The organism is Streptomyces sp. NPDC007157 (assembly GCF_040634235.1).
In the GTDB taxonomy this organism is placed as follows: domain Bacteria; phylum Actinomycetota; class Actinomycetes; order Streptomycetales; family Streptomycetaceae; genus Streptomyces.
Window position 1 is genome coordinate 1 of the sequence record NZ_JBEYFE010000015.1, and the last position, 57,671, is coordinate 57,671.

Genomic DNA, 57,671 nt, shown 5'->3' on the forward strand with positions numbered 1-57,671 from the left:
ACCACCCCGACATCGAGGACTTCATCCAGACCAAGGTCAAGGAAGAGGAGAAGATCCGCGCCCTGCGTGACGCGGGCTTCGACATGGACCTGGGCGGCGACGACATCACGTCCGTCCAGTACCAGAACGCCAACAACTCCGTCCGCGTGAACGACGAGTTCATGAAGGCGGTCGAGCAGGGCGGACAGTTCGGCCTGCGCGCCCGGATGACCGGCGAGGTCATCGAGGAGGTCCAGGCCAAGGACCTGTTCCGCAAGATGGCCGAGGCCGCCTGGGCCTGCGCCGACCCGGGCATCCAGTACGACGACACGATCAACCACTGGCACACCTGCCCGGAGTCCGGCCGGATCAACGGCTCGAACCCCTGCAGCGAGTACATGCACCTGGACAACACGTCCTGCAACCTCGCCTCGCTGAACCTGATGAAGTTCCTTAAGGACGACGGCCTGGGCCACCAGTCCTTCGAGGTCGAGCGCTTCGCGAAGGTCGTCGAGCTGGTCATCACCGCGATGGACATCTCCATCTGCTTCGCGGACTTCCCGACCCAGAAGATCGGCGAGAACACCCGCGCGTTCCGCCAGCTCGGCATCGGCTACGCCAACCTCGGCGCCCTGCTGATGGCGACCGGCCACGCCTACGACTCCGACGGCGGCCGTGCGCTGGCCGGTGCCATCACCTCGCTGATGACCGGCACGGCGTACAAGCGCTCCGCCGAGCTGGCCGCGGTCGTCGGCCCGTACGACGGCTACGCCCGCAACGCCGACGCCCACAAGCGCGTCATGCAGCAGCACGCCGACGCCAACACCGTCGCCGTCCGCACGGACGACCTGGACACCCCGGTGTGGGCCGCCGCCACGGAGGCCTGGCAGGACGTGGTCCGCCTCGGTGAGAGGAACGGTTTCCGTAACTCCCAGGCGTCCGTCCTCGCCCCCACCGGCACCATCGGTCTCGCGATGTCCTGCGACACCACCGGTGTCGAGCCCGACCTGGCGCTCGTGAAGTTCAAGAAGCTGGTCGGCGGCGGCTCGATGCAGATCGTCAACGGCACGGTCCCGCAGGCCTTGCGCCGCCTGGGCTACCAGGAGGAGCAGATCGAGGCGATCGTCGCCCACATCGCCGAGAACGGCAATGTGATCGACGCCCCCGGCCTCAAGCACGAGCACTACGAGGTCTTCGACTGCGCCATGGGCGAGCGCTCCATCTCCCCGATGGGCCACGTCCGCATGATGGCCGCGATCCAGCCCTGGATCTCCGGCGCCATCTCCAAGACGGTCAACATGCCGGAGACGGCGACCGTCGAGGAGGTCGAGGAGATCTACTACGAGGCCTGGAAGCTCGGCGTCAAGGCGCTCGCGATCTACCGCGACAACTGCAAGGTCGGCCAGCCGCTCTCCGCCAAGACCAAGGAGAAGGAGAAGGCCGAGGTCACCGAGAAGGCCGAGGCGACCATCCGCGAGACGGTCGAGAAGGTCATCGAGTACCGCCCGGTCCGCAAGCGCCTCCCGAAGGGTCGTCCCGGCATCACCACGTCCTTCACCGTCGGTGGCGCCGAGGGCTACATGACGGCCAACTCCTACCCGGACGACGGCCTGGGCGAGGTCTTCCTGAAGATGTCCAAGCAGGGTTCGACCCTCGCGGGCATGATGGACGCCTTCTCCATCGCGGTCTCCGTCGGCCTCCAGTACGGCGTGCCGCTGGAGACCTACGTCTCGAAGTTCACGAACATGCGCTTCGAGCCGGCCGGCATGACGGACGACCCGGACGTGCGGATGGCGCAGTCGATCGTCGACTACATCTTCCGCCGCCTGGCGCTGGACTTCCTGCCGTTCGAGACGCGCTCCGCGCTCGGTATCCACTCCGCACCGGAGCGCCAGCGTCACCTGGAGACCGGTTCGTACGAGCCGTCCGATGACGAGGTCGACGTCGAGGGGCTGGCCCAGTCGGCGCCGCGCGCCCAGGAGCTGAAGGCCGTCGCCTCCCCGAAGGCCGAGGCCGTGGTGGCCAAGCCCGCCCCGAAGCAGGCCCACACCAGCGCCGAGCTGGTGGAGATGCAGCTGGGCATCCAGGCCGACGCCCCGCTCTGCTTCTCCTGCGGTACGAAGATGCAGCGGGCCGGTTCCTGCTACATCTGCGAGGGCTGCGGCTCGACCAGCGGCTGCAGCTGACGAGGTGACATGAAGTGAGGTAAGGGGCGTCGGCCATGGCCGACGCCCCTTACCGTTGCTCCCGGTCGCTCGCCGTCACGGCCGGCCGAGGCCACCCATGGCACGGGTGAAGAGCACGGGGTCGTCCTCGAAGCCGTGCAGGCCGGGCCGGAAACTCCAGTCGCCGGACCCGTCGCGCACGAACTCCGCGACCGCCGCCGCCGTCGCCCCGAGGACCGAGCCGAAGTCGTCCTCGGCCAGCACGTTGTACCCCTCCCGGACGCGTACCTCCGGGTTCAGGACGTTCACGAACGTCCGGTGCGCGGACCGCTGTTGGATGACGACCCCGACCACCACGCGCGTGTACCGGCCGTCGAGCCGGTCGAGTTCGAGCTTCATCACCTCGTCCCAGCCGAAGCCCTTGCCGTCCTGGCTGTCGCGGTTGAGGAAGATCGTGCCGTCGGGCGAGCGGCTGTCGAAGTGCACCAGATAGGCCGCGGTCCCGTACGGGTCGCTCGCCGTGTAGGTACCGGCGATGATGTCGAGATCGGTGGGCGGCTGCCCGGCCGGGCTGGGATCCCACTTCAGCGCGACCTCGACCTTGCTGATCGCCTTGCTGAAACCGCTCATCACGCGTCCCCTTCCCCCCTGAGGTCCACTGCCCCAACTGATGGGCTGCCAGGGCTCTTTCTCCATCGTGCCACGCGCGCGGGGGCGCATGCGCGGGTGATCTCCGCCGGAGCGTGACCGACGCCACGTCCCATGGCCTTACGATGGCGCGGTGCTGGTCAAGTGGATTCGCTGCACCGTGGTGGACCGCCGCGGGTTCGAGCGGGGGCAGCGGAAATGGGCGGGGCTTCTGGGGGAGCCGGGATTTCGCGGACAGGGCGGGGGCTGGAGTCGACAGCGAGCCGGGGTGGCGCACACCTTCGCCTTCTGGGAGAGCCGTGCCTTCTACGACTCCTTCATGGCGCGCTCGCACGACCGTCTGGCCGCGTCCCAGTCCGGCACGTACAAGGACCAGCAGGTCAAGTTGTTCGAGTACCGGTTCGATGTGAAGACCGGATTCGAACCGCGGTTCACGGACTCCGACCTGGTCCGGGTGGCCCTCTGCCGGGTGCACGAGGAGCGCGTCGAGCACTTCACGCTGATGCAGGAGAAGGTCTGGAACCCGGCGATGGCCGGCTCACCCGGCATGATCCGCGGCATGTTCGCGGAGGCCCCGGCGCACGAGTTCATGATCCTCTCGATGTGGCGGTCGGCCGCGGAACACGGCAAGTACCGCGCCGAGCGGGTGGAGCGTCTGGCGCTGCGCGCCCAGACGGAGACCGACATCGCGGCCCTCACGGGCGACATCGTGGAGCTCGAACCGAGCTGGATCGTTTGAATCTCCAACCCTTGATTTGTGTGACCTACGCTGTATAGAGCCCATCCGAGTGCTCGACTTTCCGCCACTCGATCTAGGGTTTTGGCATGGCACGACCACGGCGCATCGTCCTTGTCCGGCACGGCGAGTCAACCGGCAATGTCGACGACTCCGTGTACGAGCGGGAACCCGACCACGCACTGGCCCTGACCGAGCGGGGCTGGCGGCAGGCCGAGGAGACCGGAAAACGCATCCGGGAGATCTTCGGCCAGGAGCCTGTCAGCGTGTACGTCTCCCCGTACCGCCGAACGCATGAGACCCTCCGAGCCTTCCATCTCGATCCGGACCTCATACGCGTACGCGAGGAGCCCCGGCTGCGTGAGCAGGACTGGGGGAACTGGCAGGACCGTGACGATGTACGGCTGCAGAAGACGTACCGCGACGCGTACGGGCACTTCTTCTTCCGCTTCCCCCAGGGCGAGTCCGGTGCCGACGTGTACGACCGGGTCGGCGGCTTCCTGGAGAGCCTGTTCCGCAGCTTCGAGGCGCCGGACCATCCGCCCAACGTCCTCCTGGTGACCCACGGCCTGGCGATGCGGCTGTTCTGCATGCGCTGGTTCCACTGGACGGTCGCGGACTTCGAGTCGCTGTCCAACCCCGGGAACGCCGAGATGCGGATGCTCGTTCTCGGGGACGACGGCAAGTACACGCTCGACCGGCCTTTCGACCGCTGGCGGGACCCGGAGTCCCACTGGATGAGCGGCTAGGCTGGCCGAGATGACCGCTTCCTCCGACACTCCGAACGCCGGGCGCCTGGACCGCGCCCTGGCCAGCCTGCGCGGACTCGCCACCGGCGACGCGCTGGGCTCACAGTTCTTCGTTCCGGTGAACTACCCGCTGCTGCAGCGGCGCGAGACGCCGTCGGGCCCCTGGCAGTGGACCGACGACACGGAGATGGCCTGTTCCGTCGTCGCCGTCCTCGCCGCTCACCACCGCATCGATCAGGACGCGCTGGCCCACTCCTTCGCCGCGCACCACGACTTCGACCGGGGCTACGGCCCCGCCGTCAACCGACTGCTCCGGCTCGTCAGGGAGGGCGGCGACTGGCGTGAACTGGCTGCCGCACTCTTCAACGGGCGAGGCTCGTGGGGCAACGGCGCGGCGATGCGGATCGCGCCGCTGGGCGCCTGGTACGCGGACGATCCGGAGCAGGCCACCCACCAGGCCGAGATCTCGGCCTACCCCACGCACCAGCACCGCGAAGCGGTGGTCGGGGCCATGGCGGTCGCCGCGGCAGCGGCACTGGCGGCGGCGCCCGGCGGCCCGCCGAGTCCCGAGGCGCTCCTCGACGGGGTCGTCGCACTCGTCCCCAGGAGCGCCGTCGGCCAGGGCCTACGGCGCGCCCGCGACATGCTCGACTACGACGACGAGGGCACCGTGGCGGCCGTCCTGGGCTGCGGACGGCGTACGAGCGCCCATGACACCGTCCCCTTCGCCCTCTGGTCGGCGGCACGCGCCCTCGGCGACTACGAGACGGCGTTCTGGGCGACCGCCCAGGCGGGCGGCGATGTGGACACCACCTGCGCCATCGTCGGCGGCGTGCTCGCGGGCGGCACGGCGGGAACGCCCCCGGCCGCCTGGACGGAGCGGACGGAGGCGCTGCCGGAGTGGGTGCCGACGGGGGCGCGGACCGCGGTCGGCGGAAGACCGACGGTGTAGGAAGGCCGTGGTCGGCGGAAGGCCTCAGGGGTAGGAAGGCCGTGGTCGGCGGGTGGCTGCCGACTTAGGAAGGTTGCTGGCCCCGATGCCCGGGGGATTCCGTTACCCCGGACACGATCAGGACTCTGCGTGCCCGATGGGAACTCTCTGTGACCGCCGGGCGTTTTCCCGGCATCCGATCCACGCTCCGTCCGAGTGCGGACGGGGGAGAGGGCAGCGGAGTCGCGGGGGGACGGTGTTGGCGGTGTGGATCGGAGTCTCTGTTCCGGTGGTGTTCGCGGCGCTGTCGGCCGTGGTGCGGATGGCCGGACCGCCGCCTCTGCCGTCTGTCCCCTGGCGGCGGTCCGGCCATCCGCGGCTTCGCGCGGACCCGATGGGGTCAGCCCAGCCCGGGGCCGGCCGTACCCGCGAGGGCTTCGAGGTCGCTCTTGCGGACCTTGATCACCAGCCAGGCGGTGAGCAGGCCGAGCGCGGCCATGACGGCGGCGGGGACGAACGCGGTCGAGATCCCGTGCGCAAGCACCTCGTGTCCCCAGGGCGCCGGCAGCTGGTGGGACTTGGCGAACTCCGCCTTCTGCTCCGGCGAGCCGTCGGTGAGGAACTTCGGCAACTGCTTCTTCGCCTCGTCCTTGCTGGCCGAGCCGAACACCGTGGTCAGGATCGACAGGCCCAGCGAACCGCCCACCTGCTGCATGGCGTTCAGCAGGCCGGAGGCCGCTCCGGCCTCGTGCTGGGCGACCCCGGAGACCGCGGTGACGGTCGCGGTCACGAAGTTCAGGCCCATGCCGAAGCCGAAGATGAGCATGGGCCCGAGAACCCCGCCGAGATACGAGCTGTCGGGCTTGATGAACGTCTGCCAGGTCAGGCCGACGAGCACGAGGGCGGAGCCGGTCATCATGAACGGCTTCGGGCCGAGGGCGGGCAGGAACCGCTGCGAGAGCCCGGCGCCGACGGCGATCGCCACCGTCACGGGCAGGAAGGCCAGACCGGCCCGGATCGGGCTGTAGCCCAGCACGTTCTGCACGAACAGCACGATGTAGAAGAACATGCCGAACATCGCCGCGGCCAGGCTCAGCATGATCACGTAAGTGCCGGAGCGGTTGCGGTCGGCGAACATCCGCAGCGGGGTGATGGGCTCCTTCGCCCGCCTCTCGATGAAGACGAAGGCCAGCAGAAGCACCACCGCGGCACCGAAGGAGCCGAGGGCCAGAGCGTCGTGCCAGCCCTCCTCCGCAGCCCGGATGAAGCCGTACACCAGGGAGACCATGCCCAGCGTGGAGGTCAGCGCACCCGCGATGTCGAACCGTCCGGGATGCCGTTCGGACTCGTTGATGTACTGCGGGGTGAGGGCGACGATCAGCAGTCCGATCGGCACATTGACGAAGAACACCCAGCGCCAGTCGAGCCAGTCGGTGAGCATGCCGCCGGCCAACAGGCCGATGGCACCGCCGCCCGCGGAAACGGCGGCGAACACACCGAACGCCCGGTTGCGCTCGGGGCCTTCCGGGAAGGTGGTGGTGATCAGCGCCAGCGAGGTCGGCGACGCGATCGCGCCACCCATGCCCTGGAGGGCGCGGGCGGCCAGCAGCTGCCAGGGTTCCTGGGCGAGACCGCCGAGGAGCGAGGCGAAGGTGAACAGCAGGATGCCGGTCATGAACACCCGGCGCCGGCCGAGGATGTCACCGGCTCGCGCGCCGAGCAGGAGCAGACCCCCGAAGGTGAGCGTGTAGGCGCTGACCACCCAGGTGAGGTCCGTGGTGCTGAACTGGAGAGCGTCTTGAATGTGCGGGAGCGCGATGTTCACAATCGTCGCGTCAAGTACGACCATGAGCTGGCAGGCGGCAATCACGGCGAGCGCGATGCCGGGGCGGCCCTGCCTGCGGGCCGCACCGGGTTTCTGTTCGGGTATCAGCTGAGAGGTTGTCACTATGGGTCCCCCACGAAGGTGTTAGTGAACGCCCGCGTTCACTGTCGCGTCAACGGTAGTGAGTCCTCGGTAGAGAACGCAAGCGTTCACTTAACTGCGCGTCGCGTGCCGCGTCCCCCTTTGTCGTCGCGCGCCGCGCCTCATCCCCCCGCTCCGCAATCCCCGCTTCCCCTCGCTCGCTGGAGAAACTCAGATGGTTACCTCGCCCTGGACTGCCGCTCCTCCTCAGGCGGCCTCCCCTCGTCGGCGCGGTGCGGTCCTCGAACGCGCGATCCTGGACGCCGCCTTGGAACAGCTCAGCACGGTCGGCTGGAACGGCCTCACCATGGAGGGTGTCGCCGCCGGCGCGCAGACCGGAAAGGCCGCGGTGTACCGGCGCTGGTCCTCGAAGGAGGAACTGGTCGCCGACGCCTTGCAGGCTGGTCTGCCGCGTTTGGAGGAGGCTCCTGACCTCGGAAGTGTGCGCGAAGACCTGCTGGCCCTGTGCCGGCAGGCCCGGGACGCGATGTTCTCGCGCCCCGGCTTCGCATTGCGGTCGGTGATTCACGAATGCGATCCGACGCAGGTCGAGCGGTTCCATGGCGTGATCTTCGACGGCGTCGTGGGGCCGACCACCAGGCTGATCGGTGACATCGTGGCCCGCGGCATAGAGCGGGGGGAGGTACGCGCCGATGCGGCCAACGACTATGTGCTCGATGCCATTCCGGCCATGATGATGTACCGCAACAAGATTTCTGGAAGCGAATGGAACGACCAGGAGGTCGAGCGGATGATCGACCAGTACATGCTTCCGCTGCTGCTGTCGCGCGGCGTCTGACCCACCGCTCCGGCGGCCCGCGGTCCGGTCGGGGAAGCCGGGGTGTCGCTCGGGGATCGGCGCGGCGTACCCTAAGGGCGCCATGCCGTACGAACCACCTACTCACACCGTCGAGCGCTCCCTCCGCGCCACGACCGGAGCGAAGGTCATTGCCGGTGTCGACGAAGTGGGGCGCGGTGCCTGGGCCGGGCCCGTCACCGTCTGTGCCGCGGTCACCGGTCTTCGCCGACCGCCCGAGGGCCTCACCGACTCCAAGCTGCTGACCGTCAAGCGCCGTACGGAACTTGCCGAGGTGCTGCGGACATGGGTCACGGCCTACGCCCTGGGCCATGCCTCGCCGGAGGAGATCGACAGTCTCGGGATGACGGCCGCGCTGCGGCTGGCCGCCGTCCGCGCCCTGGAGGCCCTCCCGGTCCGTCCCGACGCGGTCATCCTCGACGGGAAGCACAACTACCTCGGTACCCCGTGGCAGGTGCGCACGGTCATCAAGGGTGACCGATCGTGCGTGGCCGTCGCGGCGGCCTCGGTGATCGCCAAAGTTCAGCGCGACAAAATGATGGCCGAACTGGGTATCGACCATGCAGACTTCGGATTTGCGGACAACGCCGGGTATCCGTCGCCCGTGCACAAGGCCGCACTGGAGGAGCGGGGCCCCACCCCGTACCACCGGTTGTCGTGGGCGTATCTTGATGCGCTGCCCCAGTGGCAGCACCTCAAGAAGGTCCGCACCTGGGCGGAGGGAAGCGTTCCGGAGATCGAGGGTCAGCTCGGCTTCGACTTCTGACCTTCCAGTCGCACTGTTGTGCCACCCAGTTCACGTGACCTGCACCAACGTTTGATAGAGATCAGCTCATGCCTCTCATTCCCGAGGAGCCTCAGATTCACGAGAGTGCCCAGGGTCCCCGCGCCACCCCGGCCAGTGGCCGTACCGCGCCGACCCCTCGTCCCGTACCCGGCCCCCGCCCCGCGGCTCCGTCGCGTCCCGGTCGTCCCGGCCCTCTGCGGCCCACGCCGCCGGTACAGCGCGCGCCGCGTGACATGGCCAAGCCAGGCCCGTCCGGCCCGGCCGTGCCCGCCGCGGCAGCGGCGGCCCCGCAGATCCAGCTGATCCCGGCATCGGTCGAGGGCGCTCTCGACTCCGCCGAGGAGGCGGTGGACCTGCTTCTCGACTCGGGCCGTGCCCCCGGTGACGTGCTGGTGATCACCACCGGCGCGCAGCATCCGTGGGCCGACCACGAGCTGACCTTCGGCGAAGCCTCCTACTGGGCGCAGCACGACGCGGGCGACGACGTCTTCTACACGGACGCCGCCGTCGCCTCCCGTGCCGCGACCCGCCCCGTGGTCGTCGTCGCCGTCAACGGCGGTTCCGACGCCGTCGCCGCCACCGCCCTGCCGCTGGCCCTCTCCCGGGCCGGTGCGCTGCTGATCGTCTGCGGCGACCCGCAGCGGATCAACTCGGTGCTGGGCGCCGGCGTCTGAGCCACCTCCGGCGCCTCTGGGACTCCGGAGGTACCGAAGGAGTCGTGGCGACGGACTCGCACGGTGATGCCTTCGGCATGCCCGGACACCGGGCGAGGGACACCGGCCGTCGGGCGCGGCCGTTCGACGGACGGAAGATCCGGAGCGCGGGTACCCGCCGGATCTGTCGAGTGACCGGATCAGGGCACGTACGCCACGGCCCGGAGTTGGGTGAGCGACCCCGCTGAGCACGCCGTACGGCATGTTTCAGGGTGCCGTGCCCGGGGTGGGTGCTCGGCCGGTGCCCCCGCGCGGGGGCCGGCTTCAGCGGGCGGCCGCGCGGCGCAGTACCTCGGAGGCGGCGCCTCCGGTGCGCGGTGGCAGAGGCGCGGACTCGGACAGGGCGAAGGGTTCGGGAGGCGAGTCGGCGTTCGGGCGCCGTCCGCCGCGACCCTCACCGAGTACCTGCCAGCCGTCGTGCGTCAGCGTGATGTACGACCCGCAGCGCAGCCCGTGCAGGGTGCAGGCGTCCCGCAGCCCCCACATCCAGGCACCGTCCTCCTCTGTCCAACGCGCGTCCCCCTCGCGGCAGTAGAGCAGTACGGCGGTCCGCACCGGGGTGCGGCGGCGCAGGTCGTGCGGGATGACCCGGCGCAACTGGGCCAGCAGCACGTTGCGGAACATCCAGCCGTCGGCCTCCGCCGAGCGCCGGGTGAACGAGGCGCTGGCGCACAGCCGTTCCTCCGGGTCCAGGACGGCCACGATCGCCGTCGCCGGCTTGGGACGGTGCCGGGCGTGCAGCCCGCTGACCACCTCGCGCGGGTTGCGGAGCAGCGGTATGCCGGCGTCGGCCCACTCCGCGGGCTCGAGCAGGCGGCTGGCGGAAGCGGCGGACGCGGACGTCGACAACGATGCTGGCGAGGACGGAGCGAATCCGAAGGTCACGTTCCTCCCTTCGGCTACGCGCCCACACAGCGGGCGAGATCGGATTCGGGGGAGCGCGCACCGCAGTAAGGCCCAACCGGATCACGGACGAGCCGTGCGGGGAGCGGACTTCAATTCTTCCTGTCGAACTTGATTGCGGCAACGAGCAAATGGGGCCACCGACTGTTATCTGGTGGTGCGTGACTTATATCCCTACCCAGCGGAGGCGCCCGAGGACCCCGGGACGTTCGAGTACGACACGTGCGCACACCACACCCGGTGCCGTATTCGAACGGAACCGGGTCGATCAACCCTGTACGGCCAGGACCAGCGGCAACACCCCGCGTGCCCCGGACCGCCGCAACATGCGCGCCGCGACCGCCAGCGTCCAGCCGGTCTCGGTGAAGTCGTCCACCAGCAGCACCGGACCCTGGGCCGCGGCGAGCGCGGCGGACAGGGCGGGCGGCACGGTCAGCGCGCCGTCGAGGGTCTTCAGACGCTGGGCACTGTTGCTGCGCGAGACGTGTGCAGCCTCTCCCGCGTACTCCACGGAACCCAGCAGAGGCAGTCTGCCGATCTCCGCGATGCGGGCGCCCAGGGAGTCGATCAGCCGGGGCCGGGAGCGCGAGGCGACGGTGACGACACCCACCGGGCGCGGCTGCGCGTCGGCCGCCCCGGGGGCCCACCCGCCGGGGCCCTTCGCCCAGTCGGCCAGTACGTCCACCACCGCGCGGGCGACGTCGTCCGGCACGGCCGTGTCCGGGGCTTGGGGCGCGAGCAGCGGCCGTAGCCGGTTGCCCCAACCGATGTCCGACAGTCGCCCCAGGGCCCGCCCCGCCGCGGCCTGTTCACCGGCCGGAATGCGTCCCTTGAGATCGATGCCGATGGCCGGCAGGCCGGTCGGCCACATCCTCCGGGGCTCCACCTCGACGCCCGCGCGGCCGAGGTCGACCCGTGCGGCGTCCAGTGCGGCCGTGGAGGTGTCCACCGTGAACCGCGGCTGCGCGCAGTTGTCGCAGCGGCCGCAGGGCTTCGCGCCCTCGTCGTCGAGCTGGCGCTGCAGGAACTCCATCCGGCAGTCCGTGGTGGCCGCGTACTCGCGCATCGCCTGCTGCTCGGCCGCGCGCTGCCGTGCCACCCAGTCGTACCGCTCCGCGTCGTACGTCCATTGCTGCCCGGTCGCGATCCAGCCGCCCTTGACCCGCTTGACCGCGCCATCCACGTCGAGGACCTTCAGCATGGTCTCCAGCCGGGAGCGGCGCAGTTCCACCAGCGGCTCCAGCGCGGGCAGCGACATGGGACCGCCGGCCCGGGAGAGGACGTCCAGGGTACGGCGCACCAGATCCTCCGAGGGGAAGGCGAGCGAGGCGAAGTAGTCCCAGATCGCCTCGTCCTCCCTGCCCGGCAGCAGCAGTACCTCGGCGTGCTCGACACCGCGCCCCGCGCGGCCCACCTGCTGGTAGTAGGCGATGGGGGAGGAGGGCGAGCCCAGGTGCACCACGAACCCGAGGTCGGGCTTGTCGAAGCCCATGCCGAGGGCCGAGGTGGCGATCAGTGCCTTGACCCGGTTGCCGATCAGGTCGTCCTCGGCCTGCTGCCGGTCGGCGTTCTCCGTCTTCCCCGTGTACGACGCCACGGTGTGCCCGCGCTGCCGCAGGAACGCGGTGACCTCCTCGGCGGCGGCCACGGTGAGTGTGTAGACGATGCCGGAGCCCGGTAGCTCGTCCAGGTGGTCCGCGAGCCACGCCATCCGGTGCGCGGCGTCCGGCAGCCGCAGCACACCCAGGCTCAGGCTCTCCCGGTCCAGCGGACCGCGCAGCACCAGTGCGTCCGAGCCGCCACCGGTGCCCAGTTGCTCGGCCACATCGGCGGTCACGCGCGCGTTGGCCGTGGCGGTGGTCGCCAGCACCGGCACACCCGGCGGCAGTTCGGCGAGCATGGTGCGCAGCCGCCGGTAGTCCGGCCGGAAGTCATGGCCCCAGTCGGAGATGCAGTGGGCCTCGTCCACCACGAGCAGCCCGGTCGCCGCGGCGAGCTTGGGCAGAACCTCGTCGCGGAAGTCGGGGTTGTTGAGGCGCTCCGGGGACACCAGGAGGACGTCGACCTCGCCGGCCGCGATCTCCGCCTGGATCGCCTCCCAGTCCTCGGTGTTGGAGGAGTTGATGGTGCGGGCGTGGATACCGGCCCGGGCCGCCGCGCCCACCTGGTTGCGCATGAGCGCGAGCAACGGGGAGACGATGACCGTCGGGCCGCTGCCCGCGGACCGCAGCAGCGAGGTCGCCACGAAGTACACCGCGGACTTGCCCCAGCCGGTGCGCTGGACGACCAGGGCCCGGCGCCGGTCGGCGACCAGCGCCTCGATCGCCCGCCACTGGTCCTCGCGTAGCCGGGCCGTACCGGTGTCGTCGCCGACGAGACGGGCGAGGACGGCGTTCGCCCGCGTCCGGAGTTCCGCGTTGCTCGTGTGCTCCATGCGTCCCATACAACAGGACGGGACCGACAACCGGGCGGGCTGCGGACGAGCGATACGGCTTTGACGTGTCCCTGATTCGACTTGTCCACAGGGAAACCGGAATTCCGAGATCCGCGAGATCGTCGGCGCATGACGAATCACAGCGAAACCACCGGACCCTCTGAAAACGGCGACGTCACGGGAGGTGTGCAGCCCCTCGGTCATTCCGCCCACGACACCCAGATCACGCTGCGTACCCCGGCCGAACTGGCGGACGCGCTGCCCTACCTGCTCGGGTACCGCCCCGAGGACAGCATGGTGCTGGTGGCCCTGCACGACCGGGGCGGCCGTGGCCGGTTCGGCGGGCGGGCCCGACTCGGCATCCCCACGAACAAGGACGACTGGGAATCGGCCGCACGCCAGCTGGCCCAGGGCCTGACGACGGGCAGCGAACGCCGTGGAAACCGCCCCGAGCAGATGGTCGCCTACGTCTGCCAGGAACCGTCGCCCGGCGAAACGGGCCGGGACGTCATGCACCGGCTCGCCCCGCTGGCCCAACTGCTGCGCACCGAGTGCGGCCGCCTCGACGTGCCGGTTATCGAGGCGCTGTGCGTCTCGGAGGGCCGTTTCTGGTCGTACTGCTGCCCGGCGGACGAGTGCTGTCCTCCGGACGGCGCCCCCATGGGCCTGCCCGGCACCTCCGTGCTCGCGGCCGCCGCCACCTACGCCGGGATCCAGGTCCGCGGCACTCTGCGCGAGCTGCGGGCCAGGCTGCAGCCCTGGGAGTCCGGCGCCGCGCTGGAACAGGAGGGTGCCCTGGACCGCGCCGGAATGGCCCTGGTGCCTCGCATCCTCCACGATGCCTCCCGCGCGGACGTGGCCGAGGAGACGCTCGCCCTCGCCGAGCAGCTCATGAGCCGGTACGCCGCAGCCGTCCCGGTGTCCGGCGTCCACCAGGCAGACCTCCGCGACGACGCTCTGCTCGCGCACGCCGAGGCCGCGCTGCTGATCCTCGGACTGCAGGACCGCACCACCCGCGACCGGGCGGCCGCCTGGATGGAGGGCGACGAGGCCGGACCCGCCCTGCGTCTGTGGCGAGCCCTCGCCCGCCGCTGCGTCGGACCCTACGGCGAACACGCCGCCGCTCCCCTGACACTGGCCGGCTGGGTTGCCTGGTCGACCGGCGACGACTTGGAGGCGCGGGAGGCCCTGGCGATGGCCCTGGGCGCGGACCCCGAGTACCTGTTCGCCCGCCTCCTGCACCAGGCCTGCAACGAAGGCCTGGACCCGGAGTCGATCCGCCGCTGCCTGCGCACCGAAGACGCGGGGCGCGAGCCGGGCGGCAGCACGGAGGCTGTCGGCGACACGGCTCCGGCCGACCCGGGCACCGACCACGAGCCGACGGCCGTCTCCGGGACCCGACGTCGCCGCCGTGCGCGCACCGAAGACAGTCCCGACCCGCGGCGGCCACGGCCGGAGGGCACTCGTCCGCAACCGACGGGCGCAGGCCGCACCCGCCCCGGGTCGTCCAGGCCGGGCGACGGCACGCGCACCCGCGCGGCGGAGAGGACCGACACCCGAGGCGGCCGGGCCGCCCGGGAGGACTCAGGAACCCGGAAGGGCCGTGGCGAGGGGGACGAATGAACGGAGGTCGGCCAGAGACGGCATACGGACGGGGGTGGGCCGGTGCTGTCCGCCGCTGGACCCGGATCCTCATCGGACCGGAGCGGTTCCGCGCCTGCCCGCCCGTCGGTCGAGGCCGTGTCGGCCTGTCGGCCCTGGGCGCCCGGAAGCACGGGCCGACCGGCCCGCACGTCTCCTCGCACTGTCTCCCGACCGGGTTCGGCGGGCGGGGGCGTGACCAGGAGGAGCCCTTCTCCGTTCACCTGAGTGGCGGAACGCCTGGACGGGCCGTGCCGCCGCCCGTCCCCTGTCCCTCCGGAGTCCTCCGTCCGGCGCCCAGCACGTCCCGGGCGCACAGAGCGCAGAAGGAGCCTCCCGTGCATCAGCCGACTCCGACCTCCACCGCCGACGGCAACCGCCGACTCCGGGACGGCCCCCCACCCTGGCTCCCGCGAGCGGAAGGCCTGTCGGGGCAGCCCCGCGACCGCACGGCCCGGGCCACGCCCCCACGATCGACTCCGGGTCCCCAGAGCCCGGGGCACGTCGGCGGGCTGCCGCCCACGCACACCGCGTTGATCTGCGTCGCACTGCCCGGCCTCGCCATCTCCACGGAGCAGGGCCAGTTGACCGGCCGCGGCCTGGAGGGGTTCTACCGGGCGGGCCGACGGCTGCTCGCACGCTGCCAGGTCCGTGTCGCCGGCCGCGAACCGCTCCCTGTGCAGGCGCGGATGGCGGGCGCGGACTCCGCACGCTTCGTGGGCACCCTGCGGGCCTCCCCGGCGGCCGGCCCGGATCCGGACGTCGTCGTGGAACGCATCCGTCACGCCGAGGGCACTGAGCGCATCACCCTGCACAGCTCCGCGCGTCACCCCCTGCGTCTGGTGCTGGAGGTGGCGCTCGGCACCGATCTCGCGGAGCTGAGCGCCATCGCCTCCGGCAACCCCGGCCCCGAACTCCCGGCCAGCGTCCACGACTCCGGGCTGCGCTGGACCACCCCCACCGGCAACTCGTCGGTCACGGCGGACCCGCCACCCGCCGACGCACTGGCCTCCGCGGGACTGCTGCGCTGGGAGTTCGAACTGCCCCCGGGCGGAACGGCGAGCGTGGAACTGCGGGTGCGCCCGGACGGTACGGGTCCCCTGCGCGCCGTGGGACGCGCTGCCACGAGCCCCCTGGCACCCGCCAGGGCCGCGGGCGACGACCCGAGAGCCGCGGCGCTGTTCAGGACCAGCATCGAGGATCTCCAGGCGCTGCTGCTCCGCGACCCGGCGCATCCCTCCGACACCTACCTCGGGGCCGGGGCGCCCTGGCGCTGCGGTCTGGCCCCGGCCGAGGCGCTCGCCGCGGCCCGGATGACCCTGCCTCTCGGTACCCGCCTCGCCGCCGGCACCCTGCGCACCCTCGCCCGCACACAACTGCGCGGTCCGGGTCCGCAGGCCGGCATGATCCCCGGCCCGCGCCGGGACGCCGGAGCACATCTGCCCCCGGGCTGCACGGGCACGGAGGCCACCCTGCTCTTCCCCGCACTGCTGGCGGAGGCCCGCCGCTGGGGGCTCCCGGACCAGGAGACGCGGGAACTGCTGCCCGCGGCCGAGCGTTGCCTGACCTGGCTGCGCACCACGGTGGGTGACCACACCTACCTCTGCGACCCACAGCCCGGCGGTCCCGCGCGCAGCGAGACCCAGGCCCACGCCCACCGGGCCGCGCTGCTCGGCGCCGACCTCCTCGACGCGTACGACCGGCCCGGCGGCGCAGGACTGCGGCAGTGGGCGGGGGAGCTGAGGAAGGCGTTCCAGGCGGACTTCTGGACCGAGGACAGAAGCGGCGGCCGTCCGGCGGCGGCGTTGACCCCGGACGGCCGCCCCCTGACCCACCTGGGCTCAGCCGCCGTCCACCTGCTCGACACCGGCCTGCTCGGCGCCGGCAGACCGGCCGTCGGCCTGCTCGACAAGGTGCAGACCGAGCAGCTCGCCCGGTTGCTCGGCGGTCCGGCCATGGACTCGGGATGGGGGTTGCGCGGACTCGGGGCCAAGGAGGCGGGACACAACCCGTTCGGTCACCGGGCCGGGGCCGTCCGGGTCCAGGAGACGGCACTCGCCGTCGCCGGGCTGGCCGCCGCGGACTACGAGAAGGAGGCGGGCGGGCTGCTGCGCGGCCTGCTGGCGGCGGCCGAGCACTTCGGCCACCGGCTGCCCGAGATGTTCGCCGGTGAGCGGCGCACCGACGGGAGTGCCCCCCTTCCGCACCCCGCAGCCTGCCGTCCGGCGGCCACGGCGGCCGCCTCCGGGGTGCTGCTCCTCACCACGCTCGCCGGCATCCGCCCCGACGCCCCGGCCGGGACCGTCACCCTCCGGCCCGTCCACAGCGCGCCCCTGGGTGAACTCGGACTGACCGGCCTGCGGGTGGCCGGCGCACCGTTCTCGATACGGGTCAGCCGACTGGGCCTGGCCATGGTCGAGGAGGCCGCGGACGGCCTGCAGTTGGGGGCATGAACCCAGGTAACCGCACGCGATGTGACCGGCGCGGCGAACGGGTGGGCGGGCGTCGGACACGTGCCGGAACGAGCTACGGGGTGCATACCGGAGCGAAGTGGATCAGCCGTCGAAGCGAGCGACGAAGGGAGTGTTTATCGTCAGGCAGACGACTATGATCACCGCATGCCCTACGACCCGTCAGCCTTTCCGCCCTTCGCCGTCACCGTGGACCTGGTCGTGCTGACTGTGCGCCGCCACGCCCTGTGCGCGCTGGCGGTACGCAGAGGCGAGCAGCCGTTCCAGGGGCGCTGGGCGCTGCCGGGCGGCTTCGTACGGGCCGACGAGGATCTCTCGCAGGCGGCGGCGCGGGAACTCGCGGAGGAGACCGGGCTGCGCGCTCACGACCCCGACGCCCCCGCCCAGGACGGCGGAGCCCACCTGGAGCAGTTGGCGACCTACGGCGACCCCAAGCGCGACCCCCGGATGCGCGTGGTCAGCGTCGCCCACCTCGCCCTCGCCCCCGACCTCCCCGCTCCCCGCGCGGGTGGCGACGCCAGCAACGCGCGCTGGGCGCCGGTCGAGGAACTGCTCGCGCAGGGCGGCTACGGCCGGGACGGCGAGACGGTCGCGCCGCTCGCCTTCGACCATGCCCAGATTCTGTCCGACGGGGTGGAGCGCGCCCGCTCCAAGATCGAATACTCGTCCCTGGCCACCGCGTTCTGCACACCCGAATTCACGGTCGGTGAGCTGCGCCGGGTCTACGAGGCGGTGTGGGGCGTGGCGCTCGACCCGCGCAACTTCCATCGCAAGGTGACCGGCACCCCCGGCTTCCTCGTCCCCACCGGCGGTACGACCACCCGTCAGGGCGGCCGTCCGGCCCAGCTCTTCCGTGCCGGCGGCGCGACTCTGCTCAACCCTCCGATGCTGCGACCGGAGGTCTGACCGCCCGACAGCGCGAACCCTGTCGCGGTTAAACCCTTCTATACCCGGAAAAACGGTCATTCCGCGCTATCTTCCCTAAGGTGATCGAGGCCTTCGGACTGACCAGCAATCCCCGCAAGGCGCACCCGCCCGCCGTCGACGACGTGACCTTCGAAGCGTGCGCGGGCCGCGTCACCGCACTCCTGGGCGAGGCAGGCGCGGGCAAGACCACGGCGCTCAGACTGATGCTCGAACTCCAACAGGGCCGTGGACTCGCCTACTTCAGGGGTCGCCCCTTGCATCGGATCGCCCACCCCGCGCGTGAGGTCGGCGTCCTCCTCGGTGACGTCCCCGGTCACCCGGCCCGCTCCGTCCGCGGGCATCTGCGCATGCTGTGCGCGGCGACCGGAGTCCCGGTCCGGCGCGCCGACGAAGTGCTCGAAGCGGTCGGGCTCGTCAGTCTGCGCGAGGAGCGCCTCGGCACGCTCTCGCGCGGCGTGGACCGCCGACTGGGCCTGGCCTGCGCCCTGCTCCCCGACCCGCACACCCTCGTCCTGGACGAACCCACGCACGGTCTCTCCACCCGTGAGGGCCACTGGCTGCACCGCATGCTCCGGGCGCACGCCGCGCAGGGAGGCACGGTCCTGTTCGCCACCGCCGACCCCAAGGAGGCCGCCCGAGCCGCCGACCGGGTGGTCACCCTGGAGGCCGGGAGGCTTGTCGCGGACCAGGAGGCCACCGACTTCGCACGTACCCGGCTGCGCCCACGCGTGGCCGTCCGCAGCCCCCACGCCGCCCGGCTCGCCGCCCTCCTCACCAAAGAGGCCCGCACGGACCACCGGTCGGTGGAGGTCGTCAGCGAAGGGGGCAACCGCCTGTCGGTGTACGGCAGCACGACGGCCGAGGTCGGCGAGGCCGCGTTCCGCCACGGCATCCTCGTCCACCAACTCGCCGACGAGGTAGGCGACATGGGAGCGGGCGCCGGTGCGGAGCCGGCCGCGGCGGAGGAACACCGGACGGCCGACGGGGCGCCGGCCACGGAGCGGCGGGACACGCCCGGTGCCGATCGACGTCAGGACACGAGCGGTTCTCCGGTCACGCCACAGCCTCGGATGTCGGCCGGATCGAGGTCGGTGAGTCAGTCACGCACCGCCGACCAGGAGCCGGGTCCGGAGCTGCCCGCGAACACTGCGGAGCACTCGGCCGCAGCCGAGCAGCGGCAGGCCGAATCCGGCGGGGCATCCGCCGACGGCCCGGCGACCGCGCCCACGGCTCCACACGCGGAGCCGTCAGGCCGCGCCCTCGTTACCGAGACCCCGACCGTGGCGCTCTCGCCCCGGTCGACAGGCGCCCCCGCGGCTGCCCGGCCGGCACCGGCCGGCACCGGGTCCTCAGCCTCTCCGGCGGCCCCGGCCGCATCCCCCGAGCCGCCGACCCACGCCACCGCCCCGGACCCCATGTCCGCCACCGTCCCCGCCCAGCCGCCCTCCACCGCCGATTCCGCCCAGCCGTCCGCCGCCGCGTCCACCCACCCCCCGGTCGGAGCCGCCTCGGCTCACTCATCGACCGCCGCCCCTGCCCAGCCCTCGGCCGCGGCCTCCTCCGCACACCCGCCGGCGGTCACCGCATCCGCCCGGCCACCCGCCGGCGCCGCCTCCGCGCATTCCTCGACCGCTGCCGCCGCTGCCCAGGCGCCCGCCGCCGCGGCATCCATTCACGCATCGGCAACAACTGCCGCGTCCGCCCCGCCGCAGCCTTCCGCTGCATCCGGCCAGTCGCAGGCCTCCGCCGTATCTCCCCAGTCGTCACCGCGCCCCGTTCCGGACGATCCCTCCGCCCGCGCCGCCTCCCCGCAGTCGCCGGCCCCCGCCCAGTCCGGCGTAGCCCGAACCGCGCGGCCGCCCGTCGAACAGCCAGAGCCCGGCGGAGCCTCGACCGCCAGGTTCTCCGCCAGGCTGCCGCGACGGAAGTCGCAGACCAGCGAACCTCCGGCAGCCGGTGGCGACCCCGCCGCCCGTCCGGACGGGTCCGCGCGACGGGCTCAAGCCTTGGTTCCGGACGACTCGTCGCCGCTCCCACCCACCATCGCGGTCCGCTCCGCCCCCAGCCCCCTCCGTCCCCTGCGCTACGAGCTCCGCCGGGCCGCCGGGATCGGTACCGGCTTTGTCACCTGCGGTGCTGTCCTGGTGGTGTCCGCGCTCATCACCGTCCTGCTCGCCCGGCTCGGGCACACCCCGCAGGCCCGGCTGTTCGCCGCCTGGCCGCGGGAGCTGCCGCTGCCCCCCGCGGCGCTCGGCGCGGGGCTGCTCGGGTCGCTGGCCTTCGGAGACGAGTTCCGCCACCCCGCGCTGGCGGCGGACCGCGGCACCGTGCCCCGCCGACTGGGGCTGCTCACCGCGAAGCTGGCGGTCTCCGGAGCCACCGCCGTGCTGCTTTCGTTCCTCACCCTGGGCTGCGACGCCGAAATGCTCTATGTCGTCTACGGCCGGGAACTCGCGAAGGTTCCCGTCGACTGGCTTCCGATGACCGCGAGTTGGTTCGGACTGATCGTCGGCTGTGCCTGGGCCGGTGTGCTGGCGGCGGGCGTCTTCCGGTCCACCACGGCCGGTCTCGCCGCGGTGCTCGCCGTACCCGTACTCGTCGTGCCCGTCGTACACAAGGCGCTGCAAGGGTCGGGTGTGCGGATGGCCGCCGGACTCCCGATGCGGATGCGGGAGATGTTGCTGCTGCAGTGGCCCTTCGGGGGCGAGCGCTATCTGGTCGCGGCGGCCCGGGTGCTGGCCCAACCCGTGGGCGGGGCAATGGCGTTGTCGCTGGCCGCGCTGCTCTGCGCGTACCTGTTCACCACCCTGAGGGCCAGGCTCCGATGACCACGGACCGGGCGCTTCCGATCCTCCCGTGCGCACAACTCCCCGCAGAAAGGCCATTTCCTTCCGATAAGGCGTCAATTGCGATGGGGTGAGCGATCACCCTTTCGTGTGCTTTTCACCAAAGACCTCAAGGGAGTTGGAGACAGCGCCGACAAAGGATCCGTGAGTACCCTTGCGCACACCATGATGACCGCCGCCCGCTCCGCAGACTCTGGTCTGGTCGGCCCGGGCGAACTCGACCGCTACCCGTACGTGGATGCCCCCGCCACCGATCGTGTCGGGGCGCCCTCCTGGGAGGGCCCGGACCCCGAGCTGGGCCGTGTGGGACGACGTGCCGCGGGCAGCCGCGGCCGCGGACTGCACGGTCAACTCGTCCAACAGCTGGGTCAGATGATCGTATCGGGCGACCTGGGCGCGGACCGCCCGCTGGTGCCCGAGGAGATCGGCCAGCGATTCGAGGTCTCCCGCACCGTCGTCCGTGAGTCTCTCCGGGTCCTGGAGGCCAAGGGCCTGGTCAGTGCCCGCCCGAACGTCGGCACGCGCGTGCGTCCCGTCAGTGACTGGAACCTCCTCGACCCCGACATCATCGAGTGGCGGGCCTTCGGGCCGCAGCGTGACGACCAGCGCCGGGAGCTCAGCGAGCTGCGCTGGACGATCGAGCCGCTTGCCGCCAGGCTCGCGGCCGGGCACGGGCGCGAGGACGTCCAGCAGCGTCTGTCCGACATGGTCGAGATCATGAGCCACGCGATGGCGCAGGGCGACGCGCTGACGTTCTCGCGCGCGGACGCCGAGTTCCACTCGATGCTCATCCAGATCGCGGGCAACCGCATGCTGGAGCACCTCTCCGGCATCGTGTCGTCGGCCCTCCAGGTCTCCGGCGGCCCGGTCACCGGCTGTGAGCGGCCGAACGAGACGTCCCTGGCCCAGCACGCGCGGATCGTCGACGCGCTCGGCACGGGCGACGGCACGGCGGCCGAGTCGGCCATGCGCCAGCTGCTCACCGTCCACCCCGAGGTCGAGCGCGTGGTTCCCGCCCCGCGTGAGCACTGACGCGCGTCGAGAGCGGTGCGCTCGGTCGGTTCCGCGCTCCCGGAGCGCCGCCGGCCCCGGACCCCGCTTCCGCCGGACCCCGCCGGATCCCTCTGGGCTCCGGCGGGGTCCGGCGGCGGGACGGACACGCGGCGGTCGTATGACAGACACCGCAACGGTCGAGTGACAGACACCGCAACGGTCGAGCGGTGTATGACAGGCTCTGTGGTGGCCGTACGGCCCACGCGTTGGCGTCCGAACAGCCCGGAGAGATCGTCGGCGACAACCTCTGCCCACGTCTGACCGTTTTTGCGCGCTTACGGGGTGTGACTCGGGCCACGTAGATTGGGCGTAACGCTCTTGCGAACAACGCGATGACCTAAGAGGTGACAGCCGCGGAGGGAATACGGACGCCATTCATGGCGCTGTGTATCTTCCCGGCCCTCGCCCGCGCCGTCGGCCCATCCCCAAGCCGGCGGTCGGCTCCAGTCCGTCCAGGACGGGGCCGGAAGCCGTTTTCCAACGTTCCGAGAGGTTGTTCGTGTCGGCCAGCACATCCCGTACGCTCCCGCCGGAGATCGCCGAGTCCGTCTCTGTCATGGCTCTCATTGAGCGGGGAAAGGCTGAGGGGCAGATCGCCGGCGACGATGTGCGTCGGGCCTTCGAAGCTGACCAGATTCCGGCCACTCAGTGGAAGAACGTACTGCGCAGCCTCAACCAGATCCTTGAGGAAGAGGGTGTGACGCTGATGGTCAGTGCCGCGGAGCCCAAGCGCACCCGAAAGAGCGTCGCAGCGAAGAGTCCGGCCAAGCGCACCGCCACCAAGACGGTCGCGGCGAAGACGGTGACCACCAGGAAGGCCACCGCCACGGCCGCCCCTGCCGTGTCCCCCGCCGTAGCCGACGATCCGGCCGAGGAGGCGGGGCCCGTGAAGAAGGCCGCCGTCGCCAAGAAGGCCGCCCCCACCGCCAAGAAGGCTGTCGCCAAGAAGACCGCGACCGCCGCGAAGAAGGCGGTGCCGGCGAAGAAGACCGCGGGCAAGAAGGACGACGCCGAGCTTCTCGAGGAAGAGGTCCTCGAGGAGGCCAAGGCGGGCGCCGACGAGCCCGAGGGCACCGAGAGCGCGGGCTTCGTCCTGTCCGACGAGGACGAGGACGACGCGCCGGCGCAGCAGGTCGCCGCGGCCGGTGCCACCGCCGACCCGGTCAAGGACTACCTCAAGCAGATCGGCAAGGTCCCGCTGCTCAACGCCGAGCAGGAGGTCGAGCTCGCCAAGCGCATCGAGGCCGGTCTGTTCGCCGAGGACAAGCTGGCCAACGCCGACAAGCTCGCCCCGAAGCTCAAGCGCGAGCTGGAGATCATCGCCGAGGACGGGCGCCGGGCCAAGAACCACCTCCTGGAGGCCAACCTCCGTCTGGTGGTCTCCCTGGCCAAGCGCTACACCGGCCGCGGCATGCTCTTCCTGGACCTCATCCAGGAGGGCAACCTCGGTCTGATCCGCGCGGTCGAGAAGTTCGACTACACCAAGGGCTACAAGTTCTCCACGTACGCCACCTGGTGGATCCGTCAGGCGATCACCCGCGCCATGGCCGACCAGGCCCGCACCATCCGTATCCCGGTGCACATGGTCGAGGTCATCAACAAGCTCGCGCGCGTGCAGCGCCAGATGCTCCAGGACCTGGGCCGCGAGCCCACCCCGGAGGAGCTGGCCAAGGAACTCGACATGACCCCCGAGAAGGTCATCGAGGTCCAGAAGTACGGCCGCGAGCCCATCTCCCTGCACACCCCCCTGGGTGAGGACGGCGACAGCGAGTTCGGTGACCTCATCGAGGACTCCGAGGCCGTCGTCCCCGCCGACGCGGTGAGCTTCACGCTCCTCCAGGAGCAGCTGCACTCGGTCCTCGACACGCTCTCCGAGCGTGAGGCGGGCGTCGTCTCGATGCGCTTCGGTCTCACCGACGGTCAGCCGAAGACCCTCGACGAGATCGGCAAGGTCTACGGCGTCACGCGCGAGCGCATCCGCCAGATCGAGTCCAAGACCATGTCGAAGCTGCGCCACCCCTCGCGTTCGCAGGTGCTGCGCGACTACCTCGACTAGGTCGCGGTCGTACGACGTCGAAGGCCCGGTCTCCCCGCGGGGGAGCCGGGCCTTCGGGCTGCGGGCCGCGGTGCACTGGATGACTCTGGGTGTCCTGGTACCACCCAGAGTGAGGAGCGTGCATGTGCCGTCCCTTTGCCCCGGTCCTGATCCGACCGCTGATCCTGGCGGCCGTCACCGCCGTAATACCGCTGGCCGGCCCGCCTCCGGCAGTCGCCGACAGCGTTGTCGTCGGCGGGTTTCCCGTCGATGTCTCGCAGACTCCCTGGACGGTCGCGCTGTCCAGCCGTGACCGGTTCGGGGGTACCCGGGCCGGCCAGTTCTGCGGTGGGGTGGCGATCGGGCGGACCACGGTGCTGACCGCGGCCCACTGCCTGGCCGACGAGGTGATCGGGGGGCCTGCCGGCCGGGTGCGCGACCTCAAGGTCATCGCGGGGCGCACGGATCTCCTCTCGACGCGGGGCCAGGAGATCCCGGTGACCGTCGCACGGGTCAATCCGCGCTACGACGCCGATGCGAACACCGGCGACTTCGCCGTCCTCACCCTCGCGCAGCCCCTGCCGGCCGACGCCGTCGTCAAGATGGCCGCCAAGGGCGACGCCGCCTATCGGCCCGGCACCGGTGCCCTGGTCTCCGGATGGGGTGACATCACGGGAGGCGGCGACTACGCGCGCCGGCTGTACGCGGCGCAGGTCCACGTGCTGCCCGACCAGGCGTGCGAGCGGGCTTATCCCGGCGGCGTCGACGGCACCTACCGGGCGGATTCCATGGTGTGCGCGGGGGAGACCCCGGGCGGTCCCGACGCCTGTCAGGGGGACAGCGGAGGACCACTGGTGGCGGAGGGGCGGCTGATCGGACTCGTGTCGTGGGGCAGCGGCTGCGGCCGCCCGGGGAGTCCCGGCGTCTACACGCGCGTCTCCGAGGTCGTACGGGCCCTTGGGTCGGGCGGTGGCCTCAGTGGCTCACCAGGGCCGCACAAGCCCTCCTGAGGGCTGCTGTGGGCACATGACGACGGGCGGTCGCTCCCGAAGGAGCGGCCGCCCGTTCACCGGTCTGGGCCGGAGCTGGCTCGTCGTGTGTGCGAGAGGTCAGCGCTCATCTTCGGAGGCGGTGTTCGGAACGGACGTCAGCCGCTCCGTCTCGTCCTGTATCTCAGCGGCGATCTTCTTGAGTTCCGGCTCGAACTTGCGTCCGTGGTGGGCGCAGAAGAGCAGTTCTCCGCCGCTGAGCAGCACGACGCGCAGGTATGCCTGGGCGCCGCAGCGGTCGCAGCGATCGGCGGCCGTCAGGTGGCTCGCGGGGGTCAGAACAGTAGTCACGTCGCCTCTTCTCTAGCTCGACGAGCTGTCGTACCAGGGTCAACATCCAACCAGCCCGAAAACGTTCCCGCTCGGGGCTTCTCCTCGAAAAAAATCTTTCGAGGTGGCCGTCTGCTGCCGGTTGGCGGCGAATGTGCCGTAGTGCGTCGTCTTCGGTGCTTACGGGTTCGCGCGATTCATTCGGTCTCATCCTCCCGGCCGGGTTGCCGGTTGTTTGTGAGGACGTGCCCGGAGCCTAAATGGTTCATGCCTCGAAGGGAACGTGATATGTACTTCACTCCATCGAGGGATCGAACACGCATGCGACCCTGGACTAGGGTGAGTTCACGACGAGGGTGGCGTTACAACGGCTCTACCAGGCCTCGGTACCCTCTGAACGGCGACCGAAGCCGGCCCCTTACCCAAAAGGGGCTCCACTGAAATTCAGCGAGGAGCGAACCGCGTGACCGCCGATACGTCCGTGCCGTCCACAGCGCTGCTGGCAGGAGCAGACCGGGACGGCTCCAACTACACCGCGCGGCACCTGCTCGTCCTCGAGGGGCTCGAGGCAGTGCGCAAGCGCCCCGGTATGTACATCGGCTCGACAGACAGTCGCGGCCTGATGCACTGTCTGTGGGAGATCATCGACAACGCCGTGGACGAGGCCCTGGGCGGCTACGGCGACCACATCGAGGTCATCCTCCACGACGACGGCTCCGTCGAGGTCCGGGACAACGGCCGCGGCATCCCCGTGGACGTCGAGCCCAAGACCGGCCTGTCCGGCGTCGAGGTCGTGATGACCAAGCTGCACGCCGGCGGCAAGTTCGGCGGCGGCTCCTACGCGGCCTCCGGCGGTCTGCACGGCGTCGGCGCCTCGGTGGTCAACGCGCTCTCCGCGCGGCTCGACGTCGAGGTGGACCGCGGCGGCCATGTGCACGCGATCAGCTTCCGCCGCGGTGTCCCGGGCGTCTTCGCGGGTGACGGCCCGGACGCGAAGTTCGAGGCCAAGAGCGGTCTGCGCAAGACCAAGAAGATCCCCAGGACCCGCAACGGCACGCGCGTGCGTTACTGGGCCGACCGCCAGATCTTCCTCAAGGACGCCAAGCTCACCCTGGAGACCCTCCACCAGCGGGCCCGCCAGACCGCGTTCCTGGTGCCCGGCCTGACCATCGTCGTCCGTGACGAGTACGGCCTCGGCGCGGACGGCAGCAAGGGCGAGGAGTCCTTCCGCTTCGACGGCGGCATCAGCGAGTTCTGCGAGTACCTGGCCACCGACCGGCCGGTCTGCGATGTCCTCCGTTTCTCCGGACAGGGCACCTTCAAGGAGACCGTCCCGGTCCTGGACGACCACGGCCAGATGACCCCCACCGAGGTCACCCGCGAACTCGGCGTCGACGTGGCGCTGCGCTGGGGCACCGGTTACGACACGACCATGAGGTCGTTCGTCAACATCATCGCCACGCCCAAGGGCGGCACCCACATGGCCGGCTTCGAGCAGGCCGTCCGCGAGACCCTCAACGAGGTGCTGCGCGCCAAGAAGCTGCTGCGCGTCGCCGAGGACGACATCGTCAAGGACGACGCGCTGGAGGGCCTCACCGCCGTCGTCACCGTCCGTCTCGCCGAGCCGCAGTTCGAGGGCCAGACCAAGGAGGTCCTCGGCACCTCGGCGGCCCGCCGGATCGTGAACAACGTGGTCACCAAGGAACTGAAGGCGTTCCTCACCTCCACCAAGCGGGACTCGGCGGCCCAGGCCCGGGTGGTCCTGGAGAAGGTGGTCGCCGCCGCGCGGACCCGTATCGCCGCCCGTCAGCACAAGGACGCGCAGCGCCGGAAGACCGCCCTGGAGTCCTCGTCCCTGCCGGCCAAGCTCGCCGACTGCCGCAGTGACGACGTCGAGCGCAGCGAGCTCTTCATCGTCGAGGGAGACTCCGCGCTCGGTACGGCCAAGCTGGCCCGGAACTCGGAGTTCCAGGCGCTGCTGCCGATCCGGGGCAAGATCCTCAACGTGCAGCGGTCCTCGGTGACGGACATGCTCAAGAACGCCGAGTGCGGCGCGATCATCCAGGTCATAGGGGCGGGCTCCGGCCGCACCTTCGACATCGACGCGGCCCGTTACGGCAAGATCATCATGATGACCGACGCCGATGTCGACGGCTCCCACATCCGCTGCCTGCTGCTCACGCTGTTCCAGCGCTACATGCGGCCCATGGTCGAGGCCGGCCGGGTCTTCGCCGCGGTGCCGCCGCTGCACCGCATCGAGATCGTCCAGCCCAAGAAGGGCCAGGACAAGTACGTGTACACGTACTCGGACCGTGAGCTGCGCGACAAGCTCATGGAGTTCCAGAGCAAGGGCATCCGGTACAAGGACTCCATCCAGCGCTACAAGGGTCTCGGCGAGATGGACGCCGACCAGCTGGCCGAGACGACCATGGACCCGCGTCACCGCACCCTGCGTCGGATCAACCTCTCCGACCTCGAAGCGGCGGAGCAGGTCTTCGACCTGCTGATGGGCAACGACGTGGCTCCCCGAAAGGAGTTCATCTCCGGCTCGGCGGCGACGCTGGACCGCTCGCGGATCGACGCGTAGCCGCCGCGCTGGGCCTTGGCCGACGGGGCGGTGAGCTGGGCGCGGGCGAGTCGGATGAGTCGGACGGGGGCGACCGGGCGACGGTGGGTCGCGCGGTGGTGAGGCCTGCGGCCTGCGGCTCGTCTTCCCGCCCATCGTCGTCCCTGTGGGTTGTCCGTCCCTCGGCCGCTACACGGCCTTGCACGGCGGCGGCAGGGTCCGCGCAGCCGTGCGTAGGGATCTCTCCACCTGGGGGTGGAGAGATCCCGCTCGTTGGATTCCACCCGTGATCCACCCACACTCCGATTTGCTCACCTGCGCATTTCCGTAGCGTCGGGGGTGTCGGCAGCTCCCGCTCCCGGCACCGCCCCTTCCCGCTCACGGAGGCACTGATGGCCGGGCTCGTCAACGCGTTGCTGATCGTGGCAGTCGTCGTGGTGGTGATCGTGCGCCAGTTCCGCGCCCGCCCGATCGACACCGGTCGGCGCTGGTGGCTGCTGCCCGTGATCCTCGCGGTAGTCGCGCTGCGCGAACCCGGCATACTCGACGCCCATCACCGCACCGAATCCGCCTTGCTGCTCGGCACGGAGTTGCTGGTGGGACTGGGGATGGGTGCCGCCTGGGCCTGGACCACCCGGGTGTGGACGGAGCCCGACGGGGTCGTATGGACCAAGAGCACCAAGGCCAGCGCGATCGTCTGGTTCGCCGGGATAGCCGTGCGCGTCGGTCTCGTCGCCATCGGCGCCGTCGTCGGCGTCCACCAGGACAGCTCGGCTCTCATGCTCGGCCTGGCGGTCACTCTCCTGGTTCGCGCCGGCATCCTCGTCTGGCGTGCGCAGTCCCTCCCCTCCGCCCCGCCCGCGGGCGCTCACACCCGGGCGTACGGTGACGGCATGGCCCGGGTCACCAGGAAGGAAGGCGTGTGACGGAGAACGTCTGGACGCGCTGGCCGTCGCGCGAGGCGCTGGGCCGCGCGGGGGTCACCCTGCCCCGGCGCATGCTCGCCTGGGCCGTACGGCTGGTGCTCGTCGCCCTGCTGCTGTGGGGCGCCTTCAACCAGTCGCACGTCCACGGCTGGGGCATGGCCGCCGCGGTGGCCGGTGTCGTCGTGACCGCCGTCGCCTCCTGGGGCTTCTACCGGACCACGTACGCCCACCGGCTCGTGCCCTCCCTGCTCCTCATCGCTGTCCTCCTGGCCGTCGCGGTCGCGGCGGAAGCCAACGGATTCCGGGGACCGGCCCTCGTGATCTGGTGCGGTTGCGGCATCTCCGCCCTGGAGCGGCTGCCGATCGCGATCGCGGTGCCCGTCACATCCGTGGCCCTGGCCTCGTACTCCGCGTTCAACAACGATGTATGGCTGACCACCGCGGCCACCGTCGTCGGACTGGCACTCGCCGGCTACGTGATGAGACTCGATGCCGAGGCCCGAGGCCACGCTCAGCGACTGCTGGCCCAGGAGCGCGCGGCGAGAGCGGCCGAGGCGGAGTCGGCGGCGCTGGCGGAGCGGGCCAGGATCGCGCGGGAGATCCACGATGTGCTGGCCCACAGTCTCTCGGCCCAGATGGTGCACCTGGAGGCGGCGCGGCTGCTGATCGAGCGCGGAGCAGACCGGGCGCAGATCCTCGAACGGGTCGTGGCCGCCCGGGGAATGGCCCGGGACGGCCTGGCCGAGACCCGTCAGGCCCTGTCCGCCCTGCGCGGCGAGCTGACCCCGCTGGAGGAGTTCCTCACGGAGATCGTCGCTTCGACCGACGGTGCCGAGGTCACCGTCACGGGTGAACGCAGGGCCCTGCCCGCGGAGGCGTCGCAGACCGTACGACGCGTCGCCCAGGAGGCGCTGACGAACGTCCGCAAACATGCCTACGGCGCCAAGGTCAAGGTACGGCTGGAGTACCAGGAGCACGAAGTGACCCTGAACGTCAGGGATTCGGGCGGGCGTCCCGGCGACCTCACCGGCGCGGGCAGTGGGTACGGTCTGCTGGGTATGCGGGAGCGGGCCGAGTTGCTGGGTGGCTCGCTGGAGGCAGGGCGTGAGGACGAGGGGTTCGAGGTGACGTTGAGGGTGCCCGTATGACGGAGCTGGAGCAGAAGCCCGCGCGGGTGGTGGTCGCCGACGACCAGACAGTGGTCAGGGAGGGCATCGTGATGCTCCTCGGCCTGTTGCCCGGCGTGGAGGTGGTGGGAGCGGCGGCCGACGGGGAGGAAGCTGTGCGGCTGGTCGCCGAACTCGCCCCGGACGTGGTGCTGATGGATCTGCGGATGCCGCGTTGCGACGGTGTGGAGGCGACCCGGCGGATCAGGTCAGAGTACCCGGGGACACAGGTCGTGGTGCTCACCACGTTCGCGGACGACGAGTCGCTGTTCCCGGCGCTGAAAGCCGGTGCACGTGGCTATCTCACCAAGGACGCGGGCGGCGACGAGATCGTGCGGGCGGTGCAGAGCGTGCTCTCGGGAGACGCGGGACTGTCGCCGAGCATCCAACGGCGGCTGCTGGAAAGGCTGTCACAGCCCGAGCCGACTGACCTGGCCACGGAGGCGCCCGACGGGCTGACCGTGCGGGAGACGGAGGTCCTGGTGCTGATCGCCGAGGGGCTCACCAACCAGGAGATCGCCCGCAGACTGCATGTCTCCACCGCGACCGTGAAGACACACATCAACAACCTCTTCGCCAAGACGAGCCTCAAGGACCGGGCCCAGGCGGTGCGTTATGCCTATGCGAAGGGATTGGTGCGACCACCAGCGCATTGAGTCACCTGATGGGGTGAAGAGCCGCGGGAAGAAGTGTCGGGGATCTTCCCGGTCTGTCCATCCTTGGGCATGCAGTCAAGCAACGATCGTCACCGCGACGGCGGGGGCGGTCCCGAGAGTTCGGCCGAGCAGCACGAGGACCAGGGCGAGTACGGCGCGGCCTCCCGAGAAGTCAGGTACGAGGATCCCTGGTACGACGCGCTGGCCTCCGGCTGGGGTGAGCTGGACGGCACCGGGGTACCGGCTCCCGCCGTACCGGCCGCACGGGCGGAGCGGGACGGGGCGGCCGTTCGCGCCCGTGACGTGTATCTGGAAGTGCAGCGCAGTGCGGCCTTCCAGGAGGTGCGCAGCCGCTACCGCAGGTTCGTTGTGCCAGGAGTCGTCGTCTTCCTCACCTGGTACGTGGGGTATGTGGTGACCGCGACGACCGCGCCGGGGCTGATGGCCAGGCCCGTCGCCGGGGCGGTGAACGTGGCGATGGTCGCGGGCCTCGGGCAGTTCCTCACCACGTTCCTGCTCACCTGGGCCTACGCCCGGCACGCGCGATTGCGCAGGGACCGTGCCGCGCTGGAACTGCGCTGGGACACACAGGAACTGACCAGGGGCGCCCGGGGTGGTGAGTCATGACGGGGCAACATCAGACGTTGGCTCTGCTGCTGTTCAGCGTGTTCGTCGCGGTGACGCTCGGGATCACGACGTGGGTGAGCCGGCGACGGCATGGTTCGGCGGAGGAGTTCTATGCCGGCGGGCGGCTCTTCTCCCCGATGGAGAATGGTTTTGCCATCGCGGGCGACTACATGTCGGCGGCTTCCTTCCTCGGCGTGACCGGACTCATCGCGCTCTTCGGCTACGACGGGCTGCTGTACGTGGTGGGCTTCCTGGTCGCCTGGCTGGTCGTGTTGTTCCTGGTGGCCGAACTGGTACGCAACTGCGGGCGGTTCACGCTCGCCGATGTGATCGCGGCGCGGATGCGGGAGCGGCCGGTGCGGATCGCGGCGGGAACTTCCTCGATCACCGTGTCCGTTCTCTATTTGGTGGCGCAAATGGTCGGGGCGGGCAGCCTGGTGGCGCTGCTGCTGGGGCGGACGAGCCAGGCCGCGCAGGCGTGGACGGTCATCGGGGTCGGCGCGCTGATGGTGATCTATGTGTCGCTGGGAGGGATGCGGGCGACCACCTGGATCCAGATCGTGAAGGCGGTCCTGCTGCTCAGCGGCACGGTGGTGCTGACCGTGCTGGTGCTGTTGCGGTTCCACGGCGACATCGACCGCCTGCTGCTCACCGCGGCCGACCGCAGTGGGCACGGGAAGTCGTTCCTGGCGCCGGGCCTCAAGTACGGCGGCAGCTGGAGCGCCCGGCTGGACTTCATCAGTCTGGGGCTGGCGCTGGTGCTGGGCACGGCGGGGCTGCCGCACATCCTGTCCCGTTTCTACACGGTGCCCACGGCGCGGGCGGCACGGCGTTCGGCGGTCTGGTCGATCGGGCTGATCGGCGGCTTCTACCTGATGACGATCGTGCTCGGTTTCGGGGCGGCGGCCCTCGTCGGGCCGGACGCGGTGCGCGCCTCGAACGCGTCGGGGAACACGGCCGTTCCGCTGCTGGCGCTCGATCTGGGCGGCGGCGCGGGCTCCACAGGCGGAACGGTTTTGTTCGCGGTGGTCGCGGCCGTCGCCTTCGCGACGATCCTCGCGGTGGTCGCCGGGATCACCCTTGCCTCCTCCGCGTCCGTCGCCCATGACCTGTACGCCTCGCTGCGCAGACCGCACGCCAAGCAGCGCAGCGAGGTGGCGGTGGCGCGGACGGCCGCGGTCGGCATCGGGGTGGTGGCGATCGCCCTCGGCCTGCTGGCCCGCGACATGAACGTCGCCTTCCTGGTGGGGCTGGCCTTCGCGGTGGCCGCCTCGGCGAACCTGCCCGCGCTGCTGTACTCGCTGTTCTGGCGGGGTTTCACGACCCGCGGCGCGGTGTGGGCCGTATACGGCGGGCTGGTCCCGGCCCTGGGGCTGGTCGTGCTGTCCCCGGTGGTCTCGGGAAGCCCGGGCGCGTTGTTCCCGGGCGTGGACTTCCAGTACTTCCCGTTGCAGAACCCGGGGATCGTCTCCATCCCGCTGGGCTTCCTCGCCGGGTGGCTCGGCACGGTCACCTCGGACGAGGTCCCGGACGAGGCCAAGCAGGCGGAGACCGAGGTGCGGTCGCTGACCGGGGCGGGAGCCGTCTGACCCGTAGGGAGCCGCTATGGCGCCACCCAGGCGTACCGGTGCTCCGGGCGGCCCGTGTCGCCGTACTTCAGGGACAGGCGGAGCCGGCCCACCTGTTCCAGGTGACGGAGGTAGCGCTGGGCGGTGGAGCGGCTGAGGCCTGTCTCGGCGGCGACCTCGTGGGCGGAGAGCGGATGGTCGGCGCGGTGCAGGACGCCGCAGATGAGGTCCGTCGTGGGCTCGGACTGGCCGCTGGGCAGGCCGGGCATGGACGGTGCCGGTGAGGTGCGCAGGGCGCCGAAGATCCGGTCGACCTGCTCCTGGCCCGCCAGGCCCCGGCCGCCGACCCGGTCGACGGTACGGCGCAGGGCCGCGTAGGAGTCCAGGCGGGTGCGCAGCGCGGCGAAGGTGAACGGCTTGACCAGGTAGTGCAGGGCGCCCAGGCGCATCGCCTTCTGGACGGTCATCACATCGCTGGCCGCCGTGATCATGATGACGTCGGTGCCGTGGCCCTGCTCGCGCATCTGGTGGACGAGTTCGAGGCCGGTCCGGTCCGGCAGGTAGTGGTCCAGCAGGACCAGGTCGATGGTGCCTCGGTTCACGGCGGCCAGGGCCTGGGCGGCGCTGTGCGCGCGGGCGGCCACCCGGAAGCCGGGAACCTTCCCCACGTACTTGGCGTTTATCTCGGCGACACGGAAGTCGTCATCGACTACCAGGACGTCAATCATCAGGCCTCTCCTTCAAGGCCGGCGAGCGTTAAGCCCGTGTTTCGGCTCCGCAGTTGTAGCGCGAGCAAAAAGAGCACAACAGATGCTTGCGAGCAAAAGAACGGCTTGTGCCCAGAAGACTGCTGCTGTGGTCCGGGCCACACCTACCGTCCCGGCCCATGAGCGCAGACACCAGCCCCGCCATCGAGCTGCGGGGCGCGAGCAAGATCTTCAAGACCCCGTCGGGGGGTCTGCACACGGCTGTCCGCGACCTCGACCTCACCGTGGGGCGTGGTGAGTTCGTGGCCGTCGTAGGGCCGACGGGTTGTGGCAAGTCCACCACGCTGACCCTGGTCAGCGGGCTGGAGGAGCCCAGTGAGGGCGAGGTGCTGGTGGCCGGTGAGCCGGTGGCCGGCGTCGGCGACAAGGTCGGCTTCGTCTTCCAGCAGGACGCCACCTTCCCCTGGCGGACGGTGCTGTCCAACGTGATGGCCGGGCCCCGCTTCAGGGGCGTGCCCAAGGCGGAGGCCAGGGAGAAGGCCCGCGAATGGCTGGCTCGGGTCGGCCTCGCCGCCTTCGAGGACCGCTACCCGCACCAGCTCTCCGGCGGGCAGCGCAAGCGCGTGGCGCTCGCCGCGACCTTCGTGAACGACCCCGAGATTCTGCTCATGGACGAGCCGTTCTCCGCGCTCGACGTGCAGACCCGGGCCCTGATGTCGGACGAACTCCTTGAGCTGTGGGAGGGCACGGGCGCCTCGGTCGTCTTCGTCACCCACGACCTGGAGGAGTCGATCGCGCTGGCCGACAAGGTCGTCGTCATGACCGCCGGGCCCGCGACCGTCAAGCAGGTCTTCGACATCGACCTGCCCCGCCCCCGCAAGGTCGAGTCGGTGCGTCTGGAGCCGCGGTTCATCGAGATCTACCGCGAGATCTGGGAGTCCCTCGGCGAAGAGGTCCGCATCACCCGCGAGAGGGGTGCCGCTCATGTCGCCTGAGGTGCTCAGCACACCGGTCGTCGACACGGCCAAGACCAGCCCGGACCGCGCCCGGTCGCGGGCCCAGGCCGCCCGCAGACGCAAGGCGATCGTGCTCGCCGTGCGTGTGCTGCTGCTGGTGGCCGTGCTCGGCCTGTGGGAGGTCCTGTCCCGGGCCGCGGTCATCGACCCGTTCAACTTCTCGATGCCCTCCAAGATCTGGGACCAGATCTGGACCTGGGTGACCCACGGCACCGCCCTCGGCTCCCTGGGCGAGCAGATCTGGTACACGCTCTACGAGGCGCTGCTCGGCTGGGTCATCGGTGTCATCGCCGGTGTGGTCTGCGGTATCGCCCTGGGCCGCATCGCGTTCCTCGCCGATGTCCTCGGTCCCTACATCAAGGTGCTCAACTCGATCCCCAGGATCGTGCTCGCCCCGATCTTCGTGATCTGGTTCGGGCTCGGCGCCTCGTCCAAGGTCGCGTCCGCCGTCGTACTGGTCTTCTTCCCGGTGTTCTTCAACGCCTTCCAGGGGGCCCGTGAGGTCGACCGCAACCTGGTCGCCAACGCCCGGATCCTCGGCGCGAGCGACCGCAGGGTGACCCTCCAGGTCGTCATCCCCTCCGCCACCTCCTGGATCTTCACCAGCCTGCACGTCAGCTTCGGCTTCGCCCTGATCGGCGCCATCGTCGGCGAGTACATCGGTGCCACCAAGGGCATCGGCCTGCTCGTCGCGCAGTCGCAGGGCACTTTCAACGCGGCCGGCGTGTACGCCGCGATGGTCATCCTCGCCGTCGTCGCGCTCGCCGCCGAAGGACTGCTCACCTTCGCCGAGCGCCGCATCTTCCGATGGAAGCCGTCGGACTCCGACAGCTGACCACCCCTCTCGACTTCTCCCCGCACCGCCCTCTCACAAGGACGTGAACGTCATGCGCAAGTCCGTCAGATACTCCACCCTGGCCGCCGCCGGCCTGCTCGCCCTCTCCTCCCTCACCGCCTGCGCCAACGACGCGGCGAGCACCGCCTCCACCGGCTCCGGCAGCAAGGGTGACGGCAAGGGCACGAAGGTCAAGATCATGGTCGGTGGCCTGGACAAGGTCATCTACATGCCGGCCATGCTCACCCAGCGGCTCGGCTACTTCGACGCCGAGGGCCTCGACGTGGAACTGCTGACCGAGCCGGCCGGGGTGCAGGCCGAGACCGCGCTCGTCGCCGGGCAGGTCCAGGGGACGGTCGGCTTCTACGACCACACGCTGGACCTCCAGACCAAGGGCAAGGCGGTCGAGTCCGTGGTGCAGTTCTCACGCGCTCCCGGCGAGGTAGAGGTCGTCTCCACCAAGGCGGCCGGCGACATCACCTCGCCCAAGGACTTCAAGGGCAAGAAGCTCGGCATCACCAGCCTCGGGTCGTCGACCGACTTCCTCACCAAGTACCTCGCCGTCAAGAACGGGGTGAAGGTGAGCGACTTCTCGCCGGTCGCCGTCGGAGCGGGCGCGACCTTCATCTCGGCGCTCCAGCAGGGTTCCATCGACGGCGGCATGACGACCGATCCGACGGTGGCGACCATCCTGGACAAGAAGGCGGGCAAGGTCCTGCTGGACATGCGGACGCCGGAAGGCTCCCAGAAGGCGCTGGGCGGCCCGTACCCGTCGTCGAGCCTGTACATGCAGACGGACTGGGTCAACGGTCACAAGGACACCGTCCAGAAGTTGGTCAATGCATTCGTCAAGACACTCAAGTGGATGTCCACGCACAGCGCCGCCGAGATAGCGGCCAAGATGCCCGCCGACTACGCCCAGGGCGACAAGGCCCTCTACACGCAGTCCATCAAGAGCACGTTGCCGATGTTCACCGACGACGGCGTGATGCCGGAGAACGGCCCGGAGACCGTGGAGAAGGTGCTCAAGGCCTTCAACACGAACATCCAGAACGCCGATGTCGACCTCAGCAAGACGTACACGACCGAGTTCGTCGAGGCTGCCAAGTAGCGGCTGCCAAGTAGCTGCCGCCGAGTAGAGGCTGCTGAACAGAGGCCGTCAAGCGACGGCAGGGCCGAAGGCGTTCAGCCGCGGGTCGCCCACACGTAACGGTGTTCGGGGCGGCCCGCGTCGCCGTATTTGAGGGTCAGCCGGGCCCGTCCCGTGCGCTCCAGGAGCTTCAGATAGCGCTGGGCGGTCTGGCGGCTCACCCCGGTCCGGTCGGCGATCTCCTGGGCCGACAGCGGGCCCTGGGCGTTCATCAGCGACTGGCGCACCAGCTCGGCGGTGGTGGGGGAGTGTCCTTTGGGCAGGACCGGCTCGGACGCCGTGGACAGGGCGCCGAAGATGCGGTCCACCTGGGCCTGTTCGGCCTCGCCGCCGCCGTCCAGGGTGCGCCGCAGCTCGGCGTAGGCCTCCAGCTTGGCGCGCAGCCCGGCGAACGCGAACGGCTTGACGAGGTACTGCAGAGCGCCGTGCCGCATCGCCGCCTGCACGGTCGACACGTCCCGGGCCGCCGTCACCATGATCACGTCGGTCCGGTAGCCGCGCCGGCGCATCTCCTGGACCACCGCGAGACCCGTGTCGTCGGGCAGATAGTGGTCCATGAGGACCAGGTCGAGGCGGGGCAGCGTCTCCAACTGGCGCAGCGCCTCGGCCGCGTTGTGGGCCTCGCCGGCCATCCGGAAGCCGGGTACCTTCTCGACGTAGGCGGCGTTCACCCGGGCGACCCGGGTGTCGTCGTCCACTACCAGGACCTCGATCATCGCGTCTCCTCGCCGGCCGGGACGAGCGCCGGTTCCGGCTCCGGCTCGGTCAGTGCCTCGGGGAGCGCGACCGTGAACTGCGCGCCCCCGCCGTCCGCCTCGCCCACGTCCGCCCTGCCGCCCTGCCGTTCGGCGAGCCGGCGCACCAGCGAGAGCCCGATGCCGCGCTTGCCGTGCGCGGGCGGCTTCTTGGTGGACCACCCCTCGGTGAAGACCAGCTCCCGCTGCTCCGCCGGGATCCCGGGCCCGGTGTCGCGCACCCTGAGGACGACCGCGCGGCCCTCGGCGCACAACTCGACCTCCACGCGCGCGTGCGCGGTGCCGGCGACCGCGTCCAGGGCGTTGTCCACGAGATTGCCCACGACCGTGACCAGGCCCCTGGGGTCGATCAGCCGGTCCGGGAGCCAGGTGCGGTCCGACACCCACAGGGCGACCCCGCGCTCGGCCGCGACGGTGGCCTTGCCGACCAGCAGGGCGGCCAGCAGCGGGTCATGGATCTTCTCGGTGACCTGCTCGGCGGTGACCCGGTGGTCGCCCACCACCTCGCCCACGAAGTCCACGGCGTCGTCGTACATCTCCAGCTCCAGCAGCCCGAGCAGGGTGTGCATGCGATTGGCGTGCTCGTGGTCCTGGGCGCGCAGGGCGTCGATCAGTCCGCGCGTGGAGTCGAGTTCGCGGCCGAGCTGCTCCAGCTCGGTGCGGTCACGGAGGGTGGCGACCGCGCCGCCGTCGTCGGTGGGCATGCGGTTGGCGACCAGGACCCGCTGGCCGCGCACGGTGAGCAGATCGGTGCCGGTCACCCGGCCGGCCAGGACATCGGTCGTGCGGCCCCCGCCGAGCGCTTCGTCGGGAGACCGGCCGACGGCCTCGTCGCCGATGCCGAGCAGTCGTCTCGCCTCGTCGTTCAGCAGGCGGATACGGCCGCCGCGGTCGAGCGCGACGACGCCCTCCCGGATGCCGTGCAGCATCGCCTCGCGCTCCGCGAGCAGCGCCGAGATGTCGGAGAAGGCCAGGTCGCGGGTCTGCCGCTGGACCCGCCGGGAGATCAGCCAGGCGGCCAGCGCACCAACCGCGAGAGCGCCGCCGGCGTAGGCGAACAGCCCGGGGATCGCGCTGAGCAGGCGCGCCCGCACGCTGTCGTACGCGATGCCGACCGAGACCGCCCCGATGATCCGGTGCTTCGCGTCGTACAACGGCACCTTGCCGCGCGCGGAGCGGCCCAGGGTGCCGTTGTCGATCTGCATGACGTCCTTGCCGGCCAGCGCCTCCTTCGGGGAGGTCGAGACATGGCGGCCGATCTCCGAGAGCGTGGTGTGCGACCACCGGTACCCCCGCAGGTCCATCACCACGATGTACTCGGCGCGGGTGGCCTTCCGGATCCGCTCCGCCTCCCGCTGCACCGGGCCGGTCGTGCTCGGCCGCGTGGTGAGGACGCCCTCGGCGATCTGCGGGTCCTGGGCGGTGGTCTGGGCGATCGCCAGTGCCCGGCGCATGGCCTCCTGGTCCAGCTGTTTGCTCAGCGGTGCCAGGAAGAGCCCGGTGGCCAGCACCGCGACCCCGGCGGCGATCACCACCTGCATCAGCAGGACCTGCGAGAACGCCCGTCGGGGCAGGCCGAGACGCAGGCGGCGTGCGGGAGGAGTGGGGCTCATGCCCACGACGGTACGTGGGGGTGCGGGCCCGGCCGTAGGGGGTGTGGCGTGGATCTCTTGACTATTTCTTGGGGAAATCCGCCGTCGGGGGTCGCGTCGGCTCCCCCTTCGCGGCAGCGTCGGCTCCCCCTTCGCGGCCGCGTCAGCTCGCCAGAGCCGTCGTCGTCCGCAGTTCCCGCAGCGACACCACGTCCATCCGGGCCGGCGACCCCAGCACCGACACCCCGCAGCTCTCCGCGCGGGGCGGCAGGGAGGTGCCCTGGGCCACGCCGACCCGCCAGCGGCGGCCGTCGGCGTGGGCGACGGTGACGTCCCAGTGCGGGGCCGCGCCCTCGGTCCGTACGACGCTCAGCACGCCCGCCGCGTACTCGCCCGCCGCCTCGCGCACCGCCAGCTCGGCCGCCTGGCCGGGCCGTTCCCAGGCGGAGCACCCACGGCACCCCTCCAGCACCACACGGCCCTCCTGGGCGCCGTGCAGGACCTCCTTGACGGCATGGGCCTCGGCGCGGCCGTACGCGTAGCCGTACGGCAGCACGAGCACCGTCGGCGAGAAGCGATGACCACCCAGATGGGTGACCTCCCAGGTGCCCGTCACGCCGGACGCGGCCAGTTCGGCGGCCAGCGGGCGGCCGAGCAGGGCGCAGCAGCGGTCGCGCTTGCCGTTGGTGCAGACGAGTGCGAGAGGGCTGCCCGAGTGCGGCCGGCCGTCGAGCGCCGCACCGAAGGATCGGTGGTCGCCCGCACCGAGCGCGGCGAAGTCGAGGTCGAGCAGCCGCTCGGGGTCGCGGGTGGCGGCGCTGTGCAGCCAGATGTTCCCGGGAACCGTGTGGGCCGCGTACACCTGGCGCACGGCGGGGGTGCCCGGATCGGCGTGGCGGCCGGGGCGGCGGATGAGCGCGATCCGCACGCCGGTGTCCTTGGCGGCGGCCTCCAGGGCGCGGCCAAGGGCGGGGTCCAGATGGCTCGAAGTGAGCGCCTTGGCACCCCACGGGCCGGGCTGTTCCAGCAGCAGCCACGTCGTCGCGGTGGCCGCGGTGCCGGAAACGGGCTCGTCAAGCATCCGGGAGACGGTTGTGCACCTACTCACAGAGGTGAGCCTAACCTGACTTTGCTCCGGGGTGACTTCCGGCCCCGGCCCGTTCGCCTCTCCGGTGGGCTGCCCGGGTGGGCTACTCCGGCAGCGGCAGCGGCTGCGGCGGCTTCGGACCGACGTAGTGGCCGCTGGGACGCATCCGCAGCGGGCGTTCCCCGTACTCCTCCAGGGCGTGCGCGATCCAGCCCGCCGTTCGGGCGACGGCGAAGATCGTCTCGCCCGCGGTGGCGGGCATGCCGCAGGAGGCCGTGAACACGGCCAGCGCCAGGTCGACGTTGGCGTGCAGCGGAGCGTGCCGGGCGGTCGTGGCGACGACGTCCCGGGCCGCGAGCAGGGCGGGCTCCGCGCGGGGGACCTCCTCCAGGAGGCCGAACAGGACCCGCGCGCGTGGGTCCTCGCCCTGGTAGAGCCGGTGGCCGAGGCCGGGGATACGGCGGCCCGCGCGGAGTTCGTCCGCGATCACCGGGACGGCGGTGCCCTGGTCGAGGACGTCGAGCAGCATCCGGTGGGCGAGGCCGCTGGAGGCGCCGTGCAGAGGGCCTTCGAGGACGCCGAGCCCGGCCGACACGGCCGCGTAGGCGTGGGCGCGTGCGGAGGCGGCGAGCCGGACCGCGAGCGTGGAGGCGGCCAGGTCGTGGTCGACGAGCAGGGCGAGCGCCGTGTCCAGGACGCGCAGCGCGGCGTCGCTGGGGTCGATGCCGGTCAGCCGGCGCCACAGCCGGTGGGCCAGCGGGCCGTCGTCGTCCCGGCGCTCGCGCTGCACGGGCAACGCCGCGACCAGGGTGGGGATCAGCACGCGCGCGGTGCCGAGGACGGCGTCCTCGGACAGGTCGAAGCGCAGCGGATCCTCGGCGGCCGAGGCGATCGTGGCGACCCGCAGCCGGTCGGTGGGGGAGGTGTGCTCCGGCAGCGCGTCGACGGCCCGGCGCGTGATCGCGACGGTGTCCTGCGGGGCGGTGAGGGTCACGCCCGGAGTCATCCGGCCCGTCCACAGCCACTCGGCCACCTCCTCGTAGGAGTGGCGCGCGGCGAGTTCGGTGGCGTCGACGCCCCGGAAGAAGTAGCGGTCCTTCTCGATCAGTGTGATCCGGGTGCGCACCGACAGATCCACGCCGGACCCCGGACTCCCCGCGGCATCCCGCCTGTTGCGCCGGGCGAGCGCCGCCACCTCGCCGGCGTCGAAGGTGCTGGCGCGGCCGCCGGGCTCACGCCTGCTGCTCAGCTGGCCACGGCTCACATAGGCGTACACGGTCTCGGGTTTCACCCCGAGCAGCTCGGCGGTCTCCTTGGTGCTCAGCCGTCGCGCGGGACTGCCGGGAGCGGGTTGTTGATCGCGCATGGCGCCACCGTAGTCGGGTCCGACGTGTATTGATTCAATCAATATTGACAGACAATGAGTCAAGCATGGACAGTCGAATCAAGTTCAGGGAGGAAAGCGGAGGGCATGTCATGACCGTCAGCAGGAGCGCGTCGACCCTGGTCGACGCGCCGCGCGGGCTCGCCGGTGTCGTCGTCACCGACACCGAGGTGGGGGACGTCCGAGGAGCCGAGGGCTTCTACCACTACCGGCAGTACTCGGCCGTCGAACTCGCCCGCACCCGTGGCTTCGAGGACGTCTGGCACCTCCTGGTCCACGGCGAACTGCCGGACGCGACGCGCGCCGCCGCCTTCGCCGCCGAGACCGCCGCGCTGCGGCACCTGCCCGACCAGGTCCGGGCGGCGCTGCCCGCGGTGGCCGCGGCGAGCGGCGGGTCCGGACCGCTGGCCGGGATGCGCACCGCGCTCTCGCTGCTCGGCGCGGCGCGGGGGTTCCGGCCGGTGTACGACATCGACGCGGACCGGCGGCGGGCCGACACGGTCGTCGCCTGTGCTGCCGTACCGACACTGCTCACCGCGCTGTACCGGCTCGGACAGGGGCTCGACCCGGTGGAGCCGCGCGCGGACCTGTCGTACGCGGCCAACTACCTGTACATGTTGACGGGTTCGGAACCGGATACCCGGCGGGCGCGTGCGGTCGAGCAATACTTGATCTCAACCATTGATCACGGATTCAATGCGTCAACATTCACGGCGCGCGTCATCGCGTCGACCGGCGCGGACGTCGCGGCCTGCCTCGTGGGAGCGGTCGGTGCGCTGTCCGGGCCTCTGCACGGGGGCGCGCCCAGCCGGGCGCTGGACACCCTTGACGCGATCGGGACACCGGACCGGATCGACCCGTGGATCCGCGAACGAGTCCTGGCCGGCGACCGCGTGATGGGCTTCGGGCACGCGATCTACCGTACGGAGGACCCGCGTTCCCGCATGCTGCGCGAGATCGCACAGGACTTCGGCGGCCCCCGGGTCGCGTTCGCCGTCGAGGTCGAGCGCCATGTGGAGCGCATCCTCGCCGAACTGAAGCCCGGCCGCGAACTCCACACCAACGTCGAGTTCTACGCGGGCGTGGTCATGGAACTCTGCGGCCTGCCCCGGGAGATGTTCACCCCGACGTTCGCGGCGGCCCGCGCGGTCGGCTGGAGCGCCAACATCCTGGAACAGGCGGCCGACTCGAAGATCATCCGGCCGGTGGCACGCTATGTGGGACCGGAGCCGAGCGGGGCGGCCGCGGCCCGGTAGGCCTCTGCGGCGATCGTCACGAACCGTCGCCCCTCGGCCGGCGCGCTGCGGTGACGGGCGCGGTCTCCGGCGGCAGGTCGTTTCCTATCCTGGACCGATCACAGCCCCGCCCGCATGAAAGAGGCCCCCCGTTGGAGCACCACCGCAGCCCCCAGCAGATCCCGGTCGTCGTGCTCGCCGGATTCCTGGGCTCCGGGAAGACCACGCTCCTCAATCACCTGCTGCACCGCAGCGGAGGCAGCCGGATCGGGGCGATCGTCAACGACTTCGGGGCCATCGAGATCGACGCGATGGCCGTGGCCGGCGCCCTCGGCGACTCCACCGTCTCGCTCGGCAACGGCTGCCTGTGCTGTGCCGTCGACGCGAGCGAACTGGACCGGTACCTGGAACGGCTCGCCGACCCGGCCACCGGTATCGACGTGATCGTCATCGAGGCGAGCGGTCTCGCCGAGCCCCAGGAACTCGTCCGGATGCTGCTCGCCAGCGAGCACCCCGGCATCGTCTACGGCGGCCTCGTCGAGGTCGTGGACGCCGCCGAGTTCGCCGGCACGCGCGCCGAGCACCCCGAGATCGACCGGCACCTCGCCCTCGCCGACCTGGTCGTCGTGAACAAGCTCGACCGGGCCGGACAGGGCGGCGAACATGTCCTGGGGCTCGTGCGGTCGCTCAGCGACCACGGGGCCGCCGTCGTGCCGGCCACCTACGGCCGTATCGACCCGGAGTTCCTCTTCGACTGCCGGCCCGGCGAGGAGCGCGTCGGGCAGCTGTCCTTCGACGATCTGCACGGGCACGAGAGCGGCGCCGGGCACGAGGGACACCTGCACACCCGGTACGAAAGTCTCTCCTTCGCCACCGGCCGGCCACTCGATCCCCGCCGGCTCATGACCTTCCTCGACAGCCGACCCGAAGGGCTGTACCGGATCAAGGGGTACGTCGACTTCGGGCCGTACGACACCGGGAACCGGTACGCGGTGCATGCCGTGGGGCGGTTCCTGCGGTTCTACCCGGAGCCCTGGGGGCGGGACGAGGAGCGGCTGACCCAGCTCGTGCTCATCGGCTCCGGCATCGACGTGGCCGCCCTGCGCAAGGAACTGGACGCGTGCACGAACGACGCCCCACAGGCCGACGAGCACGGCATGTGGGGCGTCCTGCGCTATGTACAGGGCCTCGAGGAAGGCCCTGAGGAGGAGGGGTACGAGGCCTAGACGGGGCCCGCCACCACCGACACCGTCTTCGGCAGCGACACACCCGAGCCGTCCCGGCGCGGGTCGATCTCCGGGAGTTCGGCCGGCGTGCCGTTCTTCTGGGCCGCCTTCGCCGGCACCGGGCCCGCCCAGGCGAAGGCCAGGCAGTCCTCGCCCTTCAGGAACCGCTGGCAGCGCACCCCGCCGGTGGCGCGGCCCTTGCGCGGGTACTGGTCGAACGGGGTCAGCTTGGCCGTCGTCTGCACCGAGTCGTCGAGCGTGCCGCGCGAACCGGCAACCGTGAAGACCACCGCGTCGGCCGCCGGGTCCACCGCGGTGAAGGAGATGACCTTCGCGCCCTCCGTGAGCTTGACGCCGGTCATACCGCCCGCCGGCCGGCCCTGCGGGCGCACCTGGGAGGCCTGGTAGCGCAGCAACTGCGCGTCGTCCGTGATGAACACCAGGTCCTCCTCGCCGGTGCGCAGCTCCATGGCGCCGACGATCCGGTCGCCCTCCTTGAGGGTGATGACCTCCAACTCGTCCTTGTTGGACGGGTAGTCGGGGACCACGCGCTTGACCACGCCCTGCTCGGTGCCGAGGGCGAGACCCGGTGAGGACTCGTCCAGCGTGGTCAGGCAGACCACCGACTCGCCGTCCTCCAGGGAGAGGAACTCGGACAGGGGCGCGCCGCCCGCCAGGGTCGGGGCGGTCGCCGTCTCCGGGAGCTGCGGCAGGTCGACCACGTTGACGCGGAGCAGACGGCCGGACGAGGTCACCGCGCCGACCTCGCCACGGGCGGTCGCCGGGACCGCCGAGACGATCACGTCGTGCTTGGCCCGCTTGCCGTCGGCGTCCTCCGGGAACGGCTCGCCGTTCGTCGTACGCGCCAGCAGGCCGGTCGAGGAGAGCAGCACCCGGCACGGGTCGTCGGCCACCTGGAGCGGCACCACGGCCGCCGGGGCGCCCGAGGCCTCCAGCAGCACCGTGCGCCGCTCGGTGCCGAACTTCTTCGCCACCGCGGCCAGTTCGGCCGAGACCAGCTTGCGCAGCTCCGTGTCCGAGTCCAGGATCCGGGTCAGCTCGGCGATCTCCGCGGTGAGCTTCTCCTGCTCCGCCTCCAGCTCGATGCGGTCGTACCTGGTCAGGCGCCGCAGGGGGGTGTCCAGGATGTACTGCGTCTGGATCTCCGACAGCGAGAAGCGCTCCATCAGGCGCTGCTTGGCCTCCGCGCTGTTGTCGCTGGAGCGGATCAGCCGGATGACCTCGTCGATGTCGACCAGGGCCGTGAGCAGACCCTCGACCAGGTGGAGGCGGTCCCGGCGCTTGGTGCGGCGGAACTCGCTGCGGCGGCGGACCACGTCGAAGCGGTGGTCGAGGTAGACCTCGAGCAGTTCCTTCAGGCCCAGGGTGAGCGGTTGGCCGTCCACCAGGGCGACGTTGTTGATGCCGAAGGACTCCTCCATCGGCGTCAGCTTGTAGAGCTGTTCCAGGACCGCCTCGGGCACGAAGCCGTTCTTGATCTCGACGACCAGACGCAGCCCGTGCTCGCGGTCGGTGAGGTCCTTGACGTCGGCGATGCCCTGCAGCTTCTTGGAGTTGACCAGGTCCTTGATCTTGGCGATGACCTTCTCGGGGCCGACCGTGAAGGGCAGTTCCGTGATGACCAGCCCCTTGCGGCGGGCCGTGACCGTCTCCACCGCGACCGTGGCGCGGATCTTGAAGGTGCCGCGGCCCGTCTCGTACGCGTCCCGGACGCCCTCCAGGCCGACGATCCGGCCACCGGTGGGCAGATCGGGGCCCGGGACGTGCTTCATCAGCGTGTCCAGGTCCGCGTTCGGGAACCGGATCAGATGGCGGGCGGCCGCGATCACCTCGCCGAGGTTGTGCGGCGGCATGTTCGTCGCCATGCCGACCGCGATGCCCGACGAGCCGTTGACCAGGAGGTTGGGGAACGCGGCGGGCAGCGCCACCGGTTCCTGCTCCTGGCCGTCGTAGTTCGGCGTGAAGTCGACCGTGTCCTCGTCGATCGACTCGGTCATCAGGCTGGTCGCCTCGGCCATCCGGCACTCGGTGTACCGCATGGCGGCCGGCGGGTCGTCGTTGCCCAGCGAGCCGAAGTTGCCGTGGCCGTCGACCAGCGGGACGCGCATCGAGAACGGCTGGGCCATCCGCACCAGCGCGTCGTAGATCGACGCGTCGCCGTGCGGGTGCAGCTTGCCCATCACCTCGCCGACCACGCGCGCGCACTTCACATAGGCGCGGTCGGGGCGCACACCCATCTCGTTCATCTGGTAGACGATGCGGCGGTGCACCGGCTTCAGGCCGTCGCGGGCGTCCGGCAGGGCGCGCGAGTAGATGACCGAGTACGCGTACTCGAGGTAGGAGCCGCGCATCTCGTCCACGACGTCGATGTCGAGGATCCTCTCCTCGTACGAGTCGTCGGGCGGCGGGGTCTTCGTGCTGCGGCGGGCCATCGCTGCCGGCTCCTTGCTCATGCGTGAACGGGATCTGACGCTGACCATTGTGGACCGCGGCACCGACAACCCGGGCCAGGCCCCGGTCTCCGCGGCCCGCCCCGGTGCCTCGGAGGCGTTCGGGAGCGAGTCGGACGCAGGCTACGCGATCCGCTGTGGGCGTACGTGGTGCGGGAACTTCGCCGGGTCCGGGCACGCTTGCATACAGTGGCAGGACCGGCAGGAAAACCGCGGTTCGAGACCGCTTCCGCGAGTGAGTGACGCGAGTGAAGGGACGTACATGCCCATGGGTCACACGACCACGGCCGAGACAGGCTCCGGAGGCCTGACAGCGACCGAGCACCGCTTGGCCAACGGTCTGCGCGTGGTGCTCTCCGAGGACCACCTGACCCCGGTCGCGGCGGTCTGCCTCTGGTACGACGTCGGCTCCCGGCACGAAGTCAAGGGACGTACCGGCCTGGCTCACCTTTTCGAGCACTTGATGTTCCAGGGCTCCGCCCAGGTGACGGGCAACGGCCACTTCGAGCTCGTCCAGGGCGCCGGCGGCTCGCTCAACGGCACCACCAGCTTCGAGCGCACCAACTACTTCGAGACCATGCCCGCCCACCAGCTGGAGCTCGCCCTCTGGCTGGAGGCCGACCGCATGGGCTCCCTGCTCGCCGCCCTGGACGACGAGTCCATGGAGAACCAGCGGGACGTCGTCAAGAACGAGCGCCGCCAGCGCTACGACAACGTCCCCTACGGCACCGCCTTCGAGAAGCTGACCGCGCTCGCCTACCCGGAGGGCCACCCCTACCACCACACGCCGATCGGCTCGATGGCGGACCTGGACGCGGCCACCCTGGAGGACGCCCGGGCGTTCTTCCGTACCTACTACGCGCCCAACAACGCGGTTCTGTCGATCGTCGGCGACATCGACCCCCAGCAGACCCTCGCCTGGGTCGAGAAGTACTTCGGCTCCATCCAGGCACACGACGGCAAGCCCGCCCCGCGCGACGGCTCGCTGCCCGACATCATGGGCGAGCAGCTGCGCGAGGTCGTCGTGGAGGAGGTGCCCGCGCGCGCGTTGATGGCCGCCTACCGGCTCCCGGAGGACGGCACGCGCGCGTCCGACGCGGCCGACCTGGCCCTCACCGTCCTCGGCGGCGGCGAGTCCTCCCGCCTCTACAACCGCCTCGTACGGCGCGACCGTACGGCCGTTGCCGCCGGCTTCGGCCTGCTGCGCCTGGCCGGCGCGCCCTCCCTTGGCTGGCTGGACGTGAAGACCTCCGGTGACGTCGAGGTACCGGTCATCGAGACCGCCATCGACGAGGAGCTCGCCCGGTTCGCCGAGGAGGGCCCCACGCCCGAGGAGATGGAGCGCGCCCAGGCCCAGTTGGAGCGCGAGTGGCTGGACCGGCTGGGGACCGTCGCGGGCCGCGCGGACGAACTGTGCCGGTTCGCCGTCCTGTTCGGTGACCCGCAGCTCGCCCTGACCGCCGTCCAGCGCGTCCTCGCGGTGTCCCCGGAAGAGGTCCAGGAGGTCGCCAAGGCCCGCCTGCGGCCGGACAACCGCGCGGTGCTCGTCTACGAGCCCAAGTCCCCGGAGGCGGTCGCGGACGCCGACGTACCCGAGGACCCCGAGGCCGAGGCCACGGTCGAGGCCGCCACCGCCGAGCACGACGAGGAGACGGCCAAGTGACCGAGCTCGCCACCATGGACTTCCACCCGCAGCCCCAGCCGGGCGACGCCCGGCCCTGGGCCTTCCCGGCCCCCGAGCGCGGCACCCTGGACAACGGGCTCACCGTGCTGCGCTGCCACCGCCCCGGCCAGCAGGTGGTCGCCGTCGAGGTGCTCCTGGACGCGCCCCTGGACGCCGAGCCGGCCGGCCTGGACGGCGTCGCCACGATCATGGCGCGCGCCTTCTCCGAGGGCACCGACAAGCACTCCGCCGAGGAGTACGCCGCCGAGCTGGAGCGGGCCGGCGCCACCCTGGACGCCCACGCCGACCACCCCGGTGTCCGGCTCAGCCTGGAGGTCCCGGCCTCCCGCCTGGCCAAGGGACTCGGGCTGCTCTCCGACGCGCTCAGGGCACCCGCCTTCGCCGACAGCGAGGTCGAGCGGCTGGTCCGCAACCGCCTCGACGAGATCCCGCACGAGCTGGCCAACCCCAGCCGCCGGGCCGCCAAGCAGCTCTACAAGGAGCTCTTCCCGTCGACCGCGCGGATGTCCCGACCGCGCCAGGGCACCGAGGACACCGTCGAGAAGATCGACGCGGCCGCCGTACGCGCGTTCTACGACCGGCATGTCCGCCCTGCCACCGCCACCGCGGTCGTCGTCGGCGACCTGACCGGCATCGACCTGGACGAACTGCTCGGCGAGACCCTGGGCGCCTGGCGCGGCTCCACCGCCCAGCCCCGGCCGGTGCCCCCGGTCTCCGCCGACGACACCGGCCGTGTCGTCATCGTGGACCGCCCCGGAGCCGTCCAGACGCAGCTGCTCATCGGCCGCGTCGGCGCCGACCGGCACGACCGCGTCTGGCCCGCCCAGGTGCTCGGCACCTACTGCCTGGGCGGCACCCTCACCTCCCGTCTGGACCGCGTCCTGCGCGAGGAGAAGGGCTACACCTACGGCGTCCGCGCCTTCGGGCAGGTCCTGCGGTCCGCCCCCGACGGCAGCGGCGCCGCGATGCTCGCCATCAGCGGCTCCGTGGACACCCCGAACACCAGCCCGGCCCTCCAGGACCTGTGGACGGTGCTGCGCACCCTCGCCTCCGGGGGCCTCACGGACGCCGAGCGCGACGTCGCCGTGCAGAACCTGGTGGGCGTGGCGCCGCTCAAGTACGAGACGGCGGCGGCCGTCGCCGGCACCCTGGCCGACCAGGTCGAGCAGTATCTGCCCGACGACTTCCAGGCCACGCTCTACCGGCAACTGGCCGCCACCGGCACCGTGGAGGCCACCGCGGCCGTCGTGAACGCCTTCCCGGTCGACCACCTGGTGACCGTCCTCGTCGGCGACGCGGCGCAGATCAAGGAGCCGGTCGAGGCCCTCGGCATCGGCGAAGTGACGGTCGTCGCCGCGGAGTAACGCGACGAGCGGCACGCGCGCGTGAGGCGGCCCTGGTGACTGTCAGGTCACCAGGGCCGCCGAATGTCCGAATTGGGGCGGAGGTTGCCTGTCTGCCCTGTGGGATGCGCGACAAAAGCCGTGATCCGTTTGAGCATCGCGAGGACGTCCTCGTAGGTTCTTCCGGACTGTCCGTCAGGCAGTGCGCCGCGCCCGCGGCACCGGACAGTCATCGCCGAGTCCCCGTACGGCGCGAGCCAGGGGAGCCGGGGACCCATGCGTCCCTGGGGTGAATCGGGCGCCCGCGCGAGCCGCGAGGGGGCCCGTAGGAGACCTTCCTGCTCCGAACCCGTCAGCTAACCCGGTAGGCGAGAGGGAAGGAAAGGACCAGCCTCTACATGGCGTTCATGTGCGCCCCCGGGAAGCATCGTCGCCCCGGCCGGGTGAAGCGCACCACCGCGCAGGCCGCCGGCATCGCGGCCCTCACCACCACGGGTGTCATCGGCACCGTCTCGGCCGCCCCGGCGCTCGCCGCGGAGAACTCCGTCGAGCAGACCGGCCTCACCCCGGTGATCACGGTCAGCGACTCGGTCGCCGACCAGATCGACGCCCAGGCCGCCGCGCAGACGGCCGCCGCCGAGCGCAAGGCGGCCGAGGAGGCCGCGCGCAAGAAGGCCGCGGAGAAGGCCAAGAAGGAGCGCGAGGCCGCGGCGCGCGCCGCGCGGGCGGCCGAGCGCAAGCGCCTCAACGCCTTCGTCGCGCCCATCTCCGACTCGTACGTCTCCACCGGGTACAAGACCGGCGGCTCCCTGTGGTCCTCCGGCGCCCACACCGGCATCGACTTCCACGCCGCCACCGGCACGGTGGTGCACGCGGTCGGCACCGGCACGGTGGTCTCCACCGGCTGGGGCGGGTCCTACGGCAACCAGATCGTCATCAAGATGGCCGACGGCATGTACACCCAGTACGGTCACCTCTCGTCGATCGGCGTCTCGGTGGGCCAGAAGGTCACCCCGGGCCTGCAGATCGGCCTCTCCGGCGCGACCGGCAACGTGACCGGCCCCCACCTCCACTTCGAGGCCCGCACGACCCCGGAGTACGGCTCGGACGTCGACCCGGTCGCCTATCTCCGCAAGCACGGCGTGCACGTCTGACCCGAGCACGGGGACGAACATGTGACGTCGCATGGCGAGAGCCCAGAAGCCCCGGCCCCCGAGCCGGGGCTTTCGTCGTTTTCGTGACCCCGGTGTCCAAAAAATATGCATGGATTCAGGGCCGCCTTCGGAAATTCCCGCTCATTGCAATAGAGTCACGGAACGGACGCCACTCGGCGGCGTTTCACGGGGATTAAGGCGGAGGTCGGACATGCGTATTCCGGCGCACTCGGTATGCACAGCGATCCGGGACGACATCGTCGCGGGTGTCTACGAGCGCGGCAGCCGGCTCACCGAGGAACTCCTGGCCCGTCGCTACGGCGTCTCGCGCGTCCCCGTCCGCGAGGCCCTGCGCACCCTGGAGGCCGAGGGCTTCGTGGTGACGCGCCGGCACGCGGGCGCGTGCGTCGCGGAACCGACCGAGCAGGAGGCCGCCGACCTGCTGGAGATGCGCCTGCTCCTGGAGCCGCTCGGCGCCTCCCGGGCCGCCCAGCGCCGTACCGAGGCCCACCTCAAGGTGCTGCGCGGACTGGTCAGGCTGGGCCAGGAACGGGCCCGCCGGGGCGGCAGTGAGGACCTGCGCTCCCTGGGCGGCTGGTTCCACGAGACACTCGCCCAGGCCACCGGCAGCCACGCCCTGACCTCGACACTGACCCAGCTGCGGCACAAGATCGCCTGGATGTACGCCGTGGACGCGCCCGCCAACCCCGTGGAGTCCTGGGCCGAGCACGGCGCCATCGTGGACGCGGTGACGCGCGGCGACAGCGAGCGCGCGCGGGCGATCACCGCGCTGCACACCGAGCGATCCGCGGTCTCCCACCGGCTGCGCTTTTCCGGCGGCACGGACCGGGCCAACGGTGTGAGGACTTCGCAACATCCCGTAAACATGTCGGGCCTGCGGCATTAACACGGGCGCCGTATACAAAGAGGTGTTATTCGGTGGAGCAGTATTTCCGTTGCCCTCTGTCGGCCTCTACTGCCCTTATTTCGTGCGCGCCCGGAATTTCCGATGGCGCGCCTTCGGTGCGCCCGGTGCGGAATTAACTATGCCCGGTGCAAAGGCCCGCCCCCGATAAAAGGCGGCCGTGCATGAAGACCGGCTCCGGGTGGCGCCATGGCGGATCTCCGGATGACGTCACGGCGGGAACGGCGAGGCCGCGCCGCCCCCGGAGGGGTGGCGCGGCCTCGGTCGTGCGGGCGCTGTGGCGCTCAGACGGTCTCGGGGAGCTCCTCGAGACCCTCGGCGACCAGCTTGGCCAGGCGGTCGAGGGCGGCGTCCGCGCCCTCGGCGTCGGAGGCGAGGACGAGCTCCTCGCCGCCCTGGGCGCCCAGGCCCAGGACAGCCAGCATGGAGGCCGCGTTGACGGGGTCGCCCCCGGCCTTGGCGATCGTCACCGGGACGCCTGTGGCCGTGGCGGCTCGGACGAAGATGGAAGCGGGGCGGGCGTGGAGGCCCTCGGCCCAGCCGACGTTGACGCGGCGCTCAGCCATGTGATGCTGCCCTTCGGTGTTCAGGGTTGTCTAGACCAGTTTCCCATATCGTGAAGCATGCCCGGAGCGGACGTAAGTCCCTCCGGGTGTGTCGTCGGACCGCGGCCTCGGTCCGACTCCCGTCCTCCACAGACTGCCTCGCGCCACTGTCGGACGCGAGCCGTACTCTGGGGCCCATGCAGACCCCGGCGGACCGACAGGACGGGCACGCGTACCCCTCCCACTGGGAGGCGGACGTGGTGCTGCGCGACGGTGGTACCGCGCGCGTCCGGCCCATCACCGTTGATGACGCCGACCGCCTGGTCAGCTTCTACGAGCAGGTCTCGGACGAGTCGAAGTACTACCGCTTCTTCGCGCCCTACCCCAGGCTCTCCGCCAAGGACGTCCACCGCTTCACGCACCACGACTTTGTGGACAGGGTGGGACTCGCGGCCACCATCGGCGGCGAGTTCATCGCAACCGTACGCTATGACCGCATTGGCGCCGACGGTATGCCCGCCTCCGCGCCCGCCGACGAGGCCGAGGTCGCCTTCCTCGTCCAGGACGCCCACCAGGGCCGGGGCGTCGCCTCCGCCCTCCTGGAGCACATCGCGGCCGTCGCGCGGGAGCGCGGCATCCGCCGGTTCGCCGCCGAGGTGCTGCCCGCCAACAGCAAGATGATCAAGGTGTTCACGGACGCCGGCTACACCCAGCAGCGCAGCTTCGAGGACGGCGTGGTCCGTCTGGAGTTCGACCTGGAGCCCACCGACCGCTCGGTCGCCGTCCAGCGCGCACGGGAACAGCGGGCGGAGGCCCGTTCGGTACGACGGCTCCTGACCCCCGGTTCGGTGGCCGTGATCGGCGTCGGCCGGGTGCCCGGCGGTGTCGGCCGCGGCGTCCTCGGCAACCTCCGGGACGCCGGCTTCACCGGCCGTCTGCACGCGGTGAACCAGGCCTTCCCCGAGGACCTCAAGGAGGTCGACGGGGTGCCCGCGCACCGCTCTGTGCGCGACATCGACGGGCCGGTCGACCTCGCCGTGGTCGCCGTACCCGCCGAGCAGGTCCCGGACGCCGTCACCGACTGCGGCGAACACGGCGTCCAGGGGCTCGTCGTCCTGTCCGCCGGATACGCGGAGAGCGGCCCGGACGGCCGCGAACGCCAGCGCGAACTCGTCCGGCACGCGCGCACGTACGGCATGCGGATCATCGGGCCGAACGCCTTCGGGATCATCAACACCGCCGACGGCGTACGGCTGAACGCCTCCCTCGCGCCCGAGATGCCCCGCCCCGGCCGGATCGGCCTCTTCGCCCAGTCCGGTGCCATCGGGATCGCCCTGCTGTCCCGGCTGCACCGGCGCGGCGGCGGCGTCACCGGCACCACGGGTGTGTCGACCTTCGTGTCGTCCGGCAACCGCGCCGACGTCTCCGGCAACGACGTCCTCCAGTACTGGTACGACGACGCCGAGACCGATGTCGTCCTCATGTACCTGGAGTCCATCGGCAACCCGCGCAAGTTCACCCGGCTCTCGCGGCGTACGGCGGCGGCGAAGCCGCTGGTCGTGGTGCAGAGTGCCGGTTCGGCGCCGCAGGGGCACGCGGTACGGGCCACGCGGCTGCCGCACTCCACGGTGTCCGCGCTGCTCCGGCAGGCCGGGGTGATCCGCGTCGACACGATCACGGAGCTGGTCGACGCGGGGCTGCTGCTCGCCCGGCAGCCGCTGCCGGCCGGGCCCCGGGTGGCGATCCTCGGGAACTCCGAGTCGCTCGGACTGCTGACGTACGACCGCTGTCTGGCGGAGGGGCTGCGACCGGCGCCGCCGCTGGACCTGACGACCATGGCGACCCCCGCGGACTTCCACCGGGCGCTGTCCCGGGCGCTGGCGGACGAGTCGTGCGACGCGGTGGTCGTCACGGCCATTCCGACGATCGGGGAAGGGGCGGTCGGGGACGCGGAGCTGGCGGAGGCCCTGCGGTCGGCGGCCGAGGGGGCGCACGGGAAGCCGGTGCTGGTGGTGCACGTGGAGCTAGGGGGGCTGGCGGAGGCGCTCTCGGCCGCGGGCCGCACCGCACCGCAGACGCAGGTCATGGCCCCCGGCGCATCCGGCGGCGCCCACCGGTTCCGCCCCGCACCGGGGGAGGCGGGAGCCGAACCGCCGCCCACCGAGCCGCCGCCCGCCGCGGTCACGGCACGACCGGGCACGCCGCCCACCGAGGCAACGGCCCGACCGAGCACACCGCCCGCCGCGGTCACGGCACGACCGGGCACGCCGGCGTCCGCCGCGGGAGCCGTCCGGACACCCCCCGCCGCGGTCACCGAGGCTGTGCCGCCGCCCACCCCTCACCCCTGCTCCCGGCTGATCCCCGCGTACCCCGCCGCCGAGCGTGCCGTCCGGGCCCTCTCCGAAGCCGTGAAGTACGCGCAGTGGCGGCGGGAGGCCGCCGATCCCGGGAAGGTGCCCGAGTACGACGACATCGACGAGAAGGGGGCCGCCGAGCTGATCGGCGCGCTGCTGGAGCGCGGGGAGGGGCTCAACCTCGGGACCGAGGAGACCTGTGCGCTCCTCGGCCGGTACGGCGTCGCCGTGCACCGCGCGCTGCCCGCCCCCACCCCTGAGGCCGCCGCCGTGGCCGCCCGCGACCTCGGCTACCCGGTCGCCCTCAAGGCCACCGCCCCGCACCTGCGCCACCGCGCCGACCTGGGCGGGGTACGGCTCGACCTGGCGGACGAGGAGCAACTGCGCCGGGCGTACGCCGAGTTGACCGAGCTGTTCGGGCCGCCGCAGGAGCTGCGCCCGGTGGTGCAGCGGATGGCACCCCGGGGTGTCGACACCGTCGTGCGGGCGGTGATCGACCCGGCGGCCGGGGCCGTGCTGTCCTTCGGACTGGCCGGGGCCGCCTCGCAGCTGCTCGGGGACACGGCCCACCGGCTGGTCCCGGTGACGGACCGGGACGCGACCTCGCTGGTGCGGTCGATCAGGACCGCCCCCCTGCTGTTCGGCTGGCGCGGCTCGGCCCCCGTCGACACGCCCGCCCTGGAGGAACTGCTGCTGCGCGTCTCCAGACTGGTCGACGACCATCCCGAGGTGGTCGCGGTCACCCTGGAACCGGTCGTGGTCGCCCGGCACGGCGTCAGCGTCCTCGGCGCCACCGTCCGCCTCGCGCCGCCGCCCGCCCGCGACGACCTGGGCCCGCGGACCCTGCCCGCCTACTGACCGCCGCGAACACCCGCCCCCGTGGTGGCTTTCCACCGGGGTGCGTCGACTGGCCCGGACCCCCCTTGCCCACGGATTAGGATGGACGCCATGGCCAAGACCAGTACGACGACCCAGGGGCTGCGCGTCGCGATCGAGCGCAGCGGCTACTACCCGGCCCTCGTGGCCGAGGCGGTGGAGGCTGCCGTGGGCGGTGAGCCGATCCGGTCGTACCTGGTCCACCAGGAGACGACGTTCGACCAGAACGAGGTGCGGCGGCATGTGACCGTGCTCGTCCTCACCGGCAACCGCTTCATCGTCAGTCACACCGACGAGCAGGCCGCCGACACCACCTCCCCGACGCCGTACGCCACCACCTCGACGGAGTCGGTCAAGCTCGGCCGGATCTCGTCGGTCGTGGTCAGCCGGGTGGTGGCGAACCCGGAGCAGTACACGCCGGGCACCCTGCCCCGCGAGATCGTGCTGACCATCGGCTGGGGCGCGGTCTCCCGTATCGACCTGGAGCCCGCCGCCTGCGGCGACCCCAACTGCGAGGCCGACCACGGCTACACGGGCAACTCCACGGCGGACGACCTGAGCCTGCGCGTCAGCGAGGCGGGGGACGGCCCGGAGACGGTGCGCCAGGCGCTCGCCTTCGCCCAGGCCATCTCCGAGGCGACCGCGGACGTCACGCACTGATGGCGTACGCCGCCTGGGACCATCCGGAACCGCTCGCCCTCGGCTCCGCGCCGCTGCCCGAGTACGGCAGCGGTTCCCTCGCCGACCTGCTGCCCACCCTGGCCGCCGGGATGGCCGTACCCGGAATGACCGCGTCGATCACGGAATTGACCCCGGCCGACCGCAACTGCGTCTTCCTGGTCGACGGTCTGGGCTGGGAGCAGCTCAGGGCCCACCCGGACGAGGCGCCCTTCCTGGCCTCGCTGCTCGGCAGTTCACGCGGCGGCACCGGACGGCCGATCACCGCCGGCTACCCGGCGACCACCGCCACCTCCCTCGCCTCCGTCGGCACCGGCCTGCCGCCCGGCGCGCACGGCCTGCCCGGCTACACCGTCCGCAACCCCGCCACCGGCGAGCTGATGAACCAGCTGCGCTGGCAGCCGTGGACCGACCCGGCCGCCTGGCAGCCGTACCCCACCGTCTTCCAGCGTGCCGCCGACGCCGGCGTGCACTCGGCCCAGGTGTCCTCCCCGACCTTCGAGCGCACCCCGCTCACCAAGGTCGCGCTCAGCGGCGGAACGTTTCACGGCCGGCTGACCGGCGAGGAACGGATGGACTTCGCGGCGGAGCAACTGGCCGCCGCCGACCGTTCCCTGGTGTACACGTACTACGCCGAGCTGGACGGAGCCGGGCACCGCTACGGCGTCGACTCCGACACCTGGCGCGGCCAGCTGATGCACGTCGACCGGCTGGTGCAGCGGCTCGCCGAGCAGCTCCCGCCGCGCAGCGCGCTGTACGTCACCGCCGACCACGGCATGCTCGACGTGCCGTTCGACGAGCAGCACCGCATCGACTTCGACGAGGACTGGGAGCTGCGGGCCGGGGTCGCCCTGCTCGGCGGCGAGGGCCGGGCACGGCATGTGTACGCGGTCCCCGGTGCCGCGAGCGACGTGCTGACCTGCTGGCGCGAGGTGCTCGGCGAGCAGTTCTGGGTGGCCTCCCGGGACGAGGCGATCGCGGCCGGCTGGTTCGGCCCGTCGGACCGGTTCGACCAACGGGTCTACGAGCGGATCGGTGATGTGGTCGCGGCCGCGCACGACGACGTCCTGATCATCGCCTCCGAGCGGGAGCCCAAGGAGTCGGCGATGGTCGGCAACCACGGTTCGATGACCCCCGTCGAGCAGCTCGTCCCGCTGCTCGAAGTACGCTCCTAGCGCCCCTGATCCCACCCCCGAAAGGTGCTCAACTCCCCATGCCCGAGCTGGTCTTCTTCTCCGGAACGATGGACTGCGGGAAGTCGACCCTGGCTCTGCAGATCGAGCACAACCGGTCGGCCCGCGGTCTCGTCGGCATGATCTTCAGCCGTGACGACCGCGCCGGCCACGGCAAGCTGTCCTCCCGCCTCGGCCTGGTCACCGACGCCGTGGAGGTCGAGGACGGCCAGGACCTGTACGCGTACCTGGTCGACCATCTCTCGCAGGGCGGCCGCGCGGACTACGTCATCGCCGACGAGGCGCAGTTCCTGGTGCCGAAGCAGATCGACCAGCTCGCGCGCGTGGTCGACGATCTGGGCCTGGACGTCTACGCGTTCGGCATCACCACCGACTTCCGCTCCAAGCTGTTCCCCGGCTCCCAGCGGCTGGTGGAGCTGGCCGACCGGGTCGAGGTGCTCCAGGTCGAGGCCCTGTGCTGGTGCGGCGCCCGTGCCACCCACAACGCCCGCACGGTGGGCGGCGAGATGGTCGTCGAGGGTGCCCAGGTGGTCGTCGGCGATGTCAACGAGTCGGCCGGGAAGGTCGGTTACGAGGTGCTGTGCCGCCGCCACCACCGGCGCCGGATGACCGCCGCGTCGGCCCGCGCGGCGGCCCTCTCCCCGGACGTCCTGCCCGTCACGACCTGACCCGGCGCGGGCTCTCGATCACCGAGAAGACCGCGCCCTCCGGGTCGGCCACCGTGGCGACCCGGCCGTGTGCGCCGTCCCGGGCCGGCTGCAGCACCTGCCCGCCCAGCTCGGCGACCTCGCGCAGGGCCGCGTCCGCGTCGGCCACCTCGAAGTACGTCAGC

Annotated in this window: 46 protein-coding genes and 1 riboswitch (1 of these 47 running past the window's edge); of the genes, 33 read left to right on the forward strand and 13 right to left on the reverse strand. The window is 71.3% G+C overall.

The window, feature by feature from the left end; all coding sequences use genetic code 11:
* On the forward strand, positions 1-2,165 hold a 2,165-nt coding region (locus tag ABZ642_RS25875; RefSeq protein WP_360488616.1), incomplete at its 5' end, for a vitamin B12-dependent ribonucleotide reductase.
* Between the two features lie 75 nt (positions 2,166-2,240).
* Here the strand turns inward: ABZ642_RS25875 and ABZ642_RS25880 are convergent.
* Positions 2,241-2,774, reverse strand: a complete 534-nt coding sequence (locus tag ABZ642_RS25880; RefSeq protein ID WP_360488619.1) for a TerD family protein — start codon at positions 2,772-2,774, stop codon at positions 2,241-2,243.
* 151 nt (positions 2,775-2,925) lie between these two features.
* Between ABZ642_RS25880 and ABZ642_RS25885 the strand changes: the two genes are divergently transcribed.
* The 3 genes from ABZ642_RS25885 to ABZ642_RS25895 all read left to right on the forward strand — a co-directional run bounded on the left by ABZ642_RS25885 (position 2,926) and on the right by ABZ642_RS25895 (position 5,229).
* Entirely contained in the window at positions 2,926-3,531 is a 606-nt protein-coding gene (locus ABZ642_RS25885; protein ID WP_360488622.1) for a YdbC family protein, read from the forward strand.
* An 86-nt stretch (positions 3,532-3,617) separates the two neighbouring features.
* Entirely contained in the window at positions 3,618-4,277 is a 660-nt protein-coding gene (locus ABZ642_RS25890) for a histidine phosphatase family protein (RefSeq protein WP_360488625.1), read from the forward strand.
* 10 nt (positions 4,278-4,287) lie between these two features.
* Positions 4,288-5,229, forward strand: a complete 942-nt coding sequence (locus tag ABZ642_RS25895) for an ADP-ribosylglycohydrolase family protein (protein WP_360488628.1) — start codon at positions 4,288-4,290, stop codon at positions 5,227-5,229.
* A gap of 379 nt (positions 5,230-5,608) precedes the next feature.
* Here ABZ642_RS25895 and ABZ642_RS25900 read toward each other — a convergent pair whose 3' ends face one another.
* Positions 5,609-7,156 (reverse strand): MFS transporter, encoded by a 1,548-nt coding sequence (locus ABZ642_RS25900; RefSeq protein WP_360488631.1) that lies wholly within the window; start codon positions 7,154-7,156, stop codon positions 5,609-5,611.
* A 193-nt stretch (positions 7,157-7,349) separates the two neighbouring features.
* Here ABZ642_RS25900 and ABZ642_RS25905 point away from each other — a divergent pair, with 193 nt between their 5' ends.
* The 3 genes from ABZ642_RS25905 (at position 7,350) to ABZ642_RS25915 (ending at position 9,452) form a co-directional block, all read left to right on the forward strand.
* A complete protein-coding gene (locus tag ABZ642_RS25905; protein WP_360488634.1) occupies positions 7,350-7,973 on the forward strand; it encodes a TetR/AcrR family transcriptional regulator in 624 nt (207 codons plus the stop codon).
* An 82-nt stretch (positions 7,974-8,055) separates the two neighbouring features.
* Entirely contained in the window at positions 8,056-8,757 is a 702-nt protein-coding gene (locus tag ABZ642_RS25910) for a ribonuclease HII (RefSeq protein ID WP_360488637.1), read from the forward strand.
* Positions 8,758-8,825: 68 nt separating this feature from the next.
* A complete protein-coding gene (locus ABZ642_RS25915; protein ID WP_360488639.1) occupies positions 8,826-9,452 on the forward strand; it encodes a hypothetical protein in 627 nt (208 codons plus the stop codon).
* A gap of 303 nt (positions 9,453-9,755) precedes the next feature.
* Here the strand turns inward: ABZ642_RS25915 and ABZ642_RS25920 are convergent, their stop codons facing one another.
* Entirely contained in the window at positions 9,756-10,376 is a 621-nt protein-coding gene (locus ABZ642_RS25920; RefSeq protein ID WP_360488642.1) for a hypothetical protein, read from the reverse strand.
* Between the two features lie 286 nt (positions 10,377-10,662).
* Positions 10,663-12,828 (reverse strand): RecQ family ATP-dependent DNA helicase, encoded by a 2,166-nt coding sequence (locus ABZ642_RS25925; protein WP_360488645.1) that lies wholly within the window; start codon positions 12,826-12,828, stop codon positions 10,663-10,665.
* Between the two features lie 129 nt (positions 12,829-12,957).
* Between ABZ642_RS25925 and ABZ642_RS25930 the strand changes: the two genes are divergently transcribed.
* From ABZ642_RS25930 to ABZ642_RS25960, 7 genes are all read left to right on the forward strand, one after another.
* Positions 12,958-14,451 (forward strand): DUF4192 domain-containing protein, encoded by a 1,494-nt coding sequence (locus ABZ642_RS25930; RefSeq protein ID WP_360488648.1) that lies wholly within the window; start codon positions 12,958-12,960, stop codon positions 14,449-14,451.
* Positions 14,452-15,005: 554 nt separating this feature from the next.
* Positions 15,006-16,922, forward strand: a complete 1,917-nt coding sequence (locus ABZ642_RS25935; RefSeq protein ID WP_360488990.1) for a glycogen debranching N-terminal domain-containing protein — start codon at positions 15,006-15,008, stop codon at positions 16,920-16,922.
* Between the two features lie 165 nt (positions 16,923-17,087).
* Entirely contained in the window at positions 17,088-17,846 is a 759-nt protein-coding gene (locus ABZ642_RS25940; protein WP_360488650.1) for an NUDIX hydrolase, read from the forward strand.
* Between the two features lie 80 nt (positions 17,847-17,926).
* Positions 17,927-20,695: an ATP-binding cassette domain-containing protein gene (locus ABZ642_RS25945; RefSeq protein ID WP_360488653.1), complete on the forward strand. Its 2,769-nt coding sequence runs from the start codon at positions 17,927-17,929 to the stop codon at positions 20,693-20,695.
* A gap of 162 nt (positions 20,696-20,857) precedes the next feature.
* Positions 20,858-21,745 (forward strand): FadR/GntR family transcriptional regulator, encoded by an 888-nt coding sequence (locus tag ABZ642_RS25950; protein WP_360488655.1) that lies wholly within the window; start codon positions 20,858-20,860, stop codon positions 21,743-21,745.
* A gap of 520 nt (positions 21,746-22,265) precedes the next feature.
* Entirely contained in the window at positions 22,266-23,822 is a 1,557-nt protein-coding gene (locus tag ABZ642_RS25955) for an RNA polymerase sigma factor (protein ID WP_360488658.1), read from the forward strand.
* A gap of 122 nt (positions 23,823-23,944) precedes the next feature.
* Positions 23,945-24,811: a serine protease gene (locus tag ABZ642_RS25960; RefSeq protein ID WP_360488661.1), complete on the forward strand. Its 867-nt coding sequence runs from the start codon at positions 23,945-23,947 to the stop codon at positions 24,809-24,811.
* A gap of 99 nt (positions 24,812-24,910) precedes the next feature.
* Here ABZ642_RS25960 and ABZ642_RS25965 read toward each other — a convergent pair whose 3' ends face one another.
* Positions 24,911-25,141, reverse strand: a complete 231-nt coding sequence (locus ABZ642_RS25965; RefSeq protein ID WP_351326738.1) for a hypothetical protein — start codon at positions 25,139-25,141, stop codon at positions 24,911-24,913.
* Between the two features lie 442 nt (positions 25,142-25,583).
* Here ABZ642_RS25965 and ABZ642_RS25970 point away from each other — a divergent pair, with 442 nt between their 5' ends.
* The 6 genes from ABZ642_RS25970 to ABZ642_RS25995 all read left to right on the forward strand — a co-directional run bounded on the left by ABZ642_RS25970 (position 25,584) and on the right by ABZ642_RS25995 (position 32,650).
* A complete protein-coding gene (locus tag ABZ642_RS25970) occupies positions 25,584-27,707 on the forward strand; it encodes a DNA topoisomerase IV subunit B (RefSeq protein WP_360488664.1) in 2,124 nt (707 codons plus the stop codon).
* A gap of 371 nt (positions 27,708-28,078) precedes the next feature.
* On the forward strand, positions 28,079-28,612 hold the full coding sequence (locus tag ABZ642_RS25975) for a DUF1453 domain-containing protein (RefSeq protein ID WP_360488667.1): 534 nt from the start codon (positions 28,079-28,081) through the stop codon (positions 28,610-28,612).
* Positions 28,609-29,760 carry a histidine kinase gene (locus ABZ642_RS25980; protein ID WP_360488670.1) on the forward strand — a complete coding sequence of 384 codons (1,152 nt, stop codon included), beginning with the start codon at positions 28,609-28,611 and terminating at the stop codon, positions 29,758-29,760. Before ABZ642_RS25975 ends, ABZ642_RS25980 begins: the two co-directional genes overlap by 4 nt.
* The gene (locus tag ABZ642_RS25985; protein ID WP_360488673.1) at positions 29,757-30,434 is read left to right on the forward strand and encodes a response regulator transcription factor; all 678 of its coding nucleotides are present in this window, start codon (positions 29,757-29,759) and stop codon (positions 30,432-30,434) included. The genes ABZ642_RS25980 and ABZ642_RS25985 overlap by 4 nt, the downstream gene beginning before the upstream one ends.
* Positions 30,435-30,503: 69 nt before the next feature.
* Positions 30,504-31,061, forward strand: a complete 558-nt coding sequence (locus ABZ642_RS25990; RefSeq protein ID WP_360488676.1) for a DUF485 domain-containing protein — start codon at positions 30,504-30,506, stop codon at positions 31,059-31,061.
* On the forward strand, positions 31,058-32,650 hold the full coding sequence (locus ABZ642_RS25995; RefSeq protein ID WP_360488679.1) for a cation acetate symporter: 1,593 nt from the start codon (positions 31,058-31,060) through the stop codon (positions 32,648-32,650). The genes ABZ642_RS25990 and ABZ642_RS25995 overlap by 4 nt, the downstream gene beginning before the upstream one ends.
* Before the next feature lie 14 nt (positions 32,651-32,664).
* On the opposite strand, the gene ABZ642_RS26000 is transcribed toward ABZ642_RS25995, so the two are convergent.
* A complete protein-coding gene (locus ABZ642_RS26000; RefSeq protein WP_360488682.1) occupies positions 32,665-33,357 on the reverse strand; it encodes a response regulator in 693 nt (230 codons plus the stop codon).
* A 158-nt stretch (positions 33,358-33,515) separates the two neighbouring features.
* Between ABZ642_RS26000 and ABZ642_RS26005 the strand changes: the two genes are divergently transcribed.
* The 3 genes from ABZ642_RS26005 to ABZ642_RS26015 are packed head-to-tail and all read left to right on the forward strand — an operon-like array spanning position 33,516 to position 36,298.
* A complete protein-coding gene (locus tag ABZ642_RS26005; protein ID WP_360488685.1) occupies positions 33,516-34,331 on the forward strand; it encodes an ABC transporter ATP-binding protein in 816 nt (271 codons plus the stop codon).
* On the forward strand, positions 34,321-35,187 hold the full coding sequence (locus ABZ642_RS26010; RefSeq protein ID WP_360488688.1) for an ABC transporter permease: 867 nt from the start codon (positions 34,321-34,323) through the stop codon (positions 35,185-35,187). The genes ABZ642_RS26005 and ABZ642_RS26010 overlap by 11 nt, the downstream gene beginning before the upstream one ends.
* 52 nt (positions 35,188-35,239) lie before the next feature.
* Positions 35,240-36,298: an ABC transporter substrate-binding protein gene (locus ABZ642_RS26015; protein WP_360488691.1), complete on the forward strand. Its 1,059-nt coding sequence runs from the start codon at positions 35,240-35,242 to the stop codon at positions 36,296-36,298.
* A 74-nt stretch (positions 36,299-36,372) separates the two neighbouring features.
* On the opposite strand, the gene ABZ642_RS26020 is transcribed toward ABZ642_RS26015, so the two are convergent.
* The 4 genes from ABZ642_RS26020 to ABZ642_RS26035 all read right to left on the reverse strand — a co-directional run bounded on the left by ABZ642_RS26020 (position 36,373) and on the right by ABZ642_RS26035 (position 41,137).
* Complete coding sequence (locus tag ABZ642_RS26020; RefSeq protein WP_360488694.1) at positions 36,373-37,053, reverse strand: response regulator; 681 nt, start codon at positions 37,051-37,053, stop codon at positions 36,373-36,375.
* The gene (locus tag ABZ642_RS26025) at positions 37,050-38,705 is read right to left on the reverse strand and encodes a sensor histidine kinase (RefSeq protein WP_360488697.1); all 1,656 of its coding nucleotides are present in this window, start codon (positions 38,703-38,705) and stop codon (positions 37,050-37,052) included. The genes ABZ642_RS26020 and ABZ642_RS26025 overlap by 4 nt, the downstream gene beginning before the upstream one ends.
* Positions 38,706-38,847: 142 nt before the next feature.
* A complete protein-coding gene (locus ABZ642_RS26030) occupies positions 38,848-39,792 on the reverse strand; it encodes a sucrase ferredoxin (RefSeq protein WP_360488700.1) in 945 nt (314 codons plus the stop codon).
* Positions 39,793-39,874: 82 nt separating this feature from the next.
* Entirely contained in the window at positions 39,875-41,137 is a 1,263-nt protein-coding gene (locus ABZ642_RS26035) for a citrate synthase (RefSeq protein WP_360488703.1), read from the reverse strand.
* A 110-nt stretch (positions 41,138-41,247) separates the two neighbouring features.
* Between ABZ642_RS26035 and ABZ642_RS26040 the strand changes: the two genes are divergently transcribed.
* Positions 41,248-42,411 (forward strand): citrate synthase/methylcitrate synthase, encoded by a 1,164-nt coding sequence (locus ABZ642_RS26040; protein ID WP_360488706.1) that lies wholly within the window; start codon positions 41,248-41,250, stop codon positions 42,409-42,411.
* A gap of 131 nt (positions 42,412-42,542) precedes the next feature.
* Positions 42,543-43,616: a GTP-binding protein gene (locus ABZ642_RS26045; RefSeq protein WP_360488709.1), complete on the forward strand. Its 1,074-nt coding sequence runs from the start codon at positions 42,543-42,545 to the stop codon at positions 43,614-43,616.
* Here the strand turns inward: ABZ642_RS26045 and ABZ642_RS26050 are convergent.
* Complete coding sequence (locus tag ABZ642_RS26050; RefSeq protein ID WP_360488991.1) at positions 43,613-46,069, reverse strand: DNA topoisomerase IV subunit A; 2,457 nt, start codon at positions 46,067-46,069, stop codon at positions 43,613-43,615. The genes ABZ642_RS26045 and ABZ642_RS26050 overlap by 4 nt on opposite strands.
* Positions 46,070-46,349: 280 nt before the next feature.
* Here ABZ642_RS26050 and ABZ642_RS26055 point away from each other — a divergent pair, with 280 nt between their 5' ends.
* The 4 genes from ABZ642_RS26055 to ABZ642_RS26070 all read left to right on the forward strand — a co-directional run bounded on the left by ABZ642_RS26055 (position 46,350) and on the right by ABZ642_RS26070 (position 51,175).
* Positions 46,350-47,750, forward strand: coding sequence for a pitrilysin family protein (locus ABZ642_RS26055; RefSeq protein WP_360488711.1), 1,401 nt, complete (start codon positions 46,350-46,352; stop codon positions 47,748-47,750).
* Positions 47,747-49,135, forward strand: coding sequence for a pitrilysin family protein (locus ABZ642_RS26060; RefSeq protein ID WP_360488714.1), 1,389 nt, complete (start codon positions 47,747-47,749; stop codon positions 49,133-49,135). The genes ABZ642_RS26055 and ABZ642_RS26060 overlap by 4 nt, the downstream gene beginning before the upstream one ends.
* 202 nt (positions 49,136-49,337) lie before the next feature.
* Positions 49,338-49,500: riboswitch (cyclic di-AMP (ydaO/yuaA leader) on the forward strand.
* Between the two features lie 12 nt (positions 49,501-49,512).
* Positions 49,513-50,268 (forward strand): M23 family metallopeptidase, encoded by a 756-nt coding sequence (locus ABZ642_RS26065; protein WP_360488717.1) that lies wholly within the window; start codon positions 49,513-49,515, stop codon positions 50,266-50,268.
* 211 nt (positions 50,269-50,479) lie between these two features.
* A complete protein-coding gene (locus tag ABZ642_RS26070) occupies positions 50,480-51,175 on the forward strand; it encodes a GntR family transcriptional regulator (RefSeq protein ID WP_351709601.1) in 696 nt (231 codons plus the stop codon).
* Between the two features lie 302 nt (positions 51,176-51,477).
* Here the strand turns inward: ABZ642_RS26070 and ABZ642_RS26075 are convergent, their stop codons facing one another.
* Complete coding sequence (locus tag ABZ642_RS26075; protein WP_360488720.1) at positions 51,478-51,759, reverse strand: HPr family phosphocarrier protein; 282 nt, start codon at positions 51,757-51,759, stop codon at positions 51,478-51,480.
* A 176-nt stretch (positions 51,760-51,935) separates the two neighbouring features.
* Here ABZ642_RS26075 and ABZ642_RS26080 point away from each other — a divergent pair, with 176 nt between their 5' ends.
* The 4 genes from ABZ642_RS26080 to ABZ642_RS26095 all read left to right on the forward strand — a co-directional run bounded on the left by ABZ642_RS26080 (position 51,936) and on the right by ABZ642_RS26095 (position 57,507).
* On the forward strand, positions 51,936-54,950 hold the full coding sequence (locus ABZ642_RS26080; RefSeq protein ID WP_360488723.1) for a GNAT family N-acetyltransferase: 3,015 nt from the start codon (positions 51,936-51,938) through the stop codon (positions 54,948-54,950).
* Positions 54,951-55,040: 90 nt separating this feature from the next.
* Positions 55,041-55,628, forward strand: a complete 588-nt coding sequence (locus ABZ642_RS26085; RefSeq protein WP_360488726.1) for a DUF5998 family protein — start codon at positions 55,041-55,043, stop codon at positions 55,626-55,628.
* A complete protein-coding gene (locus ABZ642_RS26090) occupies positions 55,628-56,821 on the forward strand; it encodes a nucleotide pyrophosphatase/phosphodiesterase family protein (RefSeq protein ID WP_360488729.1) in 1,194 nt (397 codons plus the stop codon). Before ABZ642_RS26085 ends, ABZ642_RS26090 begins: the two co-directional genes overlap by 1 nt.
* 38 nt (positions 56,822-56,859) lie before the next feature.
* Entirely contained in the window at positions 56,860-57,507 is a 648-nt protein-coding gene (locus ABZ642_RS26095) for a thymidine kinase (RefSeq protein WP_360488732.1), read from the forward strand.
* Here ABZ642_RS26095 and ABZ642_RS26100 read toward each other — a convergent pair.
* On the reverse strand, positions 57,497-57,671 hold the final stretch of the coding sequence (locus ABZ642_RS26100; protein ID WP_360488735.1) for a VOC family protein. The gene runs 641 nt beyond the window's last position; 175 of the gene's 816 nt are visible here — the last part of the coding sequence; its start codon lies off the right edge, out of view; the stop codon is at positions 57,497-57,499. The two genes, ABZ642_RS26095 and ABZ642_RS26100, sit on opposite strands and share 11 nt — an antisense overlap.

Coding starts and splice junctions, on each gene's coding strand:
- ABZ642_RS25880 (WP_360488619.1), bottom strand. CDS start 2,774: ATGAGCGGTTTCAGCAAGGCGATCAGCAAGGTCGAGGTCGCGCTGAAG.
- ABZ642_RS25890 (WP_360488625.1), top strand. CDS start 3,618: ATGGCACGACCACGGCGCATCGTCCTTGTCCGGCACGGCGAGTCAACC.
- ABZ642_RS25895 (WP_360488628.1), top strand. CDS start 4,288: ATGACCGCTTCCTCCGACACTCCGAACGCCGGGCGCCTGGACCGCGCC.
- ABZ642_RS25905 (WP_360488634.1), top strand. CDS start 7,350: ATGGTTACCTCGCCCTGGACTGCCGCTCCTCCTCAGGCGGCCTCCCCT.
- ABZ642_RS25910 (WP_360488637.1), top strand. CDS start 8,056: ATGCCGTACGAACCACCTACTCACACCGTCGAGCGCTCCCTCCGCGCC.
- ABZ642_RS25915 (WP_360488639.1), top strand. CDS start 8,826: ATGCCTCTCATTCCCGAGGAGCCTCAGATTCACGAGAGTGCCCAGGGT.
- ABZ642_RS25925 (WP_360488645.1), bottom strand. CDS start 12,828: ATGGAGCACACGAGCAACGCGGAACTCCGGACGCGGGCGAACGCCGTC.
- ABZ642_RS25930 (WP_360488648.1), top strand. CDS start 12,958: ATGACGAATCACAGCGAAACCACCGGACCCTCTGAAAACGGCGACGTC.
- ABZ642_RS25940 (WP_360488650.1), top strand. CDS start 17,088: ATGCCCTACGACCCGTCAGCCTTTCCGCCCTTCGCCGTCACCGTGGAC.
- ABZ642_RS25960 (WP_360488661.1), top strand. CDS start 23,945: ATGTGCCGTCCCTTTGCCCCGGTCCTGATCCGACCGCTGATCCTGGCG.
- ABZ642_RS25975 (WP_360488667.1), top strand. CDS start 28,079: ATGGCCGGGCTCGTCAACGCGTTGCTGATCGTGGCAGTCGTCGTGGTG.
- ABZ642_RS25985 (WP_360488673.1), top strand. CDS start 29,757: ATGACGGAGCTGGAGCAGAAGCCCGCGCGGGTGGTGGTCGCCGACGAC.
- ABZ642_RS25990 (WP_360488676.1), top strand. CDS start 30,504: ATGCAGTCAAGCAACGATCGTCACCGCGACGGCGGGGGCGGTCCCGAG.
- ABZ642_RS25995 (WP_360488679.1), top strand. CDS start 31,058: ATGACGGGGCAACATCAGACGTTGGCTCTGCTGCTGTTCAGCGTGTTC.
- ABZ642_RS26000 (WP_360488682.1), bottom strand. CDS start 33,357: ATGATTGACGTCCTGGTAGTCGATGACGACTTCCGTGTCGCCGAGATA.
- ABZ642_RS26005 (WP_360488685.1), top strand. CDS start 33,516: ATGAGCGCAGACACCAGCCCCGCCATCGAGCTGCGGGGCGCGAGCAAG.
- ABZ642_RS26010 (WP_360488688.1), top strand. CDS start 34,321: ATGTCGCCTGAGGTGCTCAGCACACCGGTCGTCGACACGGCCAAGACC.
- ABZ642_RS26015 (WP_360488691.1), top strand. CDS start 35,240: ATGCGCAAGTCCGTCAGATACTCCACCCTGGCCGCCGCCGGCCTGCTC.
- ABZ642_RS26020 (WP_360488694.1), bottom strand. CDS start 37,053: ATGATCGAGGTCCTGGTAGTGGACGACGACACCCGGGTCGCCCGGGTG.
- ABZ642_RS26025 (WP_360488697.1), bottom strand. CDS start 38,705: ATGAGCCCCACTCCTCCCGCACGCCGCCTGCGTCTCGGCCTGCCCCGA.
- ABZ642_RS26035 (WP_360488703.1), bottom strand. CDS start 41,137: ATGCGCGATCAACAACCCGCTCCCGGCAGTCCCGCGCGACGGCTGAGC.
- ABZ642_RS26040 (WP_360488706.1), top strand. CDS start 41,248: ATGACCGTCAGCAGGAGCGCGTCGACCCTGGTCGACGCGCCGCGCGGG.
- ABZ642_RS26050 (WP_360488991.1), bottom strand. CDS start 46,069: ATGGCCCGCCGCAGCACGAAGACCCCGCCGCCCGACGACTCGTACGAG.
- ABZ642_RS26055 (WP_360488711.1), top strand. CDS start 46,350: ATGCCCATGGGTCACACGACCACGGCCGAGACAGGCTCCGGAGGCCTG.
- ABZ642_RS26065 (WP_360488717.1), top strand. CDS start 49,513: ATGGCGTTCATGTGCGCCCCCGGGAAGCATCGTCGCCCCGGCCGGGTG.
- ABZ642_RS26070 (WP_351709601.1), top strand. CDS start 50,480: ATGCGTATTCCGGCGCACTCGGTATGCACAGCGATCCGGGACGACATC.
- ABZ642_RS26075 (WP_360488720.1), bottom strand. CDS start 51,759: ATGGCTGAGCGCCGCGTCAACGTCGGCTGGGCCGAGGGCCTCCACGCC.
- ABZ642_RS26080 (WP_360488723.1), top strand. CDS start 51,936: ATGCAGACCCCGGCGGACCGACAGGACGGGCACGCGTACCCCTCCCAC.
- ABZ642_RS26085 (WP_360488726.1), top strand. CDS start 55,041: ATGGCCAAGACCAGTACGACGACCCAGGGGCTGCGCGTCGCGATCGAG.
- ABZ642_RS26090 (WP_360488729.1), top strand. CDS start 55,628: ATGGCGTACGCCGCCTGGGACCATCCGGAACCGCTCGCCCTCGGCTCC.
- ABZ642_RS26095 (WP_360488732.1), top strand. CDS start 56,860: ATGCCCGAGCTGGTCTTCTTCTCCGGAACGATGGACTGCGGGAAGTCG.